This is a genomic window from Hungatella hathewayi WAL-18680 (assembly GCF_000235505.1).
Classification (GTDB): domain Bacteria; phylum Bacillota; class Clostridia; order Lachnospirales; family Lachnospiraceae; genus Hungatella_A; species Hungatella_A hathewayi_A.
In genome coordinates this window covers 483,826-541,496 of the sequence record NZ_JH379029.1, presented here as the reverse complement: position 1 = coordinate 541,496, position 57,671 = coordinate 483,826, and the positions used below count along the sequence as shown (strand labels likewise).

60 protein-coding genes (2 of these 60 only partly in view) are annotated in these 57,671 nt (G+C 49.7%); 59 read left to right on the top strand and 1 reads right to left on the bottom strand.

Annotated features, from left to right (window positions below):
• Both HMPREF9473_RS23285 and HMPREF9473_RS23280 read left to right on the top strand, forming a co-directional pair.
• Positions 1 to 467, top strand: the final stretch of a protein-coding gene (locus tag HMPREF9473_RS23285) for a sensor histidine kinase (RefSeq protein ID WP_006782684.1). The gene continues 1,240 nt to the left of window position 1, outside the view; only the last 467 of its 1,707 coding nucleotides appear in the window; its start codon lies off the left edge, out of view; it ends in the stop codon at positions 465 to 467.
• A 1-nt stretch (position 468) separates the two neighbouring features.
• Complete coding sequence (locus tag HMPREF9473_RS23280) at positions 469 to 1,254, top strand: response regulator transcription factor (protein WP_006782683.1); 786 nt, start codon at positions 469 to 471, stop codon at positions 1,252 to 1,254.
• A gap of 39 nt (positions 1,255 to 1,293) precedes the next feature.
• On the opposite strand, the gene HMPREF9473_RS23275 is transcribed toward HMPREF9473_RS23280, so the two are convergent.
• Positions 1,294 to 2,289, bottom strand: a complete 996-nt coding sequence (locus tag HMPREF9473_RS23275; RefSeq protein WP_034859982.1) for an ORF6N domain-containing protein — start codon at positions 2,287 to 2,289, stop codon at positions 1,294 to 1,296.
• A gap of 286 nt (positions 2,290 to 2,575) precedes the next feature.
• Here HMPREF9473_RS23275 and HMPREF9473_RS23270 point away from each other — a divergent pair, with 286 nt between their 5' ends.
• From HMPREF9473_RS23270 to HMPREF9473_RS28295, 57 genes are all read left to right on the top strand, one after another.
• Positions 2,576 to 4,036: a hypothetical protein gene (locus HMPREF9473_RS23270; protein ID WP_006782681.1), complete on the top strand. Its 1,461-nt coding sequence runs from the start codon at positions 2,576 to 2,578 to the stop codon at positions 4,034 to 4,036.
• A gap of 70 nt (positions 4,037 to 4,106) precedes the next feature.
• Positions 4,107 to 5,939: an ABC transporter permease gene (locus HMPREF9473_RS23265; RefSeq protein WP_006782680.1), complete on the top strand. Its 1,833-nt coding sequence runs from the start codon at positions 4,107 to 4,109 to the stop codon at positions 5,937 to 5,939.
• Between the two features lies 1 nt (position 5,940).
• Complete coding sequence (locus HMPREF9473_RS23260; protein WP_006782679.1) at positions 5,941 to 7,590, top strand: ABC transporter ATP-binding protein; 1,650 nt, start codon at positions 5,941 to 5,943, stop codon at positions 7,588 to 7,590.
• A gap of 371 nt (positions 7,591 to 7,961) precedes the next feature.
• Positions 7,962 to 9,161, top strand: a complete 1,200-nt coding sequence (locus tag HMPREF9473_RS23250; RefSeq protein WP_006782677.1) for a C40 family peptidase — start codon at positions 7,962 to 7,964, stop codon at positions 9,159 to 9,161.
• A 122-nt stretch (positions 9,162 to 9,283) separates the two neighbouring features.
• A complete protein-coding gene (locus HMPREF9473_RS23245) occupies positions 9,284 to 10,504 on the top strand; it encodes an N-acetylmuramoyl-L-alanine amidase family protein (protein ID WP_006782676.1) in 1,221 nt (406 codons plus the stop codon).
• Positions 10,505 to 10,527: 23 nt separating this feature from the next.
• The gene (locus HMPREF9473_RS23240) at positions 10,528 to 11,724 is read left to right on the top strand and encodes an N-acetylmuramoyl-L-alanine amidase family protein (protein ID WP_006782675.1); all 1,197 of its coding nucleotides are present in this window, start codon (positions 10,528 to 10,530) and stop codon (positions 11,722 to 11,724) included.
• Between the two features lie 187 nt (positions 11,725 to 11,911).
• Positions 11,912 to 12,229: a flagellar hook-basal body complex protein FliE gene (locus HMPREF9473_RS23235; protein WP_006782674.1), complete on the top strand. Its 318-nt coding sequence runs from the start codon at positions 11,912 to 11,914 to the stop codon at positions 12,227 to 12,229.
• Positions 12,230 to 12,263: 34 nt separating this feature from the next.
• Complete coding sequence (fliF, locus tag HMPREF9473_RS23230; protein WP_006782673.1) at positions 12,264 to 13,883, top strand: flagellar basal-body MS-ring/collar protein FliF; 1,620 nt, start codon at positions 12,264 to 12,266, stop codon at positions 13,881 to 13,883.
• Position 13,884: 1 nt separating this feature from the next.
• Positions 13,885 to 14,892, top strand: coding sequence for a flagellar motor switch protein FliG (gene fliG / locus HMPREF9473_RS23225; protein WP_006782672.1), 1,008 nt, complete (start codon positions 13,885 to 13,887; stop codon positions 14,890 to 14,892).
• A gap of 1 nt (position 14,893) precedes the next feature.
• Entirely contained in the window at positions 14,894 to 15,643 is a 750-nt protein-coding gene (locus tag HMPREF9473_RS23220; protein WP_050810106.1) for a FliH/SctL family protein, read from the top strand.
• Between the two features lie 12 nt (positions 15,644 to 15,655).
• Positions 15,656 to 16,960 carry a FliI/YscN family ATPase gene (locus HMPREF9473_RS23215; RefSeq protein WP_006782670.1) on the top strand — a complete coding sequence of 435 codons (1,305 nt, stop codon included), beginning with the start codon at positions 15,656 to 15,658 and terminating at the stop codon, positions 16,958 to 16,960.
• A 10-nt stretch (positions 16,961 to 16,970) separates the two neighbouring features.
• Positions 16,971 to 17,420 (top strand): flagellar export protein FliJ, encoded by a 450-nt coding sequence (gene fliJ / locus HMPREF9473_RS23210; RefSeq protein ID WP_006782669.1) that lies wholly within the window; start codon positions 16,971 to 16,973, stop codon positions 17,418 to 17,420.
• 32 nt (positions 17,421 to 17,452) lie between these two features.
• Positions 17,453 to 19,741 (top strand): flagellar hook-length control protein FliK, encoded by a 2,289-nt coding sequence (locus HMPREF9473_RS26585; protein ID WP_006782668.1) that lies wholly within the window; start codon positions 17,453 to 17,455, stop codon positions 19,739 to 19,741.
• A 15-nt stretch (positions 19,742 to 19,756) separates the two neighbouring features.
• Positions 19,757 to 20,347 carry a flagellar hook assembly protein FlgD gene (locus tag HMPREF9473_RS23200; protein ID WP_006782667.1) on the top strand — a complete coding sequence of 197 codons (591 nt, stop codon included), beginning with the start codon at positions 19,757 to 19,759 and terminating at the stop codon, positions 20,345 to 20,347.
• A gap of 25 nt (positions 20,348 to 20,372) precedes the next feature.
• Positions 20,373 to 20,768 (top strand): TIGR02530 family flagellar biosynthesis protein, encoded by a 396-nt coding sequence (locus HMPREF9473_RS23195; RefSeq protein ID WP_006782666.1) that lies wholly within the window; start codon positions 20,373 to 20,375, stop codon positions 20,766 to 20,768.
• A gap of 73 nt (positions 20,769 to 20,841) precedes the next feature.
• Positions 20,842 to 22,530, top strand: a complete 1,689-nt coding sequence (locus tag HMPREF9473_RS23190; protein WP_006782665.1) for a flagellar hook protein FlgE — start codon at positions 20,842 to 20,844, stop codon at positions 22,528 to 22,530.
• A gap of 25 nt (positions 22,531 to 22,555) precedes the next feature.
• Positions 22,556 to 22,762 (top strand): flagellar FlbD family protein, encoded by a 207-nt coding sequence (locus HMPREF9473_RS23185; protein WP_006782664.1) that lies wholly within the window; start codon positions 22,556 to 22,558, stop codon positions 22,760 to 22,762.
• A 45-nt stretch (positions 22,763 to 22,807) separates the two neighbouring features.
• The gene (locus tag HMPREF9473_RS23180) at positions 22,808 to 23,650 is read left to right on the top strand and encodes a motility protein A (protein WP_006782663.1); all 843 of its coding nucleotides are present in this window, start codon (positions 22,808 to 22,810) and stop codon (positions 23,648 to 23,650) included.
• Positions 23,651 to 23,664: 14 nt separating this feature from the next.
• A complete protein-coding gene (fliN, locus tag HMPREF9473_RS23175) occupies positions 23,665 to 24,900 on the top strand; it encodes a flagellar motor switch protein FliN (RefSeq protein WP_006782662.1) in 1,236 nt (411 codons plus the stop codon).
• Positions 24,901 to 24,902: 2 nt separating this feature from the next.
• Complete coding sequence (gene flhA / locus HMPREF9473_RS23170; protein WP_080568925.1) at positions 24,903 to 26,951, top strand: flagellar biosynthesis protein FlhA; 2,049 nt, start codon at positions 24,903 to 24,905, stop codon at positions 26,949 to 26,951.
• A 42-nt stretch (positions 26,952 to 26,993) separates the two neighbouring features.
• Positions 26,994 to 27,698 (top strand): FliA/WhiG family RNA polymerase sigma factor, encoded by a 705-nt coding sequence (locus HMPREF9473_RS23165; protein ID WP_006782660.1) that lies wholly within the window; start codon positions 26,994 to 26,996, stop codon positions 27,696 to 27,698.
• Positions 27,699 to 27,707: 9 nt separating this feature from the next.
• Positions 27,708 to 28,448 carry a flagellar hook-basal body protein gene (locus HMPREF9473_RS23160; RefSeq protein WP_006782659.1) on the top strand — a complete coding sequence of 247 codons (741 nt, stop codon included), beginning with the start codon at positions 27,708 to 27,710 and terminating at the stop codon, positions 28,446 to 28,448.
• A 12-nt stretch (positions 28,449 to 28,460) separates the two neighbouring features.
• Positions 28,461 to 29,237 (top strand): flagellar hook-basal body protein, encoded by a 777-nt coding sequence (locus HMPREF9473_RS23155; RefSeq protein WP_006782658.1) that lies wholly within the window; start codon positions 28,461 to 28,463, stop codon positions 29,235 to 29,237.
• A 74-nt stretch (positions 29,238 to 29,311) separates the two neighbouring features.
• On the top strand, positions 29,312 to 30,958 hold the full coding sequence (locus tag HMPREF9473_RS23150; RefSeq protein WP_006782657.1) for a DUF342 domain-containing protein: 1,647 nt from the start codon (positions 29,312 to 29,314) through the stop codon (positions 30,956 to 30,958).
• Positions 30,959 to 32,353, top strand: coding sequence for a hypothetical protein (locus HMPREF9473_RS23145; RefSeq protein WP_006782656.1), 1,395 nt, complete (start codon positions 30,959 to 30,961; stop codon positions 32,351 to 32,353).
• Positions 32,340 to 32,747, top strand: coding sequence for an EscU/YscU/HrcU family type III secretion system export apparatus switch protein (locus HMPREF9473_RS23140; protein ID WP_006782655.1), 408 nt, complete (start codon positions 32,340 to 32,342; stop codon positions 32,745 to 32,747). Before HMPREF9473_RS23145 ends, HMPREF9473_RS23140 begins: the two co-directional genes overlap by 14 nt.
• A gap of 13 nt (positions 32,748 to 32,760) precedes the next feature.
• Entirely contained in the window at positions 32,761 to 33,429 is a 669-nt protein-coding gene (locus HMPREF9473_RS23135) for a hypothetical protein (RefSeq protein WP_006782654.1), read from the top strand.
• Between the two features lie 29 nt (positions 33,430 to 33,458).
• Positions 33,459 to 34,460 (top strand): M15 family metallopeptidase, encoded by a 1,002-nt coding sequence (locus HMPREF9473_RS23130; RefSeq protein WP_006782653.1) that lies wholly within the window; start codon positions 33,459 to 33,461, stop codon positions 34,458 to 34,460.
• A 201-nt stretch (positions 34,461 to 34,661) separates the two neighbouring features.
• Complete coding sequence (locus tag HMPREF9473_RS23120; protein ID WP_006782652.1) at positions 34,662 to 35,474, top strand: flagellin; 813 nt, start codon at positions 34,662 to 34,664, stop codon at positions 35,472 to 35,474.
• Positions 35,475 to 35,556: 82 nt separating this feature from the next.
• Positions 35,557 to 36,369 (top strand): flagellin, encoded by an 813-nt coding sequence (locus tag HMPREF9473_RS23115; RefSeq protein ID WP_006782651.1) that lies wholly within the window; start codon positions 35,557 to 35,559, stop codon positions 36,367 to 36,369.
• 214 nt (positions 36,370 to 36,583) lie between these two features.
• Positions 36,584 to 36,886 carry a flagellar biosynthesis anti-sigma factor FlgM gene (locus HMPREF9473_RS23110; RefSeq protein ID WP_006782650.1) on the top strand — a complete coding sequence of 101 codons (303 nt, stop codon included), beginning with the start codon at positions 36,584 to 36,586 and terminating at the stop codon, positions 36,884 to 36,886.
• A gap of 10 nt (positions 36,887 to 36,896) precedes the next feature.
• Complete coding sequence (flgN, locus tag HMPREF9473_RS23105; protein WP_006782649.1) at positions 36,897 to 37,349, top strand: flagellar export chaperone FlgN; 453 nt, start codon at positions 36,897 to 36,899, stop codon at positions 37,347 to 37,349.
• Between the two features lie 27 nt (positions 37,350 to 37,376).
• The gene (gene flgK / locus HMPREF9473_RS23100; protein WP_006782648.1) at positions 37,377 to 38,834 is read left to right on the top strand and encodes a flagellar hook-associated protein FlgK; all 1,458 of its coding nucleotides are present in this window, start codon (positions 37,377 to 37,379) and stop codon (positions 38,832 to 38,834) included.
• 10 nt (positions 38,835 to 38,844) lie between these two features.
• Entirely contained in the window at positions 38,845 to 39,822 is a 978-nt protein-coding gene (locus HMPREF9473_RS23095) for a flagellin (protein WP_006782647.1), read from the top strand.
• Positions 39,823 to 39,840: 18 nt separating this feature from the next.
• Positions 39,841 to 40,377 (top strand): DUF6470 family protein, encoded by a 537-nt coding sequence (locus HMPREF9473_RS23090; protein WP_006782646.1) that lies wholly within the window; start codon positions 39,841 to 39,843, stop codon positions 40,375 to 40,377.
• A 41-nt stretch (positions 40,378 to 40,418) separates the two neighbouring features.
• Positions 40,419 to 40,862 carry a flagellar assembly protein FliW gene (fliW, locus tag HMPREF9473_RS23085; protein ID WP_006782645.1) on the top strand — a complete coding sequence of 148 codons (444 nt, stop codon included), beginning with the start codon at positions 40,419 to 40,421 and terminating at the stop codon, positions 40,860 to 40,862.
• Positions 40,856 to 41,125 carry a carbon storage regulator CsrA gene (gene csrA, locus HMPREF9473_RS23080; RefSeq protein WP_006782644.1) on the top strand — a complete coding sequence of 90 codons (270 nt, stop codon included), beginning with the start codon at positions 40,856 to 40,858 and terminating at the stop codon, positions 41,123 to 41,125. The genes fliW and csrA overlap by 7 nt, the downstream gene beginning before the upstream one ends.
• Positions 41,112 to 41,600, top strand: coding sequence for a hypothetical protein (locus tag HMPREF9473_RS23075; protein ID WP_006782643.1), 489 nt, complete (start codon positions 41,112 to 41,114; stop codon positions 41,598 to 41,600). The genes csrA and HMPREF9473_RS23075 overlap by 14 nt, the downstream gene beginning before the upstream one ends.
• An 11-nt stretch (positions 41,601 to 41,611) precedes the next feature.
• Entirely contained in the window at positions 41,612 to 43,441 is a 1,830-nt protein-coding gene (gene fliD / locus HMPREF9473_RS23070) for a flagellar filament capping protein FliD (RefSeq protein ID WP_006782642.1), read from the top strand.
• 16 nt (positions 43,442 to 43,457) lie between these two features.
• Positions 43,458 to 43,838 carry a flagellar export chaperone FliS gene (gene fliS / locus HMPREF9473_RS23065; protein WP_006782641.1) on the top strand — a complete coding sequence of 127 codons (381 nt, stop codon included), beginning with the start codon at positions 43,458 to 43,460 and terminating at the stop codon, positions 43,836 to 43,838.
• Positions 43,839 to 43,869: 31 nt separating this feature from the next.
• A complete protein-coding gene (locus HMPREF9473_RS23060; RefSeq protein WP_006782640.1) occupies positions 43,870 to 44,226 on the top strand; it encodes a flagellar basal body rod protein FlgB in 357 nt (118 codons plus the stop codon).
• 12 nt (positions 44,227 to 44,238) lie between these two features.
• Positions 44,239 to 44,673, top strand: a complete 435-nt coding sequence (gene flgC / locus HMPREF9473_RS23055) for a flagellar basal body rod protein FlgC (protein ID WP_006782639.1) — start codon at positions 44,239 to 44,241, stop codon at positions 44,671 to 44,673.
• 1 nt (position 44,674) lies between these two features.
• Positions 44,675 to 45,481, top strand: coding sequence for an OmpA/MotB family protein (locus HMPREF9473_RS23050; RefSeq protein WP_006782638.1), 807 nt, complete (start codon positions 44,675 to 44,677; stop codon positions 45,479 to 45,481).
• The gene (locus HMPREF9473_RS23045; protein ID WP_006782637.1) at positions 45,478 to 46,371 is read left to right on the top strand and encodes a flagellar motor switch protein FliM; all 894 of its coding nucleotides are present in this window, start codon (positions 45,478 to 45,480) and stop codon (positions 46,369 to 46,371) included. Before HMPREF9473_RS23050 ends, HMPREF9473_RS23045 begins: the two co-directional genes overlap by 4 nt.
• Before the next feature lie 16 nt (positions 46,372 to 46,387).
• Positions 46,388 to 47,356 carry a FliM/FliN family flagellar motor switch protein gene (locus HMPREF9473_RS23040; protein WP_006782636.1) on the top strand — a complete coding sequence of 323 codons (969 nt, stop codon included), beginning with the start codon at positions 46,388 to 46,390 and terminating at the stop codon, positions 47,354 to 47,356.
• A gap of 1 nt (position 47,357) precedes the next feature.
• Positions 47,358 to 47,768, top strand: coding sequence for a FliO/MopB family protein (locus HMPREF9473_RS23035; RefSeq protein WP_006782635.1), 411 nt, complete (start codon positions 47,358 to 47,360; stop codon positions 47,766 to 47,768).
• A gap of 88 nt (positions 47,769 to 47,856) precedes the next feature.
• A complete protein-coding gene (gene fliP / locus HMPREF9473_RS23030; protein WP_242830892.1) occupies positions 47,857 to 48,576 on the top strand; it encodes a flagellar type III secretion system pore protein FliP in 720 nt (239 codons plus the stop codon).
• Between the two features lie 12 nt (positions 48,577 to 48,588).
• Positions 48,589 to 48,852: a flagellar biosynthesis protein FliQ gene (fliQ, locus tag HMPREF9473_RS23025; protein WP_006782633.1), complete on the top strand. Its 264-nt coding sequence runs from the start codon at positions 48,589 to 48,591 to the stop codon at positions 48,850 to 48,852.
• A gap of 14 nt (positions 48,853 to 48,866) precedes the next feature.
• A complete protein-coding gene (locus HMPREF9473_RS23020) occupies positions 48,867 to 49,646 on the top strand; it encodes a flagellar biosynthetic protein FliR (protein WP_006782632.1) in 780 nt (259 codons plus the stop codon).
• Positions 49,647 to 49,725: 79 nt separating this feature from the next.
• Positions 49,726 to 50,790 carry a flagellar biosynthesis protein FlhB gene (gene flhB, locus HMPREF9473_RS23015; protein WP_006782631.1) on the top strand — a complete coding sequence of 355 codons (1,065 nt, stop codon included), beginning with the start codon at positions 49,726 to 49,728 and terminating at the stop codon, positions 50,788 to 50,790.
• Positions 50,791 to 50,818: 28 nt separating this feature from the next.
• Entirely contained in the window at positions 50,819 to 51,514 is a 696-nt protein-coding gene (locus HMPREF9473_RS23010) for a cell division ATP-binding protein FtsE (protein WP_006782630.1), read from the top strand.
• Entirely contained in the window at positions 51,504 to 52,412 is a 909-nt protein-coding gene (locus tag HMPREF9473_RS23005) for a cell division protein FtsX (RefSeq protein WP_006782629.1), read from the top strand. The genes HMPREF9473_RS23010 and HMPREF9473_RS23005 overlap by 11 nt, the downstream gene beginning before the upstream one ends.
• A gap of 78 nt (positions 52,413 to 52,490) precedes the next feature.
• On the top strand, positions 52,491 to 53,126 hold the full coding sequence (locus HMPREF9473_RS23000) for an endonuclease III domain-containing protein (RefSeq protein WP_006782628.1): 636 nt from the start codon (positions 52,491 to 52,493) through the stop codon (positions 53,124 to 53,126).
• Positions 53,127 to 53,131: 5 nt separating this feature from the next.
• Positions 53,132 to 53,386, top strand: a complete 255-nt coding sequence (locus HMPREF9473_RS22995; RefSeq protein WP_006782627.1) for a TfoX/Sxy family protein — start codon at positions 53,132 to 53,134, stop codon at positions 53,384 to 53,386.
• Between the two features lie 156 nt (positions 53,387 to 53,542).
• A complete protein-coding gene (locus tag HMPREF9473_RS22990) occupies positions 53,543 to 54,922 on the top strand; it encodes a Wadjet anti-phage system protein JetA family protein (RefSeq protein WP_006782626.1) in 1,380 nt (459 codons plus the stop codon).
• A complete protein-coding gene (locus HMPREF9473_RS22985; protein WP_006782625.1) occupies positions 54,919 to 55,542 on the top strand; it encodes a DUF4194 domain-containing protein in 624 nt (207 codons plus the stop codon). The genes HMPREF9473_RS22990 and HMPREF9473_RS22985 overlap by 4 nt, the downstream gene beginning before the upstream one ends.
• A protein-coding gene (locus HMPREF9473_RS28295) for an ATP-binding protein (RefSeq protein ID WP_006782624.1) crosses the window boundary here: on the top strand, positions 55,517 to 57,671 show its 5' portion. Its footprint extends 1,394 nt past the window's final position; the window shows 2,155 of its 3,549 coding nt (coding positions 1-2,155); its start codon is at positions 55,517 to 55,519; its stop codon lies beyond the right edge, outside the window. Before HMPREF9473_RS22985 ends, HMPREF9473_RS28295 begins: the two co-directional genes overlap by 26 nt.

Sequence of the window (57,671 nt, the reverse complement as noted above, 5' to 3'; positions counted from 1 at the left end):
TTTCCCAGGTCCAGTTTATCACACTGAAGGAAGAGATGGAGCTGGTGGAGAGCTATGCGGAGATACAAAAAATTAGATTCCACGGCAAATTCTGTTTCGAATATGAACTGCCTGAGGAGATAAAACAGTGCCGGATACCCAAACTAATTGTGCAGCCCATCGTGGAAAATGCGGTGATCCATGGGCTGGCCGACTGCGACGAGGGACATATCTACGTCAAGGCCATGGAGAAGGACGGGAAACTGCACATCGAGGTGCAGGATGACGGCTGCGGCATCAGCCGGGAAGTGATGGAACATTTAAACAGCAGGGACAGGGAGCAGCTGGCGGGACATCTGGGATTTTACAACGTGGATACGATTATCCGTCTGCATTATGGGGATGAGTACGGAGTGCAGGTGGAAACGCCGGAGAGTGGCGGCACGAAGGTGACCATCGTGATACCTGCGGAGCATGGGGAGGAATGAGATGTTAAAGGTACTTGTAGTGGACGATGAAACATTTGTGAGAAATGGAATTGTGCTGGAGACGGACTGGACGTCTCTGGACTGCGCCGTGGTGGCGGAGGCGGAGAACGGCCTGGAGGGAATCGAGGCGGTTCACAAATACAACCCGGATATCATTATCTCGGATATCCGGATGCCGAAAATGGATGGCATCAGCATGCTTCGCACTCTGAGAGAAGAGGGAAACAAAGCTGAAGTGATTTTTCTGACCGCATACAGTGAGTTCGAGTATGCCCAGAATGCACTGCGGTTGCTGGCTGCCGACTATCTGCTAAAGCCCTTCGAGGATGGGGAACTGGAGGCCGCCGTTGACAAAATTCGGGAAAAATTAAAGCGGGAGCAGGGCGAGAACCGCCGCCAGGACGAAGAGAAAATCCTGTCCCTGAACTTGAAACCGGGAGACAAGAGCAAATACGTGATGGAGGCCATCGCCTATATATCCAGTCATTACAGCGAGAGCAATATCAGTGTAGGCACCATAGCCGAGTCCCTTGGCATCAGCGAGGGCCACTTAAGCCACCTGTTTAAAAAGGAGACCGACTACACCGTCATGTCCTACATCACCAGATACCGCGTCCGCGCCGCCATGAAGCTCCTGAACAATTGCCGTTACAAAGTATATGAGGTGGCGGAGATGGTAGGATACCGTGATATCACCTATTTCTCCAGCACCTTCAAAAAAATAGCCGGAGTCTCCCCCTCGGAATACCAGGGCCGGAGCGCCACAGACCCAGGGCAGGAAGATTAATTCCTGCCCTGTATCTGTGAGGTAATCTGAAATTATCAGCTAAGCGGATGTTTGTTCAATTGATTGAATTTTCAGATGTTCTCGGATACTGTTTATGATTGTGAAATCCTCCAATAAACTTATTGCAAAACATTTTTTACCGGCATCTTTCAAGGAAGCACCTATATGATAGGCTGTGTTTTCGTCGATGATAAGAAACCGGTCATGGAAAGTATCTGTGTATTTTACAATTAATTCAGGATACTGTTTATTAAAATTTTCTACATCGGTTTTTGTAAGTTTTGTTTTCTTTAAAGTATAAATACATATATTTACATGTTTTTTCTTTTTGGCAAGAATATTAAGAGTATTGATATCAATATAATTGTCAATTAGAATAATGGATGAATTTGCACTGTTAATCAGTTTAACCAGTAGACTGAAGGCATCAAAAATTTGACCATCAAAAAATATCTTTTGTGAGGATTCAGTATTTTCTGATATGTAGTCAAACACCTTATCAAGTTTAGTGTCAATCTCTTTTTTATATTCTATTTGTTTTAACTCCAACCTATTTATCTGTTCAAAAAGAATGGAGTGGTTAGCCATTATTTTGCGCATTTCCACAAATACTTTCATTATGTTGATGCTGACTTGAACAGCAATATCACTTTTAAGAATTGCCGAAAGCATTGCAATTCCCTGTTCTGTAAAGACAAAGGGCAAATACCTGCGGCCACCTTTTGAACTGACTGTATTTTTATGATTTATTGAGGTCGCATTTTGCGACCTCAATAAATCATATTCTTCTTCGGTTAACTGAAACCGAAATTCTTCTGGAAATCTAGCTATGTTTCTTTTGACAGCTTCATTTAAGCGTTTGGTCTCAACCTGATAAAGAGAGGCCAAATCACTGTCAAGCATAACCTGTTGTCCGCGAAACATATAAATTAAATTTTTAACTGTTGATAACTGCTCTTCTTCTTTTTTATCATATAATACTCCTGTACTTAAATTAAAAATAACTGATAATTGTGATTTAGCCGATTGATTCAACCGATGGATATAAATGAATATAGATATTAAATATAAGCAAATTAACTATATCAAAATTATACTTAAATTGCAATTAAAATAATTTCAATTTGTGTTTTTGATTTTGGATATGTATATAATATACATATAAAGCCCATAAACAACAGAAAAACTATGCAAAATAACAGAATACACAAAGGAATAACAGTTTTGTCTAGTTCAAAATGCTTCCCCCCTCCGATATAATAAGACTATCAGATGATGCTGCAGCGTCTCAATATCAGATAAGCCGATTCAGGGCTTAAACATGAATATCAAGGAGGAGCGTAACGTGAAAAAACGAATTTTATCTTTAGCATTGGCAGGTACTATGCTGGCAGTTTCCCTGGCTGGGTGTGGGTCTAAGACTACAACAACTCCAACAGAAGGAACAACGGCGGCAAAGGCAGAGCAGCCGGCAGCCACAGACGCGGCCCAGCCGGAGACAGAGGCTCCAAAGGTTGACGACGCCAACCTTTCAGAAGTAGAGAAGATTATCAAAGAGGCAGAAGGCATGTCCATGGAGGAACTGGCGAAGAAGGCCATTGAGGAATCCAACGGAAAGACCTTCTACGGCGTAGGAAACTCCAGCCGTGGCAAGAGCGCACTGCCATTGTTTATTGAATACTTACAGACCATCGACCCATCCTACACCATGGAATACGAGTGGCAGCAGCCAAAGAACAACAAAATCTTTGAGCAGTTATCCGCAGATTCCTTAAAGTCATCCGGCACCTTCGCCATGACGCTGATTCAGGATGGCAACCAGATTGAATCCAAGATGGTTCAGACCGGTATCTTAAAGACCTTCGTTCCCAAAGAGTGGGCAGAGGCCAACGGAACTACCGCTGACGCTTACACCGGATTCCTTCCGTTACAGACACTGAACAAAGTCTTCATGTACAACAGCACCGGAAGCGCCGAGTACAAGAACTGCTGGGATTTCGTGGCAGAGGGCGTTCACCCGTTATACATGGATATTGATTCCGAAATCGTAGGAAAGAACTTCTTATACATGCTGACCGAAGACAAATATGCGGCAATGCTGAAAGAAGCATATGATGCGCTGGACAGCACAAAACAGGCATACTTCAAACCGGTCATTGATGAGATGGCAACAGATGCTCAAGATTTAGGACTTGGCGCGGACGGCGCATATGCCTTGGCATGGATTAAACTCTGGGTTGAGAATTACAATGAACAGACCGACGATGGTCCTATCTGTAATACCCTGGTTACCGATTCCGCAACAGACCAGTGTGGACTGTTGGTATACTCCAAACTCCGTTCCGTAGAGGAATCCGCAGGCGTTTCCTTAAACAACATTAAGGTAGCTGCCTATGAGGATGGCTATAAAGGTATCGGTGGTTACGGCTACTGCCACTACTTATTCCTGACCAACAACAGCCCGCTTCCGTGGACATCATGTGCATTTATCGCATACATGACCAACACAGCGGATGGCTTCTCCGCATGGGGCAAAGATATGGGCGGCTACTCCTCCAACCCGAAGGTAATGGAAGAGACCGAGAAGACCTACAACCACAGCAAGGGCGGCTACAATGATGCCGGTGAAAATGTATTCGACTGCAAGAACGACAGAGGATACGACTGGTGGGTAGGCGACGGCGAACTGGTTCTGGAAGACCCGCAGTACTGTGCGGATGTATCCTTTACCGTAGGCAGCTGGATTGAACTGCTGACAAAGTATAGCGACGCAGCTAATTAAGGAACAAGAGCAGGGGTGCTGCAAATCAGAGTTTGCAGCACCCCGTTTTATCAAAGTTAAGGAGTAGGTTATGGAGGGGACAGTTACGAACAAGTCAAATAAAAAAGCCATCGTCTTAAACAAGATTAAGACTTATTTCTCCAAACCGCAGAATGTCATTCTCCTGCTGTTTGGTATCGTACTTACCTTCACGACAGTTGCACCCATTGTGGCAATTGTGAAGGATACGCTGATGATTCATCCAGGAACCATTGACGCGCATCTGGCAGGGAAGGCGTCAGGCTATACAGTTGTCAATTACATTGACCTGTTCACCAGCCGCCTGGCCAGAACAAATCTCTGGAAACCGCTGTGGAACACCTTGATGCTGGCAGTACTCACCTGCCTGATATCCATCCTGTACGGCGGAACATTTGCATTTTTAGTGACAAGAACGAACCTGAAGTTCAAGAAATATTTAAGCTCCATTTTCATTTTCCCATACATCATGCCCCAGTGGACGCTGGCCGTTGTATGGCAGAACTTATTTAACAGCAACGCGGTGGTTGGTACCTCCAACGGACTGCTTGCTTCCCTGTTTGGATTTATGGCGCCCAAGTGGGTCTGCCAGGGATTGTTTCCAAGTGCGGTGGTGCTGGGTCTTCACTATGCGCCATTTGCCTACATCCTGATTGGCGGCATTTTCCGAAATATGGACGCCAACCTGGAGGAAGCGGCCACCATTCTGGATACGCCAAAATGGAAGACCATGTTCCGGATTACCTTACCGATGGTAAAACCGGCCATTCTCTCCACCATCCTTCTGGTATTCGGAAGCTCTATGGGAAGCTATCCGGTACCTCATTACCTGGGATTCACCACACTGTCGACCAAATACATTTCCATGAATGCCAAATATACCGGCGAGGCCAGTATCCTGGCGATTATCATGATGATATTCGGTGTGGCGATTCTGACCATGAACCAGTTCAGCCTGAAGAGCCGAAAGAATTACACCACAGTAACCGGAAAATCCGGGCAGCTGTCCAAGATTAATCTGGGCAAGCTGGGGAAATACGTGATAGGCCTGGTGTTAATCGTCCTGACCTTCATCACCAGCATTTTCCCGATTATCTCCTTTGCACTGGAGACATTTTTACCAAACCCGGGAGATTACAGCTTCCTGTACACCAGGGATTTGAGTAACCTGACCACCAAATGGTGGGTGACCAGCGAGAACATCACCGAGAACGGAATGTACGGCCAGAAGGGAATTTTATACAACTCCACCATCTGGCACGCCTTCTGGGGAACCCTGCTTGTGGCGGTTATCTGTGCCCTGATTGCAGGCACCATCGGAACCCTGATTGGATACGCGGTATCCAAGAACCGGAGAAGTAAATGGGCCAACTACGTCAACGGCGTGGCATTCCTGCCATACTTGATGCCGTCCATCGCGGTGGGCGCGGCGTTCTTCATCCTGTTCTCCAACGAGAAGATTAACCTGTTTAATACCTACACCTTGTTGATTATAGCAGGTACCATAAAATATATACCGTTTGCCAGCAGGAGCGCTCTAAACTCCATGCTGCAAATCAGTAACGAAATTGAGGAAGCGGCCATTATTCAGGATTTGCCCTGGTTTAAGCGAATGTTCCGAATCATCATTCCGATTCAGAAGTCGGCTATCATCAGCGGATATATGCTTCCGTTCATGACCTGTTTGAGAGAATTGTCCCTGTTCCTGCTTCTTTGTACCCAGGGCTTTATCCTCTCCACAACGCTGGATTACTTTGATGAGATGGGGCTGTACGCATTTTCCAGTGCGATTAACCTGATTCTGATTGTGACAATCCTGATATTTAACACATTGGTAAATAAACTGACCGGAGCAAGTCTGGACGATGGTATCGGAGGTAACTAATATGCCAGAAATAAAATTAACAAACGTGACGAAGAGATGGGGAAAATTCTATGCGGTGGACCATCTGGATTTATTGATAGAGGATAATTCATTTATCACCCTGCTGGGACCTTCCGGCTGTGGCAAGACGACCACGCTCCGTATGATTGCCGGACTGGAGACACCGACCAGCGGTCAGATTAAGATTGGGGACCGGGTGGTATTCGACAGTGAGGCGGGAATCAATGTTCCGGCCAACAAGAGAAAAGTGGGCTTCCTGTTTCAGAACTACGCTCTGTGGCCCAACATGACGGTGTACCAGAATATCTCCTTTGGACTGAGCAACATCAAAGAAGAGATGGCCCAGTGTGATTTTGAAGCCAAGACCACCAACGATTTAATTCAGGCGCTGCAAAACGGCAAACGGATCGTGGAGCTGGTGGAGGAATGCCGGGATAAAAAAGGTAAACTGGATATGGATAAGGTTTATCTGAAGTTTATCGACGCCTACATGATGTCGATTTATACGGCTAAGACATTATTTGAGTATAAGATTCAGGAATCCTCAGACCCGGACGGCGCCGCGAGAAGCAAGGCGGCGGAGCTTGAGAAGAAGCTGGCGTCCATCAAAGATTCCTACAAAGCCAAGGGTCAGGAACTGAATGAGAATTTTGAGATAACAAGCGGCGGCAAAGTGCTGATGGAGAACCGGAAGCTGCACAAGGAAGAGGTGGAGCAGGCGGTCCGCAGAGTTGCCAGAATTGTAAAGATTGGACCGTTTATGAGCCGCTATCCGGCAGAGCTGTCCGGCGGGCAGCAACAGCGTGTGGCTATCGCCAGAACCCTGGCGCCGGAGCCGGCCGTGCTGTTCATGGATGAGCCGCTGTCCAACCTGGACGCCAAGCTTCGTCTGGAGATGCGCTATGAGCTTCAGAGACTTCATGTGGAGACGGGAAGTACCTTCGTCTACGTTACCCATGACCAGATGGAGGCCATGACCCTGGCGACCAAGATCTGTCTGATAAACAACGGCGTGCTTCAGCAGTATGACGCTCCGCTGGAGGTATACCACAAGCCCAACAACCTGTTTGTGGCGGACTTCGTGGGCAATCCTTCCATCAACTTTATCGAGGCCAAGGGGAAACAGGTTGCTGATAAGTCCATGGAGCTGACGATTTTGGACGGCGTGAAGGCGGTATTCCACCCTACAAAGGATTTGGACCTTAAGAAATGGTTTGAAGAGAGAAACAAAGAGGAAGTCAAGGCGGAGAGCGCCAGACAGGAAGTTCTGAAGGATAAGAAAGCTGTCGAAAAAGGCAATAAGGATGAGCGGTTCAAATACCACATTGCAAAAGTGGATGAGAGCGATTACAGCATCGAGGAAGAGCCGGAGATTACGGACGAGGACTTCGTTATCGGTGTGAGACCGGAGTATTTGGAGCTTGGAAAAGAGGGGAAACTTCATTCCACCATCTACGGCGCCATGCCTACGGGTATGGAATCCACGGTGAAATTGAGAATCGGCGAGTACCTGCTGACCGGAGTCGTGTTCGGCGGAGTCACCTACCGCATCGGTGAGGAGACCAACGTGGACATCCAGGGAGAAGATATCCTCCTGTATGACAGAAAGTCCGGGAAATATATCGCGTCCGGTTCACTGGAAATATTGTGATTTTAAGATTTTAGGATTTGTAATGCGCAGATTCGGGAAACAATTCCCGGATTTGCGCATTTTTTATGTGCTGCTTATCAATTTATTTCCGGATGCTTACAATTTTATGGTAATTTTGAAATGAAATCGTAAAGAAAAAATCACACGTATGCGGTTGCGATATCCCGCGATTCATAGTATGCTTTATATATTGGAATTAGAAAATATTTCCATAGTAGTTTTTATATCACAGGCCTTTGCTGCCCGGAATCGTAAATCTAAGCGTAGATATGAGGGCGGATATAAGGACGGATATAAAAATCATATGGAAATGAAACAGAAAGTACAAAAAGAATTTTGGAAAAACAGAAGAAGGATACAAAAGACGGCGTATGAATAAGCAGAGAAAAGCAGTCTCCCGGTTCCTTCTGCGCGTTCTCCTGATCACCACCGCATGGACGGCATTTACCCCCACAGAGGGTCTGGCGACCACGGTTTCGGAGGTGGAGGAGGAGAAAGCAAAAGCGGAAGAGGACTATGAGAATGCGGGAAAGGCCATTGAGAATCTGGAACAGGGCCGCGAGAAGCTGGCTTCGGAGACGGAAGAGTTGGGCCAGGAGCTGACGGACCTGCTGGTAAACATCAGCATTCTGGAAGACGACATGGCGGAGTTAAAGAAACAGATAGCAAAGACTGACAAAGAATATCAGGCGGCCAGACAGCGCCAGGAGAAGCAGTACGAGGTGATGAAAAAGCGGATTCAGTTTTTATATGAGGAGGGCAATATCACCTACCTGGACATTCTCCTGAAATCGAAAAATATCGGCGATTTGGTCCGGGAGACCGAGTACGCCAGACAGCTCTACGAGTACGACAGGGATATGATTCTGGATTACGAGGAGGTCCGCCAGGATGTGATAGCCAGACAGGAACGGCTGGAAACGCAGAAGTCCGAGATGGAGACCATGAAGGAAGAGTACACGGCCCAGAAAGCCAGCCTGGAGGAAACCATCAATACCAGGAAAACCCAGTTGACCAACTTTGACGCCAAACTGGCCTTAGCAAAAGAGAAGGCGGAGGAATACGCCAGGGCGGTTCAGGAGAAGACGGAGCAGATTCGAAAGCTTCGTGCCGAGGAGGAACTAAGACGGCAGCAGGAAATCAGCCGCCAGCTTCAGGAGCGTCAGAGAGCCATGACGGAACGATATCAGGATGGCACACCGATTAAGAGCACAGGTGGAACGGAATTTGGCCGGAGTGTGGCGGACTACGCCCTCCAGTTTGTGGGCAACCCCTATGTCTGGGGCGGCACCAGTCTGACAAACGGCGCGGACTGCTCCGGGTTTACCCAGTCGGTCTACCGCCATTTCGGGGTATCCATCCCCAGGACATCGGGAGAGCAGGCGAATTACGGTAAAGAGATTGCGTATGAGGACATGGAGCCAGGGGATTTGATATGTTATTCCGGCCACGTGTCCATGTATATAGGCGGCGGGCGAATCGTCCACGCCGCTTCCGCTAAGGCCGGCATCTGCGTCACCGACGACCCGGCATACCGGACAATCGTGTCAATACGACGGCCATGGCAGTGATGGCGGCAGGAAGAACGGCATACAGAGAGAATGTGTGAAATGCAGAAACATGTGAAATACGGATAGTGCGAAACACAGCATGCAGAATACACAAATCATGGAATACGAAAGGGAGGTTACAGATGTTGCAAGGAAGACGAAAGATTCGATGGATTTTATTATCAGCCATACTTATGGCGCTGGCGGGAGGAACCACGGCTCTGGCCGCGGAGGAAGCAATAAAATCCGCATCCGTGTCAGTCACTTCTGATGTGGAGGCGGACGCCGGACAGGGCGATGTAACGGCGGTAGCCAACAGCACCCGCTATCAGGTCACCTCCTGCAATTTTGTCAACAATAAAAGCAGCTGGGTAGCCGGGGAAGCGCCCCGGGTGAAAATCGTGCTGGAAGCAGCAGAAGGTTATTTTTTTAACAATATCAATTCCGGCAGTGCCACGGTCCGCGGCGCCACCTACGTCTCATCTGACCGTAGCAACGCCAACCATACGCTGACCATGACCGTAAAGCTCAAGCCAATCAAGGGCACACTGGACATGCCGGAGGAAGCCGGCTGGAACGAGGGCTCTCTCGGCAAAGCCAAATGGAGCAAGGTGGAAGGCGCCTCGGCCTACGAGTTAAAGCTCTACTGCAACGACGACCCGGTCTGCCACGTGGAGAAGACAACGACCACCAGCTATGACTTCTTTGACAAGATGACCAAGCGAGGAGATTACTATTACCGGGTGCGGGCGATTCCCCGTACCACCTCGGAGGCCCAGTATCTGAAAGAGAGCGACTGGCAGGAATCCACAAGCCAGGAAATCACCCAGCGGGATGCCAACGCCGCCCAGACCCACCAGTCCAACAACAAGGCGGACACGTCGCCGGGCTCAACGGGAACCCCGAATACCTCCGGCAATTCCCCCCAGGCCGAGCAACCTGGCTGGAAGCAGGACAATTCCGGCTGGTGGTATTTGAAAGCCGACGGCTCCTACCCCCGCAATAGCTGGGAGTACATCAATAACAAATGGTATTTATTCGATATGAATGGCTACATGCTGACCGGCTGGCAGAAGCGGAACGACAAGCAGTACTATCTCACCAGCAACGGCGATATGGTATCCGGCTGGTTCCAGTACGACCGCATCTGGTACTACCTGGACCCGGACAACGGCATGTATGACCGCGGCTGGCTCCAGCAGGGAGACGACTGGTACTATCTGAATTCAGAGGGCCATATGGCTACCGGCTGGCTGAAATCAAACGGGAAATGGTATTACATGGACCCGGCATCCGGCAAAATGGTGAAAGATACCGTAGTGGAGAAATACTATATCAATCCTGATGGAGTCTGGATTCCGTAAGCGTGAGAGAAGGAGGAGATACAATGTTAACCAGATTAAAGAGAACCGTGGCGGCGGCACTGATATGCGGGCTGTGCGCCGGCAACATGATGACAGCTATGGCGGCCACCAAAAAGACGGAGACGAGAACGCCCATTACGTCCGTGTCCATACGGGTCTACTCGGAAGTAAAGTCCGACTATGACGTCAATGCAGCTACCCTGTATGCCGTATCCAACAGCGATGACTATACCATTGGGGCATCATCATTTGACAATAAAAACAAAGAATACTGGGAGCCGGGAGATGTTCCCACGGCCAAAATTGAGATACACGCCAGAAGTGGTTACTATTTCAACAAGGTATCCGGCGCCAAAAAGTTTGACATCACCGGAGCCACTTACAGCTCTTCCAAGACTCAGAATGATTCTGAGACCCTGATTCTGACCGTAAAGCTGACACCGGCTTCCGGAACCCTGGATGCCCCGGAGGTGGCCGAGTGGGTCGGATATCCCATTGGAAAGGCGTCCTGGGAGGCAGTGCCCTACGCCGGCGCCTATGAATTAAAACTGAACAGAGACGGAACCGAGATATTCAGCGTCCCCAAGGTCAATGCTACGACCTATGATTTCTATCCGGCCATGACACAGGGAGGCCGCTACCAGTTCCGGGTGCGGGCCATCCCCAAGACCACGGAGGAGCAGAACTACATCAAGAGCGGTGACTGGGTATACTCGGAGGAGATTGACATTGACGACGATGAGGCATCCAACCTGACCGGCAATAACCGGACCAACAAAAATATTACACCTGCTCAAATCGGGTGGACGAAGGATGCTGAGGGCTGGTGGTACCGGAATGCGGATGGAACCTACCCTGTCAACGCCTGGGCGGCTATCAACGGCCAGTGGTACCTCTTTGATTACAACGGCTATATGCTGACCGGCTGGCAGATAAAAGATGGAAAATACTATTTCATGGACAGCAACGGCGCCATGCAGATTGGATGGCTGGAGGACGGGAAAAACTGGTATTTCCTTGATAACAGCGGTGCGATGCAGACCGGCTGGATCAATGTGGACGGTGTCACCTACTATTTCGATGCCAACGGCGCCATGCACAAAGGCTGGCTTCTCGACGGTGGAAAATGGTACTACATGAACACGGACAACGGAAGCCTGACCAGAAACGCATACATTGGAGGATACTACTTAAATTCCAACGGAATTTGGAATCCGTAATAAAAAAATAAGAAAAATTACAAAAAATGCCAAAAAATTTCCAGAATAAAGTTGACGTAATTCATCGGAATCGTTATACTTAGACTAAGCGTATGTTTAGGATTAATTGAAAAACATGTTTTTACGTGAAAAAATGGCGTAGATCTATGTTTGGATGGGAGTATAGGAACAGGAAAGGGATGGGTATATGCAGATTACACCGATGGTAAGGATGGAGGGCGTTACAGGCATTCAGTCTTTAGATGAATTAAGCCGCGCCGGAGCGTCACAGGAAGTAAAGGGCAAAAACAGCTTTCAGAATATATTACAGGATGCAATCAGGGAAGCGGACGATTCCATAAAAGCAACTGAGATCATGGACGAACAATTGGCCTCCGGTCAGATTGACAATCTGCATACCGCGTTGATTCAGGCGGAGCAGTCTGCCGCGGCAGTAGAGTTTACGACTCAGCTGGCCAGCAAGGCAGTGAGTGCATACAACCAGATTATGGGTATGCAGATTTAAAAAATGACAATAGGAAGAGTGTAGTGGTGGCGACATGGGGGCTAAAGATAAAGTAAAGTCAGCTGTCGAGGGAAATCCCGCCATCCATCGTCTTGTAGATACAAAGGGGAAGAGACTTGCCATAGCAGGTGTCGCAGCGGCCGCTGTGATAGCGCTGGCAGCGAGTTTCTTCCTTAACGCGAACAAAGACGGCGGATATGTGACGTTGTTCCCCGGCATAACAAGAGAAGAGAATATAGAGATTCTGACGGTTTTAAACAGCCGCGGGGTAGCTGCAAAGCGGAATTCAGAGGGAGAAGTGACGGTTCCGGAGAGCCAATACGGTGACATCATGCTTGAGATGTCTGAATTGGGGTATCCGAAATCGGCACTTCCTTTTGACATTTTTTCAGATAATATGAGCTTTACAACTACTGAATTTGAAAAAAGGCAGTACCTGCTCCTGAATCTTCAGGACAGATTGGAGCGGACCTTAAAAGATATGAGCGGCATCAAAAATGCGATTGTCACTCTGAATGTATCGGATGAAAGCAACTATGTCTGGGACGACCAGGCGTCGGATTCCACGGGCTCCGTGTCTCTGACCATGCTTCCGTCCTACGAGTTGTCCGCCGAGAAGGTGGCGGCTATCAAGAATCTGGTGGCCAACAGTGTCCCCAGACTCCAGCCGGAGAATGTGACGGTGGTCAATGCGGAGACTATGCAGGAGATGGTGTCCAGCGATTTGACCAACGACAGCTATTATGGCCTTAGCAGACTGGATTTTGAAGCCAGCGTGGAAGAACGGCTGGTGAACAAGATAACCAATGTGCTGACACTGGCTTATCCTCCAAGCAAATTACGTGTATCTGCGACTGTGGTCATCGATTATGACAAGATGATTACCGAAGATTTACAGTATGAGCCGCAGGAAGATGGTTCAGGTGTCATTGACCATTATGAGGAGAATTACTCAGGCACCGGCGTGACGGGCCAGGCAGGCGGCGTTGCGGGTGAAGAGAACAATACGGATATTCCGGCATACGGCACCGGCCTCGGTACCACCGAGGAGGGCGTGGGAGATTACTCCCGGAATGTGGATTATCTTGTAGGATATATGAAACGACAGATTGAGAAGGATAACGTAAAGCTTCAGAAAGCCACCGTTGCCATCACTGTCAACGATGACAATCTGACGGCGGCCAAGCGGCAGCAGCTGATTGAAGCGGCCTCCAAGGCGGCCAACATTGCGCCGGAGGATATCGTGGTATCCAACTTCCAGATAGCGGATACCGGCAGCAACGTTGTCAATACGGATACCACACCGGTACAGGGACCGGCCATCGGTGAGATGGACCCGAGACTGATTATCGCCGGAGCGGCAGCGCTGTTCGTCCTGTTGCTGGCACTGTTTATCCTGTTGCTGCGTCACAACGCGAAGAAGAACAGGGAAGAGGACCAGGAACTGTTCGGAGGAGCGGTTGAAGCAGTTGAAGAAGAAAATCCGGCTGAAGCCGAAGCGATGGCGGAGAGCCAGAATGAAAATAACGGATTCCAGATAGATGATTCATCAAGTCCGGTGGAGAAGATACGCAGCTTCGCCAAGATGAATCCACAGATTATCGCAGCCATGCTTCGCTTGTGGCTGAAGGAGGAGGAGCAGGAGGAGGAGTAGTATGCCAGTACAGGAAAGAAGACCAGCGGAAAAAGCTGCGGCTGTCATATCTATCATAGGCACGGAACGGGCGTCCGAAGTCTACCGATATCTTCGCGAATCCGAGATTGAGAGGATTTCTCTGGAACTCACACGGCTTCCGAAGCTGACGGCAGACGAGCTGGGAGAGATTGCTCAGGAATTTTACAACTGCTGCGTGACACAGAAGGTTATCACAGAAGGTGGCCGGGATTATGCGAGCGAGGTGCTGGAGAAGGCATTTGGACCTCAGCAGGCCAAGATTCTCATGGAGCGGGTGGCGAGAAGCCTCCAGTCCAGGTCCTTCGATTTTATCAGAAAGGTGGATGCCAAGACGCTGATGTCACTGCTTCAGAACGAGCATCCCCAGACACTTGCCAGAATTTTATCTTATGCGACACCGGAGCAGTCATCCAAGATGATTGCCAGTCTGCCGCAGGAGACAAGGGTCGACGTCGTAGAGAGAATTGCCAGTATGGACCGGGCATTGCCGGTGGCCATCAAGATTGTGGAAGAGGTTCTTCGCAAGAAGATTGGTTCCGCCTCCTCCGAGGAGACGACAGAGGTTGGCGGTCTGAACTTCATCGCCGACGTCATGAACCATGTAGACAGAGGAACCGAGCGGGATATCTTCGACGAGTTGAACATGAAGAACCCACAGCTTGCGGAGGATGTGCGCAAGTTGATGTTCGTATTCGAAGATATTGCTTATCTAGACCCGCTGTCCATACAGAGATTCCTTCGGGAAGTGGATTCCAGAGATTTGGCAGTGGCGCTCAAAGTTGCCAACAAAGAAGTGTCCAGTGCGATTTTTGCCAATATGTCGACGAGAATGCGGGAGAGTATCCAGAGCGATATCGAATACCTGCATAATATCCGCATGAGAGATGTGGAAGAGGCACAGCAGAGAATCGTGGCATCTATCCGGCGTCTGGAAGAAGAGGGCGAGATTGTGATAGCCAAGGACGGAAAGGATGAGCTAATTGTCTAGGGTGTTGAAAACCGGGCAGACCGTTGCCGGAGGAGCAAAAGTGGGAGTTTACCAGCCACAGATTGAGGTTCAGCCATCCCAGGAACAGCAAAACGGAGAGCGGACCATTAAGAGTGAACTGGAGCTTCTGTCGGAAGAGAAACAGAAGATACTGGATACGGCCAGGAGCCAGGCGGAGAAGTTTGCCGCCGGAATCCTGGAGGAAGCCTATTCCAAGAGAGATAAACTGGTGAACACCGCCTACGAGGAGGCGGAGCGAATCAAAAAGAACGCTCAGGAAGAGGGATACCGGAAGGGAATCGAGCAGTCCTGCGGGGAGATAGCCGCGGAACTTGCCACTCTCAGACAATCCGTGGAAGAGATGGGACAGCAGCTGGCTGTCTATGAGCAGGAGACGGAAGACAAAATCATAAAACTGACCCTTGATGTGGCGGAGAAGATCCTGACCAGACGCATCGAGGATGACAACACAATCATTGCGGATATCGTGGAGAAAGCGGTTCTGTCCGAGCGTGACAAGAACGACATTATCATCCACATTACCGATAAATCTTCAAAACTGGTGGATAATCTGGAGCAGAGACTGGAACCGTTGCGGGAAAAGGTCTCCGGCACCATCAAGATGAAACCGGAAGACGAGCCGCCAGGCTATGCGAGGATTGAGACAGAAGAGGGAATCATAGATGTCTCTGTCTACACGCAGTTGGAAAACCTGAGAGAGCAGCTAGCCCTGCTTGCCGGAAAGGAATAGGCGGTACCGCGTATGAGGCTGGAACAGGTAGAACAGACTATTGAAAATGCAAATCTGTATACATATTTAGGTAAGATCGACAAGATAGTAGGAACCACGGTGGAATCCACAGGTCCCGCCTGCAAGATAGGGGATGTGTGTACCATAGATATTCCCGACGGGGAAGCCGCTGTTTACGCGGAAGTCGTAGGCTTTCGGGCAAACAAAGTGCTGTTAATGCCTTACGAGGAGATAGAGGGGATCGGATACGGAAGCGCGGTGAAGAACACTGGCGAGCGGTTGAGAATTCCGGTTACCAACCAGCTGATAGGCAGAACCGTGGACGCCATGGGTGTTCCCATGGACAACAAAGGCCCTCTGGGGGAAGTCAGCTACTACCCCATCACAGGCCGGAAATCAAACCCCATGGACAGACCGCCCATCGATTCGGTGATACAGATGGGAGTCAAAGCCATCGACGGTCTCCTGACCATAGGAAAAGGCCAGAGAATGGGAATCTTCTCCGGAAGCGGCGTGGGCAAGAGTACCCTGATGGGCATGATTGCCAAGAATGTCAAGGCGGATGTCAATGTCATCGCCCTGGTAGGGGAGAGAAGCCGTGAGGTTGTGGAGTTTATCCGCCGCGATTTGGGCGAGGAGGGCTTGAAGCGCTCCGTGCTGGTGGTGGCCACCTCCAATGAATCACCCATGAAGCGGGCCAAATGTACCATGACGGCGACGGCCATTGCCGAGTATTTCAGGGACCAGGGAATGGATGTCCTGTTGATGATGGACTCCCTGACCAGATACGCCATGGCCCAGAGAGAGATTGGACTGAGTATCGGAGAGCCCCCGGTGGCAAGAGGATACACACCGTCCATTTATTCGGAGCTTCCCAAACTGCTGGAGCGCTCCGGTAATTTTGAAAAAGGCTCCATCACCGGAATCTATACGGTTCTGGTAGAAGGAGATGACACCAACGAACCGGTATCCGATACGGTCCGCGGTATTATAGATGGACACATCATGCTGTCCAGAAAAGTGGCAATGAAGAACCGTTACCCGGCCATCGATGTCCTCGCCAGCATCAGCCGTCTCATGACTGAGATTGCAGGGGAGGAACACAAAGAAGCGGCATCCAAGATCAGAAAGCTGCTGGCCGTCTACGAGAGCAATGTGGATTTGGTTTCCATCGGCGCTTACAAGCGGGGGACAAACAAGGAACTGGATTATGCGCTGGAGAGGATTGACAAGGTTTACGAGTTTCTCCAACAGAAGACAGACGAAAGTTTTTCACTGGAGCAGACGGTAGTAGAGATGATGAAGCTGGTAGAATAGGGCGGTTGATATGAAGAAATTTGTATTTCCACTGGAACGGATGCTGGAATACCAGGTGCAGGTTCTGGATAAGGAAAAAGGAATCCTGGGCCGTTTTATCGCAGAGCGGAACAGCCTGGAGGACAAGATAGCCCAGCTAAAAAAGAATCTTTCCAAGGTCCGCACGGATATGGCGATAAAAGAGGCGGAGGGGACCACCATTTTTGTGTTAAAGTCCTTCTTCTCCATTCTGGAGAGCGGGCGGATACAGGTGGAAGAGCTGGAGGCGAGACTGGTTCAGGTGAATGTTCGTCTGGAACAGCAGCGTCAGGTAGTGACGGCGGCTTCCCAGGAAGTAAAAAAACTGGAGAGGCTGAAAGAAAATCAATTGGAGGAATATCGGCGCGCGGAAGCAAAAGAACAGCAGGAGCTCATTATTGAGCACGTGTCCGGGGAATTTGTAAGGCGTGGCGGTTCCTAAATAAATATTATAAAAAGAAAGGTGGTGAATCAATGAATGTAAACGCAGCAGTATTGACAGACGTCATGATGACGCAGTCGACTGCACCCCCGAAGGACAGCGGGAAAACGGCCACGGAAGCGTCCGGGCAGAACTTTCAGCAGGTGATGGAACAGTACACCGGCAGTAAGCAGAATGTCAGGAATGCCAGGAAAGAAAGCCAGCCAGCAGGAACAAAGAAGACTCCTGTGACGGATTCCGGAGCGGCATCAGCCAAGGCAAGTGCCGGCAAAACGGAAGTCCAGAAAAAAAGTCTGAGTGAAAGCCAGAACACGAAAAACGAAACACTTTCCGAACAGACAGCTCCGGAAGAGGAGAAAAAGCCGGATGAAGCCAGATTACAGGCGATGATGGCATTGGCGGAACCGGTAGTCGTACAGGTGATAGCGCCTGAAGTACTGATGGAAGCCGTTGGCGATGGCAGTATGGCAGTTGAAAATGTAGACGGTGTGTTAGATGGCCAGCCGATAGATAGTCAGGCGGCAGTGACACAGCCAGACGGCCAGGAAGCGGCGGGAATGTCAGCCCAGGAAGCGGTGACAGAACCGGGGAATCAGACTTTCGGACAGGATATGATGGCGGCAGACGGTGTTCAGACAGAAAACCGGAATCCGGCAGATTCTATTCATCAGAACATGGCGGCAAACCGGAACATGGCGGCAGACACATTCAAACCGGAGACGGCAGAACCGGCACTGACAGCAGAACAGTTGTCGGCACAGGAGTCTATGGCGAAACCGTCGATTCACGAAACGGCAGAGACACTCAGCCAGAAACTGGCAGGTGAGACGCAGAGCCAGAATGCGGTATCGGATTTGCTTCAGTCAGATGTGACAAACCAGTCAATAGTCACAGCGGACGTGGCGAACCAGTCAGCTTCGGAAATGGCAAATCAGGTTTCGGAGCAGAATTCATCAGTTATGACCGGTGCAATGGCACGGCCGGAAAAAACGGAGGATGCGAATCAGGTAACTGAGCGAAACAGCCAGAACGGTGTGAATCAGGATGGTATAAGGAACATGCCGGAAGGACAGACCGTTGACAGGACTTCAGCCCAGACAACGACGGCGGCCGGGCAGACAGAGTTGAACCATACCGCAGAATCGCAGATACACGGGCAGGATGCGGAGGTGAAAGCACCTGAGCAGAACCCGAATACCCAGCCAGTCAGCCAGGATAGCAAGGTGGAGACACCGGATATCCAAAACACGGCAGTGAAACCAGCCACCCATGAGACAACGCCAAAAGCAGCCCATGCGGATATGGCATTGAAGACAGCTGAGGAGAATCAGCCGGTCAACAGCCAGCAGGCGGCGTCTGAAACGCAGAATCAGGGAACGGCAGACAAGTCCAAAGAAGCATTGCAAAACGCACAGCAGGCAGTATCCGAATCCTCCATGGAGACGGTGGCCAGCCAGGCGGCAGTGGTATCTGACGCGGTATCAGCGGCAGGACAGACAGGAAAGACCGAATCGGCCGACAGAAGCAGACAGACCACGGTTAACACCATTCAGCCGGAGACAGCAGAGAAATCTGCCATTCAGGAACCGGCCATGGCAAAAGCATCCGGGCAGTCATCCACAGCGGATGATACGGAATCGGGATTTGCCGATATGCTGAAAAACCAGACGGCACAGACAACAGCCACAAAGGCATCTTCCGAGGAACACACAGCGCCTGTCAAAGCGCAGGTATCGACTTTGAGTGAGGAGCAGTCAAGTCTGGAAGAGTTAAAGAAGAATGCGGAAGCCAGAGGCATCAATCTGATGGACCGTGTGGCGGAAGCCAGAATCACCGGTGGAGCCAGAATTCAGGCCATGAATCAGCCGGCTGCCCAGAACGAGGCATCCGTGGTATCACAGGTAAAAGACGGCTTAGAGCAGGGAATGAAAAACCAGCTCAAGGAATTCACCATTCATCTGAGACCGGAAGGTTTAGGTGATGTCATCGTCAAGATGGTGAGCCAGGACGGCAAAGTGACCGTCAACATCGGCGCTTCCAACTCGGAGACCCAGAAACTGATTAACAGCCAGATGACAAGTCTGAAGGAAATGCTGGAGCCGCTTCACGCAGAAGTAGGCGAGGTATATCACAGCAGTCAGGAATCCATGAGCTTTACCAGCTACAATCAGAACATGTCTGAGAACCAGAGACAGCAGACCGGCCACTACCAGGGAAATCCAAACTACGGCGGTGGATATACGGAAGACGAAGAAATCCTGACAGAGGCAGAATACATCACGGCCCAGAGCAGAATGGCCAGACTGTATACCTATGTGTAGGAAGAAAGGAGAAGCATGGCAATCAATACAGATTACAACAACATATTGAGAACATTTGCCACCAGTAACACCGATAGCAGCCAAAGAGCAGGCAACAATGGCGACAATGATGATGGCAATACGGATGGTGCCAACGGCGCTAACGGTACCAACGGTACAGGCGATGTCATCGATGCCGTATTTGCGGATTCCAACGACAAAGTTACCATGGAAGATTTCCTCTCGCTGATGGTTGCGCAGTTGAAGAACCAGGATTTTATGAACCCCATGGATGATACCCAGTATATCACCCAGCTGGCTCAGATATCCTCCATGCAGCAGATGGAAGAGATGAATTACAACTCCAAGAGCACCTATGTAGCTTCCCTTGTAGGCAAGACAGCCGTAGCAGCCAAGTTTAACGTAAAAGGCGACCTGGTGAAGAAGGAAGGCGTCATTGACAGAGTGTCTCTTCTGGACGGAGAGTTTGTCCTGTATATTGACAAAGAAGCGTTTGACATGGACGAAATCATGGAAATCAAAACCCCAGCATCAGCACCCCCGGAGGGCGATAACAATGACGGAGATGGCGGTGGAGATGATAAAGGTGACGGAGGCGACAAGTAACACGTAAGGAAAAGGAGGGCGGACAATGGATTCCATGCTTTATAATAAACTGCTAAGAACGCCGGTTTATACAGGAACTCCATGGGAAGCGGGCAAAGGCAAGGCTCAGAAAGAGACCGACAGCAGCCCGTTCAAAGAACTGCTTGAGCAAAAGCTGAATGAAGAAAGCGAAGTCTCATTTTCCAAACATGCCGTGGAACGTGTGGTAGAGCGAGGTGTGGACGTATCCTCAGAGAATCTGGAACGCTTAAACCAGGGTGTAAAACTGGCGGAGGAAAAAGGATTGAAGGAGCCACTCATTCTGCTTGACTCAACTGCATTTGTAGTAAATGTAAAGAATAACAAAGTAATCACAGTGGTACACGAAGATGGCTTAAAAGGAGCCGTGTTCACAAATATTGACGGAACCGTTATGATATAGCCGGTCCTTTAGGAGGCTTATCTTACCCCGAATGACGGAAGGGTAAGGCGGTTAGAAAAGGAGAACAAATTATATGTTAAGATCATTATATTCAGCTGTGTCCGGTATGCAGGCACATCAGACAAAATTAGACGTTATCGGTAACAACATTGCCAACGTAAATACATACGGATTTAAATCAAGTAAAGCACGTTTTCAGGACGTATTCTATCAGACACTGACCAACTCTACTGGCGGTAATAGTTTAAAGGGCGGTACCAACGCCAGCCAGGTTGGTTATGGTACAACTGTTGCGGGTATCGATTTAAATATGGGGCGTTCCTCTTTGCAGTCAACTGGTAACTCGAAAGATATCGCGATTGCAGGTGAAGGCTTCTTCCAGGTTATGGATGGTGATGGAAATATTTTCTATACAAGAGCAGGTAAACTGCAGATTGACCCTAATACGGGGTCTCTTACAGATACTAATGGATATACGGTACTTGGTGTCAGCGGTGACCCACTAGGTAAAAGTGCCAGTGCTGAGCAGATCCGATTAAATGTTACGAATAAGCAGACAACATCGGCAAAAGCAACTCAGATTCTTAATGGTATCACATATACACTTACATCAGAGAATGCTACAACTTTTGGTAACGTGGCAATTACATTCCAGCGAGATGATGGGCTTCCGGATGGAGCAGATGTTTATGTACAACCGTCAGACCTTACAGAGACTACGATTACCGTGCGTATCAACCCGAATTCCATATTCAACAACTTATCTGAGTTGAATGATAAGATGAATACGGCGATTACCCGTGCCAATGGTGGTATTGCTCACCCGGCTGGTAAGTTTACATTAGAGGCTGTACCTGCTGACCAGATTTTCAATACTGCTTTGAAGGGTTCAGAATTAGTCAGCAATGATTTCAAAGTTCAGCAGGGTGAAATGAAATTCAATGACCCTGATGACATGGCAGGCGGTATCTTTGGTGGATTTAAACCATCAGGAATGAGTACGGAGCCGAGATTCTCAGCTAATGGTAATGTGAGCTATGAAATTAGCCATACAGCAGCAGCTGGTGACCAGCCTGCATTCTGGACTATGAAGGCAACGGTTGTAGATACTATTACTGGAAAAACCAGAACTTATGAGGGTACCATCAATGAGAACAGTACTTCAGCCAACAAAATATGGTTGAAAGAGACGACAGTTCCGATTCCGGATGGTGAGGAAGCTGGACAGTATATTGAGATGTCTCATCCAGGTTACACGGCGATTACATCTTACTATGATGCAGACCCGACCAGAACAAAAGTAATGGCTAATGCAGGAACAATTACAAATGCTTATGCTTCTAGAAACCTGGGACTTGGTACACCTTTCAAACTTGAGAATGGTTCTGAGGGCGGTCCGCTGGATTTATCCAAACTGAGTATTTCTATTCTGAGCAATGGTGTTATTATGGCAAAACATCCTGACGAAGGAGATATCGAAATCGGACGTATCGACTTGGCTATGTTCGAGAACCCAGGCGGTCTGGAAGAAGTGGGCAGTAGCTATTTCAAGACTGGTGCTAACTCTGGTGCGGCAAAACTGGTAAAAGCCGGTGAAGGTGGTTCCGGTGCCCTTCAGACCTCCGCTCTTGAGATGTCCAACGTTGATATCTCCGACGAGTTCGCAGACATGATTGTAACCCAGAGAGGTTTCCAGGCCAACTCCAGAATCATTACCGTTTCTGACTCCATTCTGGAAGAGCTTGTTAACTTGAAACGATAATTGATACGGACAGGAGGGTGGTATCATGATTATGCTGAAGAAACTGAACGGCGAAGAATTTGTTTTAAACTGCGATATGATTGAGCTGATAATGGAAAATCCCGATACCACCATCCTTTTGACGAACGGGAAACATCTGATTGTCAGTGAGACCAAAGAAGAAGTAGTAGATAAGGTAGCGGCTTTCCGAAGGAGAACCTTCGGAGAGCTGTTAGACCAGGCAAAGAAGTAGTACACGTATCAAACACAAAAAGAAGAGGAAAAGGATGTAATAGTTATGGACATCATGTCGGTTCTTGGTTTAATTTTAGCGGTGGCGCTGGTCATATTCGGAATGGTATTCGACCAGGAGGCCATGCAGGTGACTTTCTCAAACATCAGGGCATTTGTGGATTACCCCAGTATGGCGATTACGATTGGAGGTACGATTGGCGTTATGATGCTGTCGTTCCCATCTAAATCGTTTAAAAAAATTGGAAAGCACTTAAAAATTATCTTTCGTCCACGCAAATATGAACCCAGGCAGTCCATAGACCAGATTGTGGAGCTGGCGGTAGAAGCCCGTATGAAGGGACTTCTGTCTCTGGAAGACAAACTGGCCGAGGTTGACGAACCATTCCTGTACAACGGTCTGATTCTGGTTGTGGATTCCGTGGATTCGGAGAAAGTCAGACAGGTGATGGAGACCGAGCTGGAACAGCTGGATGAGCGTCATGCGCTTGACCGTGCTTTCTATGAGAAAGCGGCAGCCTATTCCCCGGCTTTCGGTATGATTGGTACGCTGGTAGGTCTGATTCTCATGCTGGGCAACATGTCAGATGTGGATGTTCTGGCAAAAGGTATGGCGACAGCCCTTATCACTACGTTATACGGCTCGTTGATTGCCAACGTTATCTGCCTTCCAATTGCAAGTAAGTTGAAAGCAAGACATGATGAAGAGTTTTTGTGCAAGCAGCTTGTTATGGAAGGGGTTCTGGCAATTCAGGAAGGTGAAAATCCCAAATTTATAGAAGAGAAATTGAGTAAACTTCTGCCGGCCACATTTGTAAAACAGGAAACAGATACGGAAGCAGAGGAGAAAAAAGGACTTTTCGGAAGAAATAAAAATTACGCGAAGTAAAAGGAGTTTAAGACATGGCACGTGAGCAGGAAGGCCAGGAAGCACGCAACAAGGCAAAAAGGGAGATGTTTGATGAATTGATGAAGCTGCACGCAAAGGCAGCGGAAAAAAGTCTTTCTTCTCTATTGAAGACGGAGATTCAGATAACAGACGCCAAAATACAGGTGAAGACGGTCAGGAACGTGGACTACAATATCCTGGAACCGGCAATTATGGTACAGAACAATCTTACCTCCAAGTCGGATGAAGATGTCGCGGGCAACATGGTATTCATCCTGCGTCAGAGAGATATGCAGGTGTTCTTAAACCAGCTGATGGGAATTGAGGAACTGCCGGAGCCGGACTTCGAGTTTGATGATACGGCCCTCAGCGCAGTGGAAGAAGTCATGAATCAGATGGTCAGCGATTCCGTTGCCAGTATGGCGGCATATCTGGAAGATGATATGAGTTCATCCGCATGTAATCTGATTCTGTCAGAAGGCCCGGATACCTTCGGCGAGGTGATTGGTGAGGAACCGGGAGCCAGTACCTTTGTCATCCGTTACCGGATAAGAATTAAGGATGTTCTGGATTCCGAGTTTATGGAGTGCATCTCCGCAACCGCCATCGCCAGCATCAACCAGGAGATAACCTACAAGCAGGAAGCGGACGAAGAGCCGGAGGAAGAAGAACTGGAAGAGGAAGAGCCGGAAGAAGAGGTAGACGAAGAAGAGGAATATCTGGACGATGATTTGGATGATTCCGATGTTGGGGAATATCTGGATGAAGATATCGATTATGTAGGCGGATATGAGGATTTGGAACCTCCGAAAAAGAGCGTGAGAAAGACTCAGCCAGCCAGACAGCCGGTAAAACCACCAGTGAAACAAACGGTGAAGCAGACGGCAAAGAAGCCGGTTCCTCCGAAGAAAACCCAGCCAGCCGTTCAGAAACAGGCGGCCGCTCCTTCCGGGAAAAAGAAGGTGGAACTGTGGCACAGCCAGACGATTCATGAGAATCTGGGACTGATTATGGACGTTCCGCTGAAGGTCTCCGTGGAGATTGGCAGAACGAAACGCCGTCTGAAGGATGTGCTGAATTTCGGCAACGGAATGGTGGTAGAGCTGGATAAGCAGGCCGATGCACCGGTTGATATCATTGTAAACGGCCAGCTGATTGCCCGCGGGGAAGTGGTTGTGATAGACGATAACTTTGGCGTTCGCATCAGTGAAATCGTAAACACTAGAAGTATTATTGGGAATGGTGAATAAATTTGAAACGGTTTAATATGCTTGTAACGGCTGGGGTTATCGGAATTATATTTCTGATTCTGATACCACTGCCGACGCCGATACTTGACTTTTTATTTATACTGAATATCACTTTGGCCCTGTTGGTCCTGATTATGTCCATGTATGTGAAGGAGACCCTGGAATTCTCCGTATTTCCATCGCTGCTCCTGGTCACTACCCTGTTCAGACTGGGCCTTAACGTATCGTCAACAAGAAAGATTCTGTTTGACAACGGATATGCGGGCCAGGTAATCGAGACCTTCGGACAGTTTGTTATCCGTGGCAACATGGTGATTGGATTTGTTATCTTCTTAATCATCGTGCTGATGCAGTTCATCGTTATCACCAAGGGCTCCGAGCGAGTGGCGGAGGTTGCGGCCAGATTTACGCTGGACGCCATGCCCGGCAAGCAGATGGCCATTGACGCTGATTTAAACAGCGGCCTGATTGATGAACAGCAGGCAAAGGAACGCCGTTCCAAGATACAGAGAGAGGCAGACTTCTTCGGCTCCATGGATGGTGCCACCAAGTTTGTCAAGGGAGATGCCATTATCTCCATTGTGATAACCTTAATTAACTTTCTGGGCGGCATCATCGTCGGTATGATGAACGGCCAGGGCAGCGTGATGGAAATCATGCAGATATATACAACGGCTACCATCGGTGACGGCCTGGTGTCCCAGATACCGGCGCTGCTCATATCCGTGGCAACCGGTATGATTGTGACCCGCTCCGCTTCGGAGAACAGCTTGAGCGACGATTTGACAAGACAGTTCCTGGCCCAGCCGAGAGTGCTTATGATGGCCGGCGGCGCCGTGGCCTGTCTAGCTCTGATTCCGGGTTTCCCCGTAGTTCAGATTGTGGTCATTGCAGTCGGTATGGTGGGAGGCGGTTATTACCTGCTTCGGAAACAGCAGAGTCTTTTGGAGGTGGCGGAGCCAACTCTTCGGGAGGCGGAGGTCACAAGCGAGGCCGAGTTCTACAAAGACATTGAAAATGTCTACGGCCTGTTAAATGTAGAACCTATCGAGATGGAATTTGGATACAGCCTGATTCCGCTGGCGGATGAAGCCAGTGGCGGTAACTTTATCGACCGGGTTGTCATGTTCCGAAAGCAGATGGCGCTGGATATGGGATTTGTGCTTCCGTCCGTCCGAATTAAGGACAGCGGACAGCTGAACCCAAACCAGTACAGCATTCTGCTGAAGGGCGAGGAAGTGGCCAGAGGAGATATCCTTATGGACCACTATCTTGCGTTACCGCCGGAAGGCGCGGCAGATGACATTGCAGGTATCGATACCATAGACCCGGCATTCCATATTCCGGCGAAATGGATTAGTGAGGACAAGAAGATACAGGCAGAGCTGGCAGGCTACACGCTGATTGACCCCACGTCGGTGGTCATCACCCATTTATCCGAGGTGGCGAAAGAGCACTTGCATGAGCTGTTGAACCGCCAGGAGGTAAACAACCTGCTGGAGAGTCTCAAGAAGACCAACGCAGCCATTGTGGACGAAGCCATACCGAATATCATCAGTGTGGGAGAGATTCAGAAGGTGTTGTGCAACCTGCTTCGTGAGGGCATTCCGATTCGCGATATGGAGACAATCGTGGAAGTGCTGTGTGACTACGCGCCTCAGGTGAAGGACAGCGACCTGCTGACCGAATACGTCCGCCAGGCATTAAAGCGCACCATCTCCCACCGTTTCTCAGAGGCGGGACAGATGAAAGTGCTGAGTCTGGATGAGCGGATAGAGAACACCATTATGTCAGCGGTCAAGAAGGTGGACAGCGGCTCCTATCTGGCGCTGGAGCCTGTGGCTATCCAGAGCATTGTATCGGCTTCCACAACCGAGATAAACAAGATTAAAGATTTGGTTAATATACCCATCGTTCTCACGTCACCGGTGGTCCGGGTCTACTATAAGAAACTGTTAGACCAGTTCTACCCCAATGTGACCGTGGTGTCCTTCAGTGAGATTGACAACAATGTACAGATTCAGGCACTGGGAAATATTGCACTGAGCTGACAAAAGTGAGAATGGAAATGGAAAAATCAGAGGTAACCGCATATGCAGAAAGACAGTCTTATCCTCCAATATCTTCCGATTGTCCGCAAAGCAGCCGTGCAGCTGCGGGGAATGGCCGGAAGCCTTCTTCAGGAAGAGGACCTGGTTGACCAGGGGGTCATTGCACTCATGGAATGTCTGGAGCGTTACGACGAATCCAGAGGCGCCAAGTTTGAGACTTACGCGTTTCTGAGAGTGCGGGGCGCGATGATTGATTATATCCGAAGCCAGGACTGGGTGCCCCACCGGGCGCGCAATTTCCAGAAGAAAGTCGATGAAGCCTGCGCCATGATTTCCAATGAAAAGATGAGGGAGGCGGACGCGCAGGAAGTGGCGGACTATCTGGATATCCCGGTTGAAAAAGTGGAAAATCATATCCAGTATATGAACCACGCGGCGGTTCTCTCCTTTGAGAATGTGCTTCAGGATATGACAGGGCTTGTGGCGAAGGGGGAGCTGGAGGCAGAGGATGTCTCCACGAAGCCGGAGGAAAGCCTGTTTTACAAAGAGCTGCGAGAGCAGCTGGCGGCGGCGATTGACAGCCTGGGTGAGAAAGAACGGCTTGTCATCAGCCTGTACTACTATGAAGAGTTAAAATACTCGGAGATTGCTGAGATACTTGGAATCGGGCAGTCCAGAGTATGTCAAATTCATACGAAGGCCATCGGGAAACTGAAGGCCAGTATGGAAGAATACATGAAAGGATAGGGATGGCTTATGTTTTCAGGATTTTATACCATAGCTTCCGGTATGATGATGAATCAGAAAGAGCTGAATGTGGCGGCCAACAACCTGGCCAATGTAAAGACCAACGGCTACCGCAGCAAACGCCTTGTGAAGACCACCTTTGACGAGACATTTGTCCGTCAGATGAACGGGCAGAACACTGCCATCGGCAGCGGCTCCACCATCACTCTGGCAGGCGCGGAGATGACCAGCCATAAGCAGGGCGAGATACAGGATACCGGCAAGACCTATGATTTGGCCATCGGCGGAGACGGATATTTCGTTATCCAGGGAGAGAATGGGACGTATCTGACAAGAAACGGCCATTTCTCCACAGATGAGGAAGGCAACCTGATTCTTCCGGGTGTCGGCATGGTGATGGGCGACGGCGGTCCGGTTTACGTGGATGAGAATGGATTTAACGTGGGGAAGGATGGCATTGTCTACGACGATGAAGGCAATGAGCTGGACCAGGTTCAGATTATGAATCCGGATGATGTGAATGCTCTCACACTCAATGAAAACGGCACATACAGTGTAGGAGCCGGAGATAATCTGACACAGGTTTATCCAAGTGTTTATCAGGGCAAGCTGGAGAAATCCGGCGTGGACTTAAATACGGAGATGACCAGAACCATGGAGATACAGAGAGCGTTCCAGTCCTGTGCCAAAGCGCTGACGATTCTGGACCAGATGAACCAGAAATCTGCTTCCGATATCGGGAAACTTTAGGAGGATACATAGATGAATATATCATATTATACCGGAGTGTCGGCGATGAGAGCCTTCCAGGATGAACTGGGCGTTACGGCCAACAACATCGCCAATGTGAATACAACCGGATACAAACCACAGAAAAGTTCTTTCGGTGACCTTCTGTACACGCAGATGGATACCAGAAGCGCCGATCTGCTGGTTGGACACGGTGTCAGAAACACCGGTGTGGAATCCACCTTCGTGCAGGGCAGTTTTGAGCAGACCGGACGTGAGTTGGATTTTGCCATCAGCGGGAAAGCATATTTTGCCGTTGAGGTGAATGAAGAGGACGAGGAACCGGCTTATACGAGAGATGGTTCCTTCATGATATCCGCCACGGATGACGGCAACTATCTGGTGACCAGAGACGGTTACTATGTGCTGGGGCCGGAGGGCGAGCGGATTGAGCTGGAATACAAGACCGCCAAGGATGAGAATGGCAAGGAAAAAGAGACCGCTGAGCTGGATTTAAGCAATCTGAAAGAGCAGATTGGTCTTTACAGCTGTGAGAATCCGGATGGTCTGATACCGGTAGGTGACAACTTATTCCGCTCCGGGGAGACATCAGGCGAGTGGGTTTCCCAGGCGGATATGGATGACAGCGCGGTGACCAGTAAAATACTGTCAAAGACGCTGGAGCGCTCCATGACTATGGTTTCCACAGAGATGATTAACCTGATTGAAGCCCAGAGGGCATTTCAGCTGAGCAGCAGGGTAGTCAGTGCGGCAGATGAGATGGAGAACATTATTAATACACTGAGATAAAAAAAGATATAAAGAAAGAAGGTCGCCAGTCAGGGACATAAGGCTTACAGGATGCGCAGGAAGGGGGGATTCCTATGGATGATGGTGGACACATTTTCAAAAAAGTTACACGATTTTTCGCACTGCCGAAGGAAGGCGAGGACGAAGGGGAAGAAGTCTGGACTTGGCCGGAAGAGGAAGATTCTTTTCACAAGGAAGAAGAGACCGACCACCGGATACAGACGGTGGAAGACTGGAACGAAAAAGAAGAACGACGCAGGAAAGAATACTTTGAGGAGCTTGAAGGTGTGAAAAAACCAGAGGAATCAGAAACACCTTCGGAGGCGCCGAAGGCCGGGGAAGAAGAATACCGGGATGGGACGGTGGAAATCATCATACAGGACGACGGTATGGCGGCTGTAATGATGATGACAGGGCCTGCGGGTGGTGGACAGGACGTCACCATGGAGCAGGTCAGAGATGCCCTGAAGGCCAAAAACGTGGTGTTCGGCATTGACGAAGAGAAGATTCTTGCCGTGCTGGAAGAAAAGATGTACTTACAGGAGTTCCTGATAGCGGAGGGGAAGCAGCCCGTAGCAGGAAGGGACGGACAGATAAAAGACTATTTCCCAAGGAAAGCGGAGTTAAAATATGCTTCGAAGGACAACGGGGATATCGATTACAAGAACCTGAACCTGATTCACAATGTGAAGGCAGGGCAGGTTGTGTGTGATATTGTCCGGCCGACGCTTCCACAGGATGGTATGGATGTCTGTGGAAGAACTGTCCGCGGAAAGGCAGGCACCATGCCTCCTATTCCACAGGGAAAAAATGTAATATTCAACGAAGACAATGACAAACTGATAACGGCGTGCGAGGGAAACTTAACCTTCCGTTCCGGCAGATTCCTGGTGGAAAAGATATTTGAAGTGGCTGGCAATGTGGACAATTCCGTAGGCAACATCGAGTTTACGGGAAGTGTTGTCATCCGTGGGGATGTGTACGAGGGATTTGAGGTGACCGCCAAAGGCGACATCACCGTGATGGGCATGGTGGAAGGAGCCCTGTTAAATGCCACGGGCAGCATTATCCTCCAGAAGGGAATGCGTGGCATGAAGACGGGAATTCTGGAGGCCGGCGAGGATATCACGGCCAAATTCCTGGAAAACTGCAAGATTTATGCCAAGAGGGATATCCGGGCGGAGTATATCATCAACTCGGAGGTGTCCTGCGGCCATGATTTGGTGCTGAACGGACGCAGGGGCGCGTTTATCGGAGGTTCCTGCTCGGTTCATAACTGTATGACAGTGAGGGAAGTAGGGGCGGCCAGCAATGTGACTACCACGGTGACGTTGGGGATGACACCCCAGCTGACGGAGGAGATGAAGCGCTCCGGTGAGGAACTGGAGAAGCTGACCAAAAAGCTGACGGAGATTCAGAAGGATATCGCCTACCTGGCGTCAAAAGAAAAGAACGGCACCATCACGGAGACACAGAAGGTCCGCCTGAAGGAGCTGAATCTGGAAAAACCGGTGACATCCATGAAACAGAAGAGACTGAAGGAGAAGACATCGGAGCTGTCAAAGCAGGTCCGGGAGGTTGGAAACTGCCGGCTCTCCGCGGGACGTGTCAATCCCGGAACCGTGCTAAGCATCGGTGATGGAAAACTGTATTTTGCAAAACGGGAGGACAATTGTTACTTCTATTTCCGGGATGGAGAAATCAGGAAAGGAATGCGTTAAATGGCAGATATGTTGCGGGTTACATCTCCCGTTATCAGCAAAGGTGTAGCTCAGCCTGATAAGGCGCCGAAAGAATCGTCCATTCCGTTTGATTTACAGGGAATTCAGAATGTTGCCAAGAACCAGACTGGTCATGTGCTGGCCCAGCACAACGTGCTTCAGAACGAAGCCGGTGCGGCCACGCTTATGAACCTGTTGAAGGACCCGGCAGTTACCATCAGTTATTTAAAAAATATCTATATGCTGGAGGAGATTATCAACCTTCTTCCGGTAAACAACTCAACAATGACGCAGGAAATCAAGCAGCTGTTTGATTCCCTGCTCATTGACCCCGGGAATATTGTGGAGGAGCTGGCGGACCAGGAGAATGCATCCACGATGTTCAAGGGGCCGTTATTTGATTTCTTAAGAGAATTTCTGGAGGCCAGACCGGAGCTGCGCACGGAGACGGCGTCGCTGTTGAAGGCGTTAAACGGAAGTGTCGCCAGACAAGATGTGCTAGATTCCGTGGGCAACAGCCTGGAGTTTCTGGCGGAGCAGCTGGCGGGAAGCAAGGCGCTGGCGCCCAGATTTTCGGAGCTGGCGGAGCGCATCCGGACGGTTCAGGGGCATGAGGCTTTTGAGGCGGTAAAGGCGGATATTTTACAGGCGCTTGAGGAGCTGGAGAGCAGTATTCTTCACAGTCCCCATACGGCCAGAGTGATTCCCAACATTATGTACAATCTCTCCAGGTATCAGGACAATGACTCTTTTTTGCAGGAAGCATTGTTAAATATTCTGGTCCATGTCAATGGGATGGAACAGAAGAACACCTTGAAGAGACTGGTGCGGGAATATCTGGAGGAATTCCGGACGCCGGAGCACCAGGAGAACCGGTCCAGAATCATGGATACGCTGGCGCGCATTATAGAAAAGCAGGATAGGGAAACCCCTATGAACAGCCTGAATGGGGAGAAGATAGAGAAGATTATCACCAGTCTGTTATCGTCTCCCTGTAACTATACACCGCTGCTTCACTTCGTGATACCGGTGGACTACCAGGGGATGAAGGCATTTTCAGAGTTATGGATAGACCCGAAGGATGAGAAATCCGGGGAGGGCGGCGGGGATTCCAAAGAACGGATTCACGTGCTGATATCCTTTGACATTCCGGGGATTGGCCAGCTGGAGGCGGAGTTCAAGGTGGTGGACAGGGAAATCAGTTTTTCTCTGTTCAGTCCGGAGAATTTCAAACCGATGTTTGACGGGCTGATGCCTGAATTCAGGCAGATTATGGAGAGCCACGGCTACCGGGTAGTCTCGGTGGAGTCCAAAGAGATGGAGCATGTGCGCTCCCTCATGGATGTATTTGAGAATCTGCCGTATAAGAGGACGGGAATCGATGTCAAAGTATAAAGCGAGAAGAAACAAAGCAGTTGCATTAAAATATAATGCCGCAGAGGATGAAGCGCCTGTGGTGATTGCCTCCGGTTATGGAACCGTGGCGGAACACATCATTGACATTGCGGAGAAGAAAGGGATTCCGGTGTTCAAGGATGAGAGCGCCGCTTCGCTTCTGTGCATGCTGGAGGTGGGAAGCCGCATTCCGGTGGAGCTGTATGAGGTGGTTGCGGCGATATACTGCCGTCTGATTGAGGCTTCCGCTGAGATACATGGGGTGACGGATACCCAGGGCGGAATAGCCGAAGCCACGGAGGCCCGCCGTGGCGCCGGAAGAATCAGGAAAAACCTGGCTTCCAGCAAGAAACAGGACGACGAAACGCCGGACGGAGAGACGCGGACCAGATAAAGGAGGGTGAGAAATGGCGGAACTGTCAGATGCATATGTAGGTTCCTCCTGTTTGGTCACGGGGACGAGAAATGAAGTGTTCGTTCTTGGTGCTATCAAAAAAGTCGGGAAGACCTTTATCGATATCGGATTCTCTCACAGTAAGCTGCCAATCATGCCTTACGGTTATCTGGTGAAGCTGGAAGTTCATAACATTTATCTGGGACTTCGCGTGTATGTGGGCAGTGTGTATCTCTCCACCACGAAGATGACGCGAATCACCATTATTGAAGATGTGACGTCTTCCCAGTATGATAAATGTTTTCAGGTCAAGGTGGATGAGGACGGCGTGATTTACAACTGCATGCGCGGGGACGAGCTGCTGGGCATGGACGATAACGGCCATGGCTATAACGGTCTGCGGGTAAAAGTGATGAGTGTGGGAGTGGGCGGTTTGAAATTCAGAACCACGACACCGCTGCGCCCCGGAGACTGGTTTAACATCATGATTCCCACCATGGAGGGTGTGGTACTGTTCTGCTGTATCGTCAGAAGTTATGTGGAGCTCGCCATCGGGGAACGGGCGTTTATCTGCGATTTCATGGAAATGGAGGAGTCTCAGGAGGAGATACTGTACAAATATCTTCTGAAACATCTGAAAAAGCAGATTCAAAGGCAGTTGGAGAGAAAACGGAAAAAATAGAGTGAAATTGGAACCTGGAGGAGCCCCCATTGAGTACGAAGAATAGCAGGGATAAACATGGAAAACATAAAAAAAACCCGCAGGCGGTCAGAAACCAGCGGGTTATTGTATTTACATTCGTGATTATCCTGGCCCTGATGTATCAGTCGTCCCACTGGAAGCTGGAGAAAGAGCGGCTGACGGAGACGATTGCGCAGCTGGAGAGTCTGGAGAAGGAAGCCATGGCCCCGGTGGAGGAGAACCGCGGGGAGGACGGGGATGGTCCGGCGGAGGAGGAGACTTCGGAAGGGGTAAGTGATTTGCCGGAGGAGGAGAATGTTCCGGAGGGTGATGACAGCTTGATGGAAGAAAGTATGGAAGAAAGTGCGGAGGAGGGCGAAAAAACGTCTGATGGTGATAGCTCGGCCGGAGATGAAGCCGGGGAGACATCGGATGGCCTTGTGATACGGGAAGAAGATATGTGGTGTCTCATACTGACCAACGCCAGATATCCGGTTCCGGATGATTATGAGGTGGAGCTGGCCCAGCTGCCGGGCTCGAATCAGTCGGTGGATGCGCGGATTTATGAGCCGCTGGTGAACATGTTTGATGCCATGAAGGCGGAAGGCTTGAAACCGGTGGTGTGTTCCGGGTACCGGACTCTGGATAAGCAGGAGAAGCTGTTTAACAGGAAGGTGCAGTCCTATGTGAGAAGTGGTTACTCCATGGAGGATGCCAACAACATGGCGAGACAGGTGCTGTCTATCCCCGGTTCCGGTGAACATTGTCTGGGACTTGCGGTGGACATCTATGCGTCCTCCTACAAGGCCCTTGAGATCGGATTTGAGAATACAAAAGAAGGCAAATGGCTGAGAGAGCATTCCCAGGATTATGGCTTTACCCTGCGCTATGACAGGGGCAAGGAAGAGGTGACAGGAATTCAGTATGAACCGTGGCATTTCCGCTATGTGGGGGTGGACGTGGCCCGTTATCTGAAAGATAACCAGCTGTCCTTGGAAGAATTTTATATCGAACAGAGCCTTTATGGATAATGTGCACAAAAATATTTCGCTATTTTTGTGCACATTTTTTCTAAACAAAGGGGAATTCGGTACGATAACTATAACAGAGCAGAAGAAATGGAATATTTCAGAAGCCACACCGATGCCAGACAGGGCCCGTTTGACATTGGGATATACAAATAAAAGAGGGAAAAGGAATTCCCCAAATTCAAATTACATGGAGGTAATAGTATGAGAATTCAACACAACATTATGGCATTAAACTCCCACAGACAGCTGGGACTGGCAAACGACGCGATTGGGAAATCACTTGAGAAATTATCATCCGGTTACAGAATCAACCGTGCAGGTGATGATGCGGCAGGTCTTGCAATTTCCGAGAAGATGAGAGCACAGATTAAAGGTCTGGAATCCGCAACAGCCAACACTCAGGATGCTATCTCTCTGGTACAGACCGCAGAGGGCGCTATGCAGGAAGTTCACACAATGTTAAACCGTATGGCTGAACTGGCAACCAAGGCGGCTAACTCTACCTATGACGCTACTGACCGTCAGGCAATTACGGATGAGGTTAAGGCTCTAAATGCGGAGATTGACCGTATTTCGGCAAGTATTGAATTTAATGGTAAGAAGCTGTTAGATGGTACTGCGACTGCTTTAGTACTTCAGGTCGGTCCTACAGCTGCCGATACGGTGACTGTTGAAATTAAGAAGATGACTTCAACTGATTTGGGTCTTAATGCTTTGGATTTTACTAGTACTGGTGGCGCTAATACGGCCTTAACGGCTATTAAAAAGGCTATTGATGATGTATCAAAAGCTCGTTCTGGTGTTGGTGCGCTTCAGAACCGTTTGGATCATACTATGAACAATCTGGGTACGACCAAAGAGAATCTGACAGCTGCTGAGTCTCGTATCAGAGACGTGGATATGGCAAGCGAAATGATTAACTATACCAAGAACAGCGTTTTAGTGCAGTCTGCACAGGCAATGCTGGCACAGGCTAATTTACAGCCACAGTCCATTTTACAGTTGTTACAGTAATCAGAGAAACCGTATCAGGATTGGAATAAAATAATCAAAGGGAAAAGGAATTCCCGATAATCAATTACATGGAGGTAATCATATGAGAATTCAACACAACATTATGGCATTAAACTCCCACAGACAGCTGGGACTGGCAAATGACGCAATTGGAAAGTCACTTGAGAAGTTATCATCCGGTTACAGAATCAACCGTGCAGGGGATGATGCGGCAGGCCTTGCAATCTCAGAGAAGATGAGAGCACAGATTAAAGGTCTGGAATCCGCAACAGCTAACACTCAGGATGCTATCTCTCTGGTACAGACCGCAGAGGGCGCTATGCAGGAAGTTCACACAATGTTAAACCGTATGGCTGAGTTGGCAACCAAGGCGGCTAACTCTACCTATGACGCTACTGACCGCCAGGCAATTACAGATGAGGTTGAGGCTCTGAATGAGGAGATTGACCGTATTTCGACAAGTATTGAATTTAATGGTAAGAAGCTGTTAGATGGTACTGCGACTGCTTTAGTACTTCAGGTTGGTCCTACAGCTGCCGATACGGTGACTGTTGAAATTAATAAGATGGATTCAGCTGCTTTACATCTTGATGCTTTGGATTTTACTAGTACTGGTAATGCTAATACGGCTTTAACGGCTATTAAAAAGGCTATTGATGATGTATCAAAAGCCCGTTCTGGTGTTGGTGCGCTTCAGAACCGCCTGGACCATACTATGAACAATCTGGGTACGACCAAAGAGAACCTGACAGCAGCTGAGTCTCGTATCAGAGACGTGGATATGGCAAGCGAGATGATTAACTATACCAAGAACAGCGTTTTAGTGCAGTCTGCACAGGCGATGCTTGCACAGGCCAACTTACAGCCACAGTCTATCTTACAGTTATTACAGTAATTGGACCAAGTGTCCCCTAAACTTGGAAGGCGGGGATTTATTCTCCGCCTTCTGCCTTTCAATAGGTTGAGCGATTCTTTTCATTCTGTGTTTCATAACTTTTTCCATTAAAAATATAAAATATTTTAAAAATCCCCTAAAGTTTTTCTCGTTCCGTTCGATAAGTATATATAGATAATATCATTGGATTCATGCAGGAAAGGAAAACGGGACTATGGATGTAAAAATAACGAGAAATTATATGGCATATCAAAATACCGTAAATAACGGGAAATATACCGAAAAGAGCAATTCCGTCCCGACAGCAGCGGATAAAAAGCAGCGGGGCGATGCCATCGTCATCAGCAGTGATGGAGTAAAGAAGAAAGAAGCGTCCACCTATGCATCTTCCGTGACCAGAACCATGGCACAGAGAACAAGCCCGGAGCGTCTGGCTGAATTAAAGCAGCAGATAGCCGAGGGAACTTATCAGATTCCGGCTGAGCAGATTGCACTCCGGCTGATGAGCGGAATTTAAGGGGGAGAGCATGGAGGATACCATACAGTTTCTGACAGAATATACGGAATTTTTTGAGGAGATTGAGAGAAAACAGGCGGAAAAGCTGGGGATGCTTCTCACCAGGGAATTGAACAAAGTGGAGAGTGCCCTTTTGATGGAAGAATCCATGGAAAAGCAGATCAAGAACATGGAGGAGAAACGGCAGGAGCATTTTACTTCCCAGGGGCTTGTGGGGAAACGCCTGAAAGAACTGGTGGAGGAGAGCAGCGGGGAGGAGCGAGAGACGCTCCGCCAATTGCAGCGGCGTCTGGAAGATGCCATAGGCAATATCCGCTACTACAATTCCAAGTCCAACGAGCTGGCGAAGGAAGAACTCTTCCGGCTTCGCGGAGACAACCTGCTCCAGGACAATCCGTCCGGGATATACAGCCCCCAGTCATTACCACCCCGCAAGGGACAGAAACTTGAGAAAAAAGCCTGATTTGGCAGAACATAGGAGAGTGATAAATTGAGACCATCATTTATGGGGCTGGAAGCAGCCAGAAGCGGCCTGATGGTAACCCAGAAGGCGCTTGATATTGTAGGAAACAACATGACCAATGAAAAGACAAAAGGATACACCAGACAGCGGCTTGATACGGTCAGCTTGAGACTGTACGGCGGAGCCAATTATGGAAGCGCCATCGCTCTGGCAGGTCAGGGTGTCAAGGCCGTCGGAGTCGGACAGTTGAGAAATTCCTATCTGGATTATAAGTTCCGGGAGAAGTACAGCGATGTGGGCTATCATGACCAGAAGATGGCGGTGATGGAACAGCTGGAGGGCATCATCAGTGACCCTGAGGTCAACAAGGCAGGAATTCAGGAGGCGTTAAAAGAGCTGTCGGATGCATTGAACGAGTTAACATCCACTTCAGCATCCAAAGCTACAAGCGCCACTATCGTGATGAATGCATTTAAAGAAGTGGTGTCGACTCTGAACCAGTACGATTCCGGCATTAAAAATCTGGTGGAGCAGACCAAGAAGGATATGGCGGCTGCGGTCAAGGATTTTAATGCTACTCTGCAGCAGATTTCAGAACTGAACAAGGAGATTTACAAGGAAGTGTTCAACAATAGCGACTTTGACGGCGTGAAATATGGGCCGAATGAGTTGATGGATGACAGAAATCTTCTTCTGGATGAATTGGCCCGATACGGAAAAGTATCGGTGGAGGATAACGGCGACGGAACCATCAACGTGATGGTGAACGGACACCAGGCAGTGGGCGTGGATGGCGCAAGCTACTGGACCGATGAGCTGTCTCTGGATAAAGAAGGCACGGGGATGTTCTGGCAGAGCACTGGACAGATGGCGGGCCTGGGGAATGGTCTGCTGAACGGTTTTCAGGATACCCTTAAGGGAAGCAGCTCGGTGGCACCGGGGATACCCTATTATCAGGAACAGCTGGATTTGTTTGCACAGAGTCTGTATCAGACGTTTAACAATGTACTTAAGGTAGAGAACGCTGATCCAGATGCGGCTGTGACCTATAAACAGCTGTTAAAGGGGGGAGAGGACGGTATTGTGACGGCGGGTAACCTCAGTCTTAGCGATGAATGGCTGGCAGACGCTTCCTATATTCTCAATTCCGACGGCGGCCTTGATGATATCAAGGCAATGGGCGAGCTGCTGAAGAAAGAATTCAGTATCGGTGGCTTTACCGGAACATTTGAGCAGTTTATCACCAATATGACGAGTACCCTGGGCAGTGAGATGAATGCCTGCAATACCAGGCTGGAGGCGGCGCTGGCCATTGCGGAGACAGCGGAGACAAACCGGCAGAGTGTGAGTGGCGTGTCACTCAATGAGGAAGGCGTCAACATGATGTCCCTGAATAAGACATTTCAGGCGCTGGGTAGATTGATGACAGCAATGGATGAGCAGTTGGATGTGATTATCAACCAGATGGGTCTGGTAGGACGTTAAGGAGGAAACTATGAGAATTACAGAAGGTATGATGACAGCAAGTTATAATCGAAATCTCCAAACCAATCTGTCCAATCTGAGCGCTTCCAACATGAAGCTGACATCAAAGAGACAGTTTAACCATGTGTCGGAGGACCCGGCCCGGGCGGCGAAAGCGTTTTCCGTCCGGACACAGATTGCGAGAAATGAGCAGTATTCCAGCGTGGTGGAGAATGCAAGCAGTGAACTGAAAACGACATCTGACAATGTCATGAATCTGACCTCCATTCTTGAGACGGTGATTGAAAAGAGTTCCAGAGTAGGAGGAACCATGGACCAGACAGCCATGAATTCCATTGCGGAAGAGCTGAAAGGATTAAAGGAAGAGGTACTCGCTCTGATGAACGTCCAGTACGGCGATAAGTATTTGTTTGGCGGTACTAATGTGAGCGGTGCGCCGTTCACGGTAGATGACAGTGGCGCTCTTCTCTATAACGGGAAAGCGGTGGATAAATATGACCCAGATAACCCGGACACCCACTTTCCATCTAACAAGGATGTGTATCTGGATGTAGGATACGGAAGCACGGGTCTGAATGGAGGCAATAAGGGTATCAAGGTTTCCACGTCAGGCGTCGAGGTGCTGGGATATGGAACTGATGACAGAGGACGTGTCAACAATCTCTATTCGATTATTGATGATATTGAGAACAAGTTGAGAGCAGGAGACCAGACCGGAGCCATAGAGTCTCTGACCAATTTAAAAGATAAGCAGAGTTATGTTACGACTGCCACGGCGGAGATTGGGGCGCGGCAGAATATGCTGGAACGTACCAAGAGTCGTCTTTCTTCCGAACTATTGACACTTCAGGAATCACAGGATAACCTGGAGGGCGTGGATATGGAGAAGGAGGCGATTAATTACCAGGAACTGAAGACGGCCTGGCAGGCAACTTTGCAAATTGGCTCTGCCCTTATTTTACCATCTATATTTGATTTTATAAATTAATAGCAGGGAGGTATTAGTATGAATGTCAATGTATTAAAAATTACTTCAACACCAATTCGATTATCTATTACTTCGGAGCGGGCGAGACTGGAAGTGAAAGCTCCGGAATCTGACGCGCTGGCGGCTCCGGATACACAGCAGCAACTGAATATGAAGACGCAGAATATCAAAGTGGATATTGACTCGTCCCGGGCGCAGAACAGTATGGAGTATCAGTCGGCCAACCGGACGGCTATCCAGTATGCCAAGGCTTCGGCGCAGACTCTGGCGGCCAGCAAGGCGGCAGACAGTGTGGCGAGCCAGACAGCGGCCCAGGTGGCGGCGGTTACAACGGGAAAGGCCGCCGTACCTGCCGGAGAGATTCCGGGACTGGGAGTGGAGTTTACCCCAAGAATGGTAGAGGGGGAGAAGAATGTGGCTAAGGCGGAGCGCTCCATGGAGTATGTTCCGGGAGAATTGAAGATTAGCGTGGAGCAGCGTCCGAAGGTTGAGATTGAATATGTAGGGGAGCCGATTTATTTCCCAAGAAGCGCCGGTCAGGAGCATGAGGAATAAAGGCAGGCAGAGACAGCAATAGAATCACCGGGGGGATTGGCGTGAAGATAGAGACGAGAGATTTTGGGATTCTGGAAATAGAAGAGGAGCATGTGATTCAGTTTTCGCAGCCCATATTTGGATTTGAGGAGTACAGGAGATTCGTTCTCATCAATGATTCCAATATGGGCGACGGAATCTGCTGGCTCCAGTCGGTGGAGGAGAAGCAGGTATGTTTTATCATGCTGAATCCACTGGAGATTAAGCCGGATTATGCGCCGGCTGTCAATGATGAGATTCTGGACCAGTTAAAGGCGGAGCCGGAGGATGAACTGGACTGCTGGGTGCTGTTGGTGATTGGTAAGACATTTCAACAGTCAACCGCCAATTTAAAAAGCCCCATCATAGTCAATCACAAGGCGAATCTGGCGGTGCAGGTGATTCTGGACCAGGATTACGCGATCCGTCAGCCGGTGCTTGGAGAGGGTGAGGTGGATGTATGCTGATTTTATCAAGAAAAAAAGGCGAGTCCATCCGAATCGGCGAGGATATCGAGATATTTGTGACAGAAGTCAAAGGGGATAAGGTCCGGTTGGGCATATCGGCCCCGGAGAATATGAAAATCAGCCGTGCGGAACTGTATCTGACCATGGAGAACAACCGGGAGGCGTCCGACAAGGTAGACCTGCTGAAGGTATTCCAGCTGTCAAGAAATCTGCACCAGGCGGACCAGGAGCATAAGCAGGAGGGACGTCATGGCAATGGTTGAGAGAATGAGCCAGCTTCTTCGTGACAAGAAGGAGCTGTGCCTGTTCTATGAGGAAAAAACAAGGGCGATGGCGGGGCAGAAACTGAAAGAGCCGGAGGAGCTTGAGAAACTGGAACAGACTCTGGCCGACAGGGAAGAGTTAATCGGCAGAATTGATGAGATTGACAGGGAACTGTTGTCATGCCGGGATGACTCGGAAGAAGGCCGCACCCTCTATGCGGCGGCCAGAAATGAATGTGACTATGAGACCCTATCCGCAGAGGGGAAACAGTTATTTGCGGAGGGACAGGAGATATATAAGGTACTCAGCCGGGTGCAGGAGATGGAAGGAGAAATCCGCAGGGAGATGGAATCCGTTATGGAAACCCTGGTTCTGAAAATCCGCCAGAGTAATACCAATAACCGGTTTACAGGATATTTGAAACAGATGGATTATGGAGAGTCCAAAGGACTGCTCTATAACAAGAAGAGATAGGAGGTACGGGGATGGCATCATCGATCAGTACGGTAAGCAGCAGTGGGAAAAATTATTTATCAGGTCTGGTTTCCAATATGGACACGGAATCCCTTGTCACCAATCTGCTGGCGGGAACCCAGTCTAAGATTGACAAGCAGAGTGGATTGAAACAGCAGCTGACCTGGAAACAGGAGATGTACCGGAGCATTATTACGGAGGTCAATAATTTCCGGGATAAATATTTTTCTTATACAAACAATGATACGAATCTGCTGGGGGCCAGTCTGTATAAGACCATGAAGGGAACCAGCAGCTCGGATGCGGTGAAGATTGGAGCGGTTGGCAACAATGCGGCCAGCAATATGACAATTAATCAGGTGGAGCAGCTGGCTACGGCCTGTACGGTGAAGTCACAAAGCTCTGTGACCGGAGATGCGATAGCAGGAAGGGCCGACCTCGGCAGCTTTACACGGGATGAAGAGTATTCGTTTACGATGATTCTGGATGGGGTAAGCCGGACAATCAGCTTTAAGGGCGGAGCTAATGCAAATGATACGCTTGCCAATATCAACCAGGCTATCTATCGCAATTTTGGGGCGTCAGTGAGTATGAGTGTTACCGGGGACGGTAACATGAGACTGGATATGACAGACACTTCCAGACGTGTGATTATAGAGGCGGCGGGAGATGAAACTTCGACTGCAGAGAATCTGGGTTTTGGAGGCGGTTACAGTAATAAACTGAATTACTCGTCAGCGCTGAAAGACCTGAATTTCAATACCACTCTTACCGGTAATAATTTAGAATTTGAGATTAATGGCGTGGCAATCACGGGTCTTACAAAAGATTCGAACCTGAGTGATGTGATACTTGCTATCAACAACAGCGGCGCCGGAGTGACTGTTTCCTATTCTTCCACGACTGATAAGTTCATCATGCAGTCCAATGCGACAGGCGATATATCAAATATCAGCATGTCGGATACATCGGGCAACCTTCTTAAAGTGATGTTTGGAGGAACACCGGAAGTAATTTCCGGACAAAATGCAAAATTAATAGTTGATGGTACCGAAATTCAGCGAAATACCAACACATTTGAGCTGGATGGCATCACAATCGAGCTTACCGGTACAACAAGCGCAACTGATTCTCCAATTAACTTGACTACATCGCAAGATACTGATAAAATAGTAGATAGTTTAAAGAGCTTTGTGGAAGATTACAACGCCCTGATTGCGGGGCTGAATTCCCGAATCCGCGAGGATGCGACCTACAAGTCCTATCCGCCACTGACTGCCGCCCAGAAGAAAGAGATGAGTGACAGAGAGATTGAACTCTGGGAGGAGAAGTCAAAAGAAGGTCTCCTTCGGAATGATTCCAACATCTCCGGTTTGCTCAGCAGCATGAGAACCGCACTTTACAGCACGGTGGATGGCGCGGGAATCGCTATTTTCGATATTGGTATTGAGACCTCCAGTAACTGGAAAGATAACGGGAAACTGATTCTTGATGAGGAGAAGCTGAAGGCGGCGCTGACGACCAATGCGGATGCCGTTCAGAAGCTGTTTACCGATTCCACCAACGGATTAGCCGTTAAGTTGCAGGATGCCCTGAAAGCGGCAGCCAATGTCAGCAGCGCCAGCCCGGGAACGATGGTTCAGTATGCGGGAACCAAGGATGTTCTCACAACCAACAACACTCTTTATCATGAGATGAAGACCATAAGCGACGTCATTAACAGACTGAACCAGACCTATGAGAGAGAGAAGACCCGCTACTGGAAGCAGTTCACGGCCATGGAGCAGTCTCTCGCCAATCTGAACACGCAGAGTTCGTGGTTGAATAATCAGTTCTCATAACAATGGAGGGAATTTGATGCAGAACCCGTATGAGAAGTATAAAGAGCAGTCGGTGATGACCATGACTCAGGGTGATATGCTGAATCTTCTGTTTGATGAGGTTATCAACCGTCTGAACAAAGGGCTTGCATGTCTGGCAGTCAAGGACTACGAGGGATGCAATACATATTTTCAAAAATCGCAGATTATCGTTAGACATCTGTCCGATACACTGGACCACCAGTATGACGTGGCGGAGGGGCTTGATTCTCTGTATGAATATTTTTTTCACCAGATTCTTCAGGCAAATATCAAGAAGACACCGGAACCGGTGGAGGAGATTTTGCCGATGATTGCCGAGTTAAAAGAGGCATTTGCCCAAGCGGACCGTCAGGTGCGGGTGGAGCATACGGGGTGAGCAAACCAAAGAATAAAGGAGTGTGGATGGTATGGCAATGTTTAATGACAGTTCATTTATCTCTCTGCAGAACGGACTGGATGCCATGTGGCTGAAACAGCAGGTTGCAAGCCACAACCTGGCCAACGTGGAGACGCCTGGCTTTAAAGCGAAAAAAGTCGAGTTCAAAAAAGTGCTTGAGAATGCAAAGACAGGGGAATCCGGAGGGTTTGAGGCCGTTGTGGAGACCGACGAGGAGACCGCGGCGAGACCGGACGGGAACAATGTCCAGGTTGAGAGCGAGGAACTGGAACTTTGGAAGGCTTACACCCAGTATTCCGCATTGACGACACGGATGTCGGGCAAGCTGTCCACACTGAGATATGTAATCAATAATACAGGCAAGTAAAGGAGCTAGGGTATGGGATATTTAGATTCACTCAATATTACGGGTTCGGCTCTGACGGCAGAGCGGTTCCGCACGGATATCATCATGCAGAACCTGGCGAATCAAAATACAACAAGAACGGCAGACGGGGGACCGTACCGGCGCAAGCAGGTCGTACTCCGTGAGAACCAGCTGAATTTCAAACAGGAGCTGGGCAAGGCCATCACAAAGGCTGACAACGGCGGCGTTTTCGTGGAGGAAGTGGTTGACAATGAGAATCCTTTTGTCCCGGTTTATGACCCGGACCACCCGGACGCTGACGAAGACGGTTATGTGATGATGCCGAATGTAAACAGTGCGGAAGAGATGGTAGATTTGATGGCGGCCAGCCGTGCGTATGAGGCCAATGTGACAGCGCTCAATATCGCAAAAAGTATGGCACTAAAAGCACTGGAGATTGGTAAATAACATGAAAAAGCGAAGAGAAGAACATGCGGGAGGTCAGGACTGGTTAAATACCTATGCGGATATGATAACCCTGGTACTGACCTTTTTCGTATTACTGTACAGTATTTCTAATGTAAATATGACAAAGCTGGAAGCGGTTGCCGAGGCGATGCAGAAGAAACTTGGCATTGAGGTTCAGGTAAAGCCCAGCGAAGAAGAGATCGCGGATATGGATATTGCCATGGAGCAGCCGGCATTGTCCAGTGACGCGTCCTCACTTGAGATGGCGAAGCTGGCCAGAGATATTCAGTCCTACTTTGAGACGGAGAATCTGGATGCCAGTGTGACCAGCAAGGAGAATGCGGTTTATATCCGGTTTAAGAATGACCTGTTATTTGACCCGGATAGCGCAGTTCTGCGGGAAGGCAGCAAGGATATGCTGGATGCCGTGGGTATGATGCTTCTGGAGAAACAGAATGATATTATGGCGATTTATATCAATGGCCATACTGCCCAGGCTGCCAATTCGTTGATTAACGACAGACTTCTCTCATCCGAGAGAGCGGACCGGGTTGCCATCTATCTGGAAGAGCAGGCCGGACTGGAGCCGGAGAAGTTAATCTGCCGCGGCTACGGCAAATACTATCCGATTGCGGATAACAGTACAAAAGAGGGGCGAGAGCAGAACCGCCGCGTGGATATGATTATCCTTGGCAATGATTTTAAAACCTCTGAGAATGAAATGGAGAGCGTGGATGTCGTGGACCCGCTGTTCCCTGTGGGAATGCCGGAAGATATGAACGCCGATAATGAGGGGGCAGCCCAGTGATAAAAACATATGATTTTAAATCACCTAAAAAGTTTACAAAAGAGCGGATGAGTCTGGTGGAAAACCTGTATGACAGTTTTTCCCGGGCTCTTGCTCCATATATGACAGGACTTTTGCAGTCGTTCTGTGAAATCAGCATTACGGATATCGAGGAGAAGCGTTACCAGGAGTTTGCCAGCACCATCGAGAGCCGTTCTCTGTTTGGGTTGATGTCCCTGTCTCCTGACAATAAGGATTACAACGAGGCGCCTCTGATGATGGAGGTGGATACCAGACTGGGCTTCTATATGGTAGAGCGTCTGTTAGGCGGCGCCGGTACGGAATATAAGCTGAGCCGTGATTTCACGGATATTGAGAAGGCGATTCTGCAGTATATCTTTGGGAAGATTACGGAGTTTATCGGGATGGCGTGGAATGAGTATCTGGACGTGTCCGTGACTCTGACGGGGATTCAGACCAATGCCCATCTGCTTCAGATGAGCGCGCCGGAGGACTTGGTGGTTGAGGTTGGACTGGAGTTATCCATTGATAACCTGAGAGCGCCGATTCGTCTGGTGATGCCTGGACCGAATGTGGATGAACTGACTTCCAAGCTGGGCTATTCTTTTGTGGACAGCCAGAAGAAAAAGAAGGACGACGCCAAGAGACGTTCCAAGAGAGACAGTATCGAGCAGCATCTGCTTGAATCCGAGGTGGAGATTCGTGCTATCATGCAGGAATTCCAGCTGGATGCCCACGATGTTCTGGAACTGCGGGTAGGCGATGTAGTGCCGATTAATATGAATATCAATGAAGATGTGACGGTTTACGTAGGTGATATGGCCTGCTTCGAGGCGAAACTGGGACAGACCAAGCTGCGCAAGGCAGTAGAAATCAGCAGAGAGCTGTAAACCGGGAGGACTAACGATGAACGATATAGGCAAGGAAGAGCTGAAAGGGCTGCTGGAGATGGGGAGTGTCCCGGTCTGCCGCACGCTGTATAATCTTTTGGGCAAACGTGCGAAGATGACGGTGACGGACATTAAAAAAGTAGGAATGGATGATATTGCCAATCATCTTCCCCGGTTTAGCGCAGTCTTTGAGGGGTCCAACGCACAGAATGGCCACAGAGCGGATGTGATGCTGGTCTTCAAGAAAGAGGACGTGGCCAGACTCGCCAATTATATCATGGGCAGCGATTTGAACCGGGACAATTCCATGGACGAGGTCGCGGTTGCTGTTCTCCAGAAGGTGGCGCTCCAGTGTATCAGGGCTTCGCTCTCGGAGATGGGCGATTTTATTGAATGTGAGTCGGAGGATTTGCAGTCTCATGTGGAGATTTATGAGAGTGTGGAACCTGTGATTGAAAAGATTGAGACCTGGGGGGATGACCCGGAGGTCTGCATCATTTCCTGCCAGCTGGCGCTGGAGGGGATTTTCAAAGCGGATATCCTGATGGTTGCTTCCAGAAGGGTGTTCGAGCTGCTGGACAGTTCTGCTATGGCGGAACTGGCGGTGATGGGAGAAGATGGAGTTGACACAAGGCGTGGAAGAGCCGCGGCTCCGGTTAAGAAAGAGAAAGTGATTGCTGTTCAGGAGGTTTATTTTCCTGAGTTTAAATATGAGCCTTTGGAAGATACCATTGATTTTATCAGTGATGACCGGAAATGTATTCTGGACGTCAGTGTGGATGTGGCGGTGCGTGTGGGCGGCACGGTGTGCAGTGTGAAGGATATTCTGGCCATGAAAGAGGGGCAGGTGCTGACCCTTGACAAGCAGGCGGGCTCGCCGGCGGATATTGTGGTGAACGGCGCGTTGATTGGACATGGGGATATCATTGTGACGGACGACCATTTTGCAGCGCGTATCAATGAAATCGTGGACAAGAAGGAGTAGCATGGCACTCATAAGGATATTTTTTTATCTGGTAGTGATGATTCTGGTTCTGGCGCTGGCGTATTACACGACGAAGGTGCTGGGGAACGGAGTCGGCAAACGGCAGGAGCATGATAATTTTCGTGTTCTGGACAGACTGGCAGTTGGGAGAGATACGTTTCTGCTGGTGGTGAAGGTTCAGAACCAGATATTTCTTCTGGGCGTGTCGCCGGCAGGAATCGAAAAACTGGGAGAGTTAGACGAATATGAGAAAAGTCCGGCGGCAGAACCGTCGGATTTTGCTTCGATACTGGCCGAGCATGTGAAACCTTATCTGGACAAGAGCGGCCGGGAGAAAAAGGCAGAGAAAAAGAATCCGGAACGCTGGATTCCGGGCGGGAAAAAACGGGACAACGGAGAAGACGACAGATAATTTGTCAGTTGGAGGATGTACGATGGATAAAGTAAGGAAGATGGGGCTTCGGATGGCCAGGTGGTTTGCTGGCGTTTCTGCATGGGTGATGGTGTCCGGTGTCTGCCGGATGAATGCCTATGCTTCCGATGTATCGCTGACGCTTCAAGGCGCCTCAGGCAGTGGAAAACCGATGGACATGCTGGATATCATGTTCCTTTTTCTGTTTCTGGCAGTAGTTCCGTCTCTGCTGATTATGATGACAAGTTTTACCAGAATTGTCATCGTTCTTTCGTTTCTGAGAAATGCATTAGGTACACAGCAGTCGCCTCCCAATCAGGTATTGGTGGGGCTTGCGTTGTTTTTGACCATGTTTATCATGCAGCCGGTATTTTCGGAGATTAACACCACGGCTTATGAGCCTTATAAGGCGGAGACCATGACGAGGGAGGAAGCCTTTGACGCGGCCCAGAAGCCGATGAAGGAGTTTATGTTAAAACAGACGGAGAAGAAGAGTCTGGATTTGTTTTTGTCGATTTCCAGGACGGAACTTCCGGAGATTAACAGCCAGGAAGATTATATGCAGCTGGGGCTGTCGGTGATTGTTCCCTCGTTTATCTTAAGTGAGCTGAACAAGGCATTTACCATGGGATTCTTGATATTTATTCCGTTTTTGATTATTGATATGGTGGTGTCCAGTACGCTGATGTCTATGGGTATGGTGATGCTGCCGCCCACGATGATTGCGCTGCCATTTAAGATTATGATGTTTGTACTGGTGGATGGCTGGAATCTGGTGATAAAGACGCTGGTTCAGGGATTTCGGTAAGGAGGCACGGGTATGACTGCGGATGAAGTTATGGGGATTATGAAGGAGGCCATGGTTGTGGCCTTTCAGCTGGGCGGCCCGCTGCTGATTGTCAGCATTGTGGTCGGGCTGGTGATTGCTATTTTTCAGGCGGCGACACAGATTCATGAGCAGACGCTGACCTTTGTGCCAAAGCTGATTGTGATAGCTCTGCTGCTTTTGATTCTGGGAACCTGGATGTACCGGGTGATGGATGAGTTTGTGATAAGGCTGTTTGAGATTATGGCGTCGTTGTAGGACGGAGACATGGTATGAGTCAAGACGTATTGCAGAATTTTGATATATTCCTGCTGGTGCTTGCCAGGATGGCGGGAATGGTTCTTGTGAATCCCGTGTTTGGGCGCAAGGGCCTTCCGATGATGGTGAGGATGGGACTTGTCCTGTCTCTCAGTCTTTTTGTGCTGCCTGCGGCGGAGCTTCAGGCGGTGGCGGTCTCGGGGCTTACCACATTTGGCATGGCGGAGGCCATCATCAAAGAGGTGATGATGGGGCTGGCCATCGGATATGTGTTTCAGCTGTTTTTCAGCATGCTGTATGTGGCTGGGGATGTGCTGGATACGCTGTTCGGTTTTTCTATGGGAAAGGTGATGGACCCGATCAGTGGGATTCAGTCTTCGGTGTTTGCCCAGTTTATCAATGTGTTTTTCTTTCTGTATTTTTTTGCCACGGGCAGTCATCTGTTGATGGTGAAGATATTTGCCTATACCTATGAGGTGGTGCCGGTGGGGGTGACGGGATTTGTCAGCAATGCGCTGTTATCTTATCTGATCAACCTGTTTGGCTCGGTGTTTGGGATGGTTATCCGGCTGACGCTGCCATTTGCGGCGGCGGAGTTTGTGCTGGAGGTGACCATGGGAGTGCTGATGAAGCTGATTCCCCAGATTCAGGTGTTTGTGATTAATATCCAGGCCAAGATTCTGCTGGGGCTGCTTCTGATGATGCTGTTTGCGTACCCGGTGGGAGCATTTCTGGATACGTATATCAGCAGTATGATGACAGAGGTCCAGACGGTGATGATGAGCTTCCGGTGAGAGCGGAAGCGCTTGGGCCGAGTGGTTTTATTAGAAGTGGTTTCATAAAAAGAGTTCCGCAGGATTGGGGGGATGATTCATGGCCGCGGAGGAAAAGACAGAGAAAGCCACCCCGAAAAGGCGGCAGGACGAACGAAAGAAGGGTAATGTATTTCAGAGCAATGATGTGGCGGCTGTGGCCAGCATCCTTGTTCTGTTCAATTCCCTGGGGGCGCTGGCGCCTGGGATTTATAAAAATCTGAAAAGCAGTGTGGAACTGTTTTTTTCTTATGCCGCGGACAGGAATTTTCATCTTACGGATATGAATGTCCAGGAGACCATGGGCAGGGCAATGATTTATTTTGCCAGTGCGGCGCTGCCGCTTCTGCTGATTGGTGTGCTGACGGCTGTCATTGTGACATTCTTTCAGACGAGAATGGCATTTTCCTGGGAAGTTATGAAATTTAAACTGGAGAGAATCAGTCCGATGAAGGGATTCAAGCGGATGTTTTCCATGCGTGCGCTGGTGGAGCTTTTGAAGGCTGTTGTGAAGATTACCTGCCTGATTGTGGCGATTTATCTATTTGTGAAGAGCCGGATGCACGAGTTTGCCAGACTGATGGATGGCAGTGTGGCGGGAGCGGTGGCTTACACGGGGAAGACGGCGATTGCGCTGGTGAATACGGTGGGTATCGCCTTCATTTTCGTGGCAGGCTTTGATTTCCTGTATCAGTGGTGGGAGTATGAGAAGAACCTGCGCATGAGCAAGCAGGAGATTAAGGACGAGTACAAGCAGATGGAAGGTGACCCGCAGATCAAGGGGCGTATCAGGGAACGTCAGCGCCAGATTGCGTCCAGGCGTATGATGCAGAACGTGCCGAAGGCGGATGTCATTATCAGAAACCCGACCCACTTTGCGGTGGCGCTGGGATATGATTCGAACGCGCACCGGGCGCCGGTGGTGCTGGCGAAGGGTGCCGACCGGGTCGCGCTCAAGATTGTGGAGATTGGCGAGGAGAACGGGGTTTATATTATGGAGAATCCGCCGCTGGCAAGAGGGCTTTTTGCGGCTGTGGAAGTTGATATGGAGATTCCGGAGGAGTACTATCAGGCTGTGGCGCAGGTGCTGGCATTTGTGTACAAGCTGAAGAAGAAAAAGGTTTAGGCGAAATGGACAGGGAAAGAGGAGAGTCATGGATAATCGCATGATTGTGTTGGACCATGTGACAAAGGTATATGGAAGCCAGAAGGCGCTGGACAATGTGAGTCTGGAGATTAAGGCCGGGGAGTTCGTGTTTCTGACGGGGAACAGCGGGGCCGGGAAGACGACGATGCTGGAGCTGATACTGAAGGAGACGGAGCCGACGAAGGGGAATCTCATAGTAAATGGAATTCAGCTGAGTCAGTTGAAGGAGCGGCAGATTTACCGCTACCGGCGGTTTATCGGGATGGTGTTCCAGGATTTTAAGCTGTTTCCTGATTTTACGGTGTATGAAAATGTAGCGTTTGCCCAGCGGGTGATTGGGGCGGAGCCGAGAGATATGAAGGTCAGCGTGCGGGATGCCCTTTTTAAGGTAGGGCTTGAGAAGAAGGCAGGCTGTTATCCGGGGCAGTTGTCCGGCGGGGAGAAGCAGAGGACGGCGCTGGCGAGAGCGATGGTCAACCGGCCGGTGCTTCTGCTGGCGGATGAGCCTACGGGGAATTTAGACCAGCGGAACGCGGAGGATATTATGCGCCTGCTGGAGAAGATTAATGATCAGGGGACGACGATTCTGACGGTGTCCCACAATCAGGATTTGGTGAAGTCCATGAAGAAGAGGGAGATATCCGTCCGGTACGGGAAGGTAATCCGGGATAGCGGCAAGGGAGGACTTTCTTATGAATTTTAGGACCTGGAGATATCTTTTTAAACTCGGATGGAAGAATTTGTGGTATCATAAGGTATATACGGCAGCTTCGGCATTGACGATGTCGGCCTGTATCTTCCTGTTTGGGCTTCTGTTTCTGGCGGTTCTCAACGTGGACAGTGTGCTTCAGAGGACGGAGGAGGACGTGTATGTGGCGGTCTTCTTTGATGAGGATGTGGCACCGGAACGGATTGATGAGGTGGGAAATCTGATTCGAAACCGGGCGGAGGTGCTGAGGACGGTCTACACGACGGCGGATGAAGCCTGGGACGAGTTTCGGGCGGATTTCTTTGAGGAGACGGAGTTGATGGAAGGGATTTTCGAGGATGATAATCCGTTGTCGGCTTCCAGTCATTTTCAGGTGTATATCAAGGGAATTGAGCAGCAGGAGTCATTTGTGGCTTATGCGTCGAGTCTGGAGGGGGTGCGTAAGGTGACCCACTCGGCGGACACGGTACGGGCGCTGGTGAAGATGAAGGATGTGATTTCCAGAGTGGCCATGGGAAGCGCGGGGCTTCTGGTGCTGCTCTCGGTTCTGCTGATACATAATACGCTGTCGGTTGTGATTGAGGCGCAGAAGGACAAGATGCATGTGATGCGGCTGATGGGGGCCAGGGAGGAATTTATCAAGGTCCCGTTCTGCGTGCAGGCATTTGTGATGGCGCTTCTGGGGCTGTGTGTTCCGCTGCTACTGTTGTTTGGGTGTTACCGCTGGGGCGTTGGTCTGGTGTCTTCGGGGCTGCGGCTGGCGGACGGAGGCGTGACGCTGCTGCCGTGGGAAGCGGTGTTCCCGCAGCTGATTGTGGCCTGTGTGCTCCTGGGAGTTGTGACGGGAGTTGTGGGGGCATTGTCGGTTTTGGGGAAATTGAAGAAGAGATGATGTGGAGGATGTGCCGGACATGTCGCAGTGTCTTTGAGAGATGGCCGGGCATGGCTGTGTGAAAGGTGGGATGAAAGAATGACGAAAGAGGAACTGGCGCTGGAAGTGGTGGAGCGCTTGAAGAAGGAGTACCCGGAGGCGGGATGTACGCTGGACTACAACCAGGCGTGGAAGCTGCTGGTGAGTGTGCGGCTGGCGGCCCAGTGTACGGATGCGCGGGTGAATGTGGTGGTACAGGATTTGTATGCGAAGTATCCGGACGTGGAGTCTCTGGCGGAGGCGGACGTGGATGATATTGAGCGGATTGTGAAACCGTGCGGGCTGGGACACAGCAAGGCCAGGGATATCAGCGGTTGTATGAAGATGCTGAGGGACGAATTTGGCGGAAAGGTGCCGGATGATTTTGACGCGCTGATGAAACTGCCCGGAGTGGGGAGAAAGAGCGCGAACCTGATTATGGGGGATGTGTTTGGAAAGCCGGCGATTGTGACGGATACCCACTGCATCCGGCTGGTGAACCGGATTGGGCTGGTGGACGGTGTGAAGGAGCCGAAGAAGGTGGAGATGGCGCTGTGGAAACTGATTCCGCCGGAGGAGGGAAGCGATTTCTGCCACCGGCTGGTGTTCCATGGAAGAGATGTCTGCACAGCACGGACAAAACCGTTTTGTGACAGATGCTGCCTGAAGGATATCTGTGGGAAGATTGGAGTGTAGAGGTTATGGGCGAGATAGCGAAGATGGTAAATCTTGGAGAAGTGATTGAGAAGCAGCTGGGAGAGGTGGGGATAACCACGGCAGAGCAGCTGCGGGAGACAGGGAGCAAGCAGGCCTGGCTGAAGATTAAGGCCATTGATGATTCTGCCTGTATTCATCGGCTGCTGGCGATGGAAGGGGCGATTCGGGGCGTGAAGAAGACAGCGCTGCCGGAGGATGTGAAAGAGGATTTGAGGGAATTTTACAGGGCGGCGAAGTAAGGTTTTTTCAGTTGGCCTGGAATTGCGATAAAGAGATAATGTTGATAATTAACTTCCTTACGTTTGCCAGATATGGTAAACTATAAGGGAGTTTTTTATTACTGATAACGGTATCCCGCGAGGGGACCTTTTATAGAGAGAAAGAAAATACTGGCGATGAAACAACTATTAAATGAAATTCCTGATAACTTCTGGAGCCTGTTCCGCTCCAAAAACCGTCCCATCTACATAGAGGCTTTGCTGCAAATCAATGAGGAGTACCAGTACAGCAATTATTTCCTGTCACGGGAAATCTGTATTCAGACGCTCAGTGATTATTTTTCCAAGCAGAAAATCTTTCTGGAGCAGGATGAGATGGAGGATGATTTTGATTTGCTGGAGCCCATGGCTACGCGGATTTTGAACTGGCTTTTGCGGGCCGGGTGGCTGCGGAAGGTGGATGACTATTATTCGATGACCGTCAACATTGTGATACCGGATTATGCGGCGGTGTTTGTGGACGCGTTTACCCAGCTTTGCAGTGACGAGGGGGATGCGACGCAGGTGTATATTCAGAATATTTATGCCATTTTGTTCTCATTTAAGAATGACGCGCGGGCGAATCTGTCCTTGCTGAAAACGGCTCTTGTGAATACCAGGAAACTGAATAAGACGCTGCAGGATATGCTGCACAATATGGATAAGTTTTTTGCGAGTCTGCTGGAGAAGGGGTTCTATGGGGATTTGCTTAAGGAGCATCTGGACGGGTATGTGGAGGAGATTGTCCGCAGGAAGTATCACATTTTGAAGACTTCGGATAATTTTTATCTCTACAAGACGGATATCAAGATGTGGCTCAATGAGATGCGGCAGAATCCGGAGTGGCTTTCCGAGGTCTGTGAGCGGAACCGGCGGATGCGGGGGAAGAGTGTGGAAGTGCGGTCGGTTCTGGAGCAGATTGATTTGATTGAGCGGGGCTTTGACGATATTGAGCACCGGATTGCCAATATGGATAAGGAGCATTCCAAGTATATCCGGGCTACGGTGACGAGGCTGAATTATCTGTTGAATGAGGAGGACAATATGAAGGGGCTGGTGATTCAGCTGTTGAATCATTTGTCCTTGTCAGACAGACAGGATGAGGAGATTGGAGAAATCGGGGGGATGATGAATCTGTCCCAGTTTACGATTCTGTCAGACAAGTCTCTTTACCGGCCACGGAGGCCGCGGCAGGATTTTACGGAGCATTTGTCGGCGGATGAGGAGCCGGAGGAGTTGTCGAAGGATGAGATTCTGAAGCTGAATAAAATCCGCAACCGGTATAGCAGAAAACAAATCGAGGAGTTTGTATTTTCCCATATGACGGACGGGCGGATGGAAGTGACACCGGGGACGGTTTCTTCGGATGAGGATTTTGAGAAGCTGGTGCTGGCCTATGATTATTCGACCAGGAAGGACAGCCCGTACCGGGTGCGGGAGCAGGAGACGGAAGCGATTGATAACGGGCGGTACCGTTATCCGAAGCTGGTGTTTGAGAAGAAGAGGAAGAACGGATGATAAATTATTATGAGGAGTTGTCGCCGGAGGAGCAGTTGAAGGTGACGCAGTCGATTCAGCTGTTGTATAAGCAGACATTTTTACTGGAGAGGAAATATGATAAGAAGACCGGGCGGTTTACCGGGAACCGGGATTTTTATGTGTGTAATAAGCATTTGGAGTTTATCCGGGAGTATTTCCGGGTTATGGGGATTGAGGTGATGGAGAACAGCCAGCTGGGGGTGATTTATGTCCGGGGCGAGGCTGTGGTGGGGGACAAGCTGCCGAAGCTGGCGACGCTGTATCTGCTGATTTTGAAGCTGATATACGATGAGCAGATGGCGTCGGTGTCGTCCTCTGTGAATGTGTACACGACGCTTAGCGATATGCATGAGAGACTGGGGAATTACCGGTTGTTTAAGAAGCAGCCGTCGGCGACGGATATCCGGCGGGCGATTTCATTGTTAAAAAAATATCAGATTATTGAGCCGCTGGAAATGATGGACGAGCTGGAAGGACACAGCCGCATCATCATTTACCCGTGTATTAATGTGGTGCTGTTTGGGGACGACGTGCGGGGGCTTTTGGAATCTTATGGGGAAGGAGAGGACGAGGATGACAGCGACGAAACCGAGATTTGAGGCATTATCAAGGATAGTTTTGAATAACTGGCATTATATTAAGCATAAAACGCTGTCGTTCAGCGAAGGGGTTAACTTCTTTACCGGGCATTCAGGGAGCGGTAAGTCGACGGTGATTGACGCCATGCAGATTGTGCTGTATGCCAATACGGACGGGCGCGGGTTTTTTAATAAGGCGGCGGCTGATGATTCGGACCGGAATTTGATTGAGTACCTGCGGGGAATGATTAATATTGGGGAGAATAATGAGTTTGCGTATCTGCGGAATCAGAATTTCTCTTCTACGATTGTGCTGGAGCTGCGGCAGACGGATACGGGGGAATGTCAGTGTGTGGGCGTGGTGTTTGATGTGGAGACGGCCACCAATGAGATTTCCAGGATGTTTTTCTGGCATAAGGGGGGAGTGCCGGAGCATGAGTACCGGATTGGGAACGGTACTAGGGCTATGTCTACGGAGGAAGTGAAGGAGTTTCTTCTTCGGAATTATTCGAAGGAGGAGTGCTATTACGGGAGCCATAATGAGAGGTTTCGAAAGCAGCTCTACGACATTTACCTGGGGGGACTGGATTCGGAGAAGTTCCCGCTGTTGTTCAAGAGGGCGATTCCGTTTCGGATGAATATCAAGCTGGAAGAGTTTGTGAAGGAATATATCTGCATGGAGCAGGACATCCATATTGAGGACATGCAGGAGAGCGTGATGCAGTATGGGCGGATGCGGAAGAAGATTGAGGATACGTGCCGGGAGATTGAACAGCTGAAGGGGATCTGCGGGCAGTATGAGAAGGTGCGGGAAGCGAGAAATACGATTGACACGTATCGGTATTATGTGCAAAAGCTGGATATTCTGCAGTCGCGGCGGGTGGCGCAGACGACCCAGGAGCGGATTCGGCTGACGACGGAGGAACTGGCGAAGCGGCAGGAGGAGAAGAAGGGGCTGGAGCGGGAAATTGAGGAGCTGGCAGGCAAGAGTGATGAACTGCTGAAGCAGATTTCCGCATCGGGGTATGAGGAGCTGAAGGCGCAGCTGGCGTCACTGAATGAATTGGTGGAACGGCTGGGAAACGGGAAGGCGCGGTGGGAGACGACGGCGTCTGCTCTGAATGCCTGGGTGGACCAGGATGTGACTTCCAACCGGACCATTTGGGATATTGAGGCGTTTTCGGATGGGAGTATCACGGAGGAAGGGATTGTCCGGTTGAAGAAGGATATCGGGGAAATGCTTTCGGACGTGGATAAGCAGCGGCAGGAGGCCAATGGGATTCTTCGGGATTTGAAGCGGCGGGAGCAGCAGGCCAGGGAAGAGCTGGAGCAGCTGAAGGCCGGGAATAAGGCTTACCCGAAGGAGCTGGAGCAGGCCAGGACGATGCTGCAGAACCGGCTGTACCAGGAGACGGGGAAGAGTGTGTCGGTGGAGATACTGGCGGATTTGATGGATATCAAGGACGACCAGTGGAGAAATGCGGTTGAGGGGTACATGGGCGGCAATAAGCTGTCGCTGATTGTGGAGCCGAAGTATGCGCGGGCGGCAATGAAGATTTATGAGGAGCTGGATAAGCAGAAGTATTACCGGGTGGCGGTGCTGGACACGGAGAAGGTGATGCAGGACAGCCATGTGGTGATGGAGGGGGCGCTGGCGGAGGAAGTCAGCGTCCGGAGAGATTATGTGCAGGCGTATATTGATTTTCTGCTGGGGAAGGTTGTGAAATGTGAGGGGGTTGATGAACTTCGGAAATGCAAGATTGGGATAACCAGGGACTGTGTACTATATCACAGTTACCGGATTCAGCATATCAATCCGGAGCAGTATACGAAGTTTGCTTATATTGGGAAGAGCAGCGTGCGGCAGAGAGTGAAGCTGTTGGAGAAGACGCTGGCGGAGATTGCGGAGGAGAGAGAGCCGCAGATGGAAGTGCTGCGGGAGTGTGAGGGGATACTGAAGCTGGAAGGGATGAACCATGATGTGTCGGTTTATCTGGAGTGGAAGGCGGATATGGAAGCGCTGGAGAAGAAGAAGGTGGAGCAGAGGAAGCTGCGGGAGAAGCTGGATGGACTGAAGGCGCGGAATGTGGAGGTCTGGGAGAAGGAGAGAGAGGCGCTGCTGGAGCTGTGCGAGGCCAGGAAGGGCGTGC

Coding starts and splice junctions, on each gene's coding strand:
- HMPREF9473_RS23280 (WP_006782683.1), top strand. CDS start 469: ATGTTAAAGGTACTTGTAGTGGACGATGAAACATTTGTGAGAAATGGA.
- HMPREF9473_RS23270 (WP_006782681.1), top strand. CDS start 2,576: ATGAATATCAAGGAGGAGCGTAACGTGAAAAAACGAATTTTATCTTTA.
- HMPREF9473_RS23265 (WP_006782680.1), top strand. CDS start 4,107: ATGGAGGGGACAGTTACGAACAAGTCAAATAAAAAAGCCATCGTCTTA.
- HMPREF9473_RS23260 (WP_006782679.1), top strand. CDS start 5,941: ATGCCAGAAATAAAATTAACAAACGTGACGAAGAGATGGGGAAAATTC.
- HMPREF9473_RS23250 (WP_006782677.1), top strand. CDS start 7,962: ATGAATAAGCAGAGAAAAGCAGTCTCCCGGTTCCTTCTGCGCGTTCTC.
- HMPREF9473_RS23245 (WP_006782676.1), top strand. CDS start 9,284: ATGTTGCAAGGAAGACGAAAGATTCGATGGATTTTATTATCAGCCATA.
- HMPREF9473_RS23240 (WP_006782675.1), top strand. CDS start 10,528: ATGTTAACCAGATTAAAGAGAACCGTGGCGGCGGCACTGATATGCGGG.
- HMPREF9473_RS23235 (WP_006782674.1), top strand. CDS start 11,912: ATGCAGATTACACCGATGGTAAGGATGGAGGGCGTTACAGGCATTCAG.
- fliF (WP_006782673.1), top strand. CDS start 12,264: ATGGGGGCTAAAGATAAAGTAAAGTCAGCTGTCGAGGGAAATCCCGCC.
- fliG (WP_006782672.1), top strand. CDS start 13,885: ATGCCAGTACAGGAAAGAAGACCAGCGGAAAAAGCTGCGGCTGTCATA.
- HMPREF9473_RS23215 (WP_006782670.1), top strand. CDS start 15,656: ATGAGGCTGGAACAGGTAGAACAGACTATTGAAAATGCAAATCTGTAT.
- fliJ (WP_006782669.1), top strand. CDS start 16,971: ATGAAGAAATTTGTATTTCCACTGGAACGGATGCTGGAATACCAGGTG.
- HMPREF9473_RS26585 (WP_006782668.1), top strand. CDS start 17,453: ATGAATGTAAACGCAGCAGTATTGACAGACGTCATGATGACGCAGTCG.
- HMPREF9473_RS23200 (WP_006782667.1), top strand. CDS start 19,757: ATGGCAATCAATACAGATTACAACAACATATTGAGAACATTTGCCACC.
- HMPREF9473_RS23195 (WP_006782666.1), top strand. CDS start 20,373: ATGGATTCCATGCTTTATAATAAACTGCTAAGAACGCCGGTTTATACA.
- HMPREF9473_RS23190 (WP_006782665.1), top strand. CDS start 20,842: ATGTTAAGATCATTATATTCAGCTGTGTCCGGTATGCAGGCACATCAG.
- HMPREF9473_RS23185 (WP_006782664.1), top strand. CDS start 22,556: ATGATTATGCTGAAGAAACTGAACGGCGAAGAATTTGTTTTAAACTGC.
- HMPREF9473_RS23180 (WP_006782663.1), top strand. CDS start 22,808: ATGGACATCATGTCGGTTCTTGGTTTAATTTTAGCGGTGGCGCTGGTC.
- fliN (WP_006782662.1), top strand. CDS start 23,665: ATGGCACGTGAGCAGGAAGGCCAGGAAGCACGCAACAAGGCAAAAAGG.
- HMPREF9473_RS23165 (WP_006782660.1), top strand. CDS start 26,994: ATGCAGAAAGACAGTCTTATCCTCCAATATCTTCCGATTGTCCGCAAA.
- HMPREF9473_RS23160 (WP_006782659.1), top strand. CDS start 27,708: ATGTTTTCAGGATTTTATACCATAGCTTCCGGTATGATGATGAATCAG.
- HMPREF9473_RS23155 (WP_006782658.1), top strand. CDS start 28,461: ATGAATATATCATATTATACCGGAGTGTCGGCGATGAGAGCCTTCCAG.
- HMPREF9473_RS23150 (WP_006782657.1), top strand. CDS start 29,312: ATGGATGATGGTGGACACATTTTCAAAAAAGTTACACGATTTTTCGCA.
- HMPREF9473_RS23145 (WP_006782656.1), top strand. CDS start 30,959: ATGGCAGATATGTTGCGGGTTACATCTCCCGTTATCAGCAAAGGTGTA.
- HMPREF9473_RS23140 (WP_006782655.1), top strand. CDS start 32,340: ATGTCAAAGTATAAAGCGAGAAGAAACAAAGCAGTTGCATTAAAATAT.
- HMPREF9473_RS23135 (WP_006782654.1), top strand. CDS start 32,761: ATGGCGGAACTGTCAGATGCATATGTAGGTTCCTCCTGTTTGGTCACG.
- HMPREF9473_RS23120 (WP_006782652.1), top strand. CDS start 34,662: ATGAGAATTCAACACAACATTATGGCATTAAACTCCCACAGACAGCTG.
- HMPREF9473_RS23115 (WP_006782651.1), top strand. CDS start 35,557: ATGAGAATTCAACACAACATTATGGCATTAAACTCCCACAGACAGCTG.
- HMPREF9473_RS23110 (WP_006782650.1), top strand. CDS start 36,584: ATGGATGTAAAAATAACGAGAAATTATATGGCATATCAAAATACCGTA.
- flgN (WP_006782649.1), top strand. CDS start 36,897: ATGGAGGATACCATACAGTTTCTGACAGAATATACGGAATTTTTTGAG.
- HMPREF9473_RS23095 (WP_006782647.1), top strand. CDS start 38,845: ATGAGAATTACAGAAGGTATGATGACAGCAAGTTATAATCGAAATCTC.
- HMPREF9473_RS23090 (WP_006782646.1), top strand. CDS start 39,841: ATGAATGTCAATGTATTAAAAATTACTTCAACACCAATTCGATTATCT.
- csrA (WP_006782644.1), top strand. CDS start 40,856: ATGCTGATTTTATCAAGAAAAAAAGGCGAGTCCATCCGAATCGGCGAG.
- HMPREF9473_RS23075 (WP_006782643.1), top strand. CDS start 41,112: ATGGCAATGGTTGAGAGAATGAGCCAGCTTCTTCGTGACAAGAAGGAG.
- fliD (WP_006782642.1), top strand. CDS start 41,612: ATGGCATCATCGATCAGTACGGTAAGCAGCAGTGGGAAAAATTATTTA.
- fliS (WP_006782641.1), top strand. CDS start 43,458: ATGCAGAACCCGTATGAGAAGTATAAAGAGCAGTCGGTGATGACCATG.
- HMPREF9473_RS23060 (WP_006782640.1), top strand. CDS start 43,870: ATGGCAATGTTTAATGACAGTTCATTTATCTCTCTGCAGAACGGACTG.
- flgC (WP_006782639.1), top strand. CDS start 44,239: ATGGGATATTTAGATTCACTCAATATTACGGGTTCGGCTCTGACGGCA.
- HMPREF9473_RS23050 (WP_006782638.1), top strand. CDS start 44,675: ATGAAAAAGCGAAGAGAAGAACATGCGGGAGGTCAGGACTGGTTAAAT.
- HMPREF9473_RS23040 (WP_006782636.1), top strand. CDS start 46,388: ATGAACGATATAGGCAAGGAAGAGCTGAAAGGGCTGCTGGAGATGGGG.
- HMPREF9473_RS23035 (WP_006782635.1), top strand. CDS start 47,358: ATGGCACTCATAAGGATATTTTTTTATCTGGTAGTGATGATTCTGGTT.
- fliP (WP_242830892.1), top strand. CDS start 47,857: ATGGTGTCCGGTGTCTGCCGGATGAATGCCTATGCTTCCGATGTATCG.
- fliQ (WP_006782633.1), top strand. CDS start 48,589: ATGACTGCGGATGAAGTTATGGGGATTATGAAGGAGGCCATGGTTGTG.
- HMPREF9473_RS23020 (WP_006782632.1), top strand. CDS start 48,867: ATGAGTCAAGACGTATTGCAGAATTTTGATATATTCCTGCTGGTGCTT.
- flhB (WP_006782631.1), top strand. CDS start 49,726: ATGGCCGCGGAGGAAAAGACAGAGAAAGCCACCCCGAAAAGGCGGCAG.
- HMPREF9473_RS23010 (WP_006782630.1), top strand. CDS start 50,819: ATGGATAATCGCATGATTGTGTTGGACCATGTGACAAAGGTATATGGA.
- HMPREF9473_RS23005 (WP_006782629.1), top strand. CDS start 51,504: ATGAATTTTAGGACCTGGAGATATCTTTTTAAACTCGGATGGAAGAAT.
- HMPREF9473_RS23000 (WP_006782628.1), top strand. CDS start 52,491: ATGACGAAAGAGGAACTGGCGCTGGAAGTGGTGGAGCGCTTGAAGAAG.
- HMPREF9473_RS22995 (WP_006782627.1), top strand. CDS start 53,132: ATGGGCGAGATAGCGAAGATGGTAAATCTTGGAGAAGTGATTGAGAAG.
- HMPREF9473_RS22990 (WP_006782626.1), top strand. CDS start 53,543: ATGAAACAACTATTAAATGAAATTCCTGATAACTTCTGGAGCCTGTTC.
- HMPREF9473_RS22985 (WP_006782625.1), top strand. CDS start 54,919: ATGATAAATTATTATGAGGAGTTGTCGCCGGAGGAGCAGTTGAAGGTG.